This window comes from Schnuerera sp. xch1, assembly GCF_019931165.1.
Classification (GTDB): domain Bacteria; phylum Bacillota; class Clostridia; order Tissierellales; family Tepidimicrobiaceae; genus JAIOUP01.
Window position 1 is genome coordinate 1 of the sequence record NZ_JAIOUP010000017.1, and the last position, 46115, is coordinate 46115.

Here is a 46115-nt window from a genome sequence, read left to right on the forward strand (position 1 = left end):
TATATAATACAGTTGATAACAAGAACATAAAAAAGAGGCGTTTCACAACTTCTTTAGAAGTTATGAAACAGCCCCTTATTTTTTAACATACACCAATTGTTACACATAATCTGTTTGCTAAAAGCTTTATCATATAAGCATATAATGGAATATGAACAACTTGACCAATAAGTCGTCCAGGAAGAGTCACCGCAAATGGTATACTAAATAATATTTTCATAAAAAGTGGAATCAATATTATTGAAGTAATTACCTGACTAATTCCTATTGCTACAACAAGCTTCCAAAATGAAGTTTTACTGATCTTTTCGCCAAACATCCTTATAACCAACCCAGGTATAATCCCTGTCAAAGCAGCCGTGAATGTAAAATGCGGCATATATGGTCCCATTGGACTAACTATCATGCCTATTATATCCCCAAGAGCACCAACAATTCCTCCGGCTAGAGGACCAAATATAATTCCTGCAAATATTACTGGAAGGCCTCCAAAGCCTATACGCACTATTTCTGTTCCTCCACCGCCTATTCTAATACTAGCTACTCTTGTCAATACAACATTTAATGCAATTAGCAATGCATAAAAAGCGATGTTTCTCATCCTAATTTTTCTCATACAAAAAGCCTCCTTCCATAATGATATGACAGAACTGCCACATCAAGAAAGCAGACTATTAACGATGTGTCAGCGAACGCAATAGTTCAACGCAAACTTTAAACTACAAGTTTTTCGTTTAGAGGCAACGTCCCATCCTCTAACACTTAACGCAAACTATCTACTCTGTCATTAAATTTATATACAAAGTATATCTTCTTGTATATAATTATTATACTCAATATCTATAAACTATTCAACACAATTAAATTATATTGATGATAATACATCTGCTTTTGATACTATTCCTTGTAAACTTCCATCCTCTTCTAGTACCGCAATGGGGAATTTAGTTTCTGCAGCCATTGAAATTATATCACTTAACAAAGAATCTGGTGTTGTAGTATTTACATCACTTATTAAGACATCCGAAATAGTTAACCCTTCTTTGTTAGCTTTAATTGCATCATCAATAGTTACTACACCTTCAAATTTCATTTTATCTGATACTACATATGCGCTAGATACTCTATTTCTCTTCATCATATTAATAGCATAACTTGGATTATTTTTTAATCGTACAATACTATTAGGAGTAATCATTACATTTCTTACACTTATTACTTGAGTTTTATCTGCACTATCTATAAATTGTTTTACATAAGAAGTCTCAGGATTTGCACTCATTTCTTCGGGAGTATCTATTTGTATAACCTGGCCATCTTTCATTATTGCAACTCTATCTCCTAATTTAAAAGCTTCATTTATATCATGTGTTATAAATACAATAGTTTTGTCTAGCTTCTTTTGAATTGATAATAATTCAAATTGCATATCCCTTCTTACCAAAGGATCTAAAGCAGAAAAAGGTTCATCCATAAGAAGTATTTCAGGATTATTAGCCAAAGCTCTAGCAATACCAACTCTTTGTTTCATACCTCCAGAAAGACTACTAATAGGTTCATTTTCAAGTCCTTCTAATCCAACCATAGATATCATTTCTTCTGCTTTTTTATGCCTTTCATCTTTAGATATACCTTTAATCTCAAGCCCATATTCTACATTCCCAATAACATCTCTATGGGACATTAAACCAAAATTTTGAAATACCATTGAAACTTTATTTCTTCTATAATCATTTAATTCCTTTGTATTAAATTTTCCTATGTCATTACCTTCATATAGTATTTTGCCTGAAGTTGGTTTATGCAACATGTTGAAACATCTTACTAATGTAGATTTACCAGACCCTGATAAACCAATGATAACAAAAACTTCACCTTTCTTAATTTCTAATGATACATCCCAAAGCGCTATTGTAACTCCAGTCTTATCATATACTGAATCCTTATCTAATCCTTGTTTTTTTAATTTAATAGCTTTCCTTTTATCTGTACCATATAATTTAGATACATTCACAACACTTAATATATCATTCTCTTTCATCTGAATTCACCTCACTACGTTTAGCCAAACCTTGTGTAATTCTATCCAAAATTACCGCTATTATAACTACAGCTGTACCAGATATTAATCCTCGCCCTATCTCTACACGATTTACACTTAGCAATACCTCCATACCTAATCCTGTAGCACCTATCATTGAAGTGGTAACAACCATTGACATAGCCATCATTAGTGTTTGATTAACACCAGTCATTATTGTAGGTAAAGCTTGAGGCATTTGTACTTTTATTAATGATTGAAATCTTGTTGAACCAAAAGCAATAGAAGCCTCCACTACTTCCTTATCAATTTGCCTAATCCCATGACTTGTAAGTCGTATCATTGGAACAATAGCATAAATAGTTGTAGCAATTACTGCTGGTGGTTTCCCAAGTCCAAAGAATAATAACGCCGGAATTAAATATACAAATACTGGCATTGTTTGCATCGTATCCAATATAGGACGAACTATAGAATTCGCTTTATCACTAGTTGATATTAGAATACCTAATGGAAATCCTAATATTAAAGAAATAATTACTGATGCTATAACAATTGATAATGTTTCAAGCATTAAAGACCATAACCCTACTACTCCTATAAGAAATAGTAAAACACCGTATAATATTCCTTTTCCAATTTCCCCACTTAATCTCCATGCTAAGACAATTACTAATAATATCAATATGAACCAAGGAATAAAATCCAAAACACCATATAGAAAATTAACTAAACCTCCTAAAAAAGATTTTATACTACTAAAAAATGTATCATATTTTACACTAAAATCTCTTACGGATTCGTCAATAGAATTGACATCAATGGGAATTTCAAATGGAAAATCATATAAATAATCAGTATTCATTGATTCATTCGTATCTTTATTTAAATAGTCTCTCATAATTTGTGCTTCTTCAGGTTCTAACCATTCATCTAATAATTCATCATTTTCTTTTAAGAACCATTTTGCAGTTTCAATATAATCTGCTTTTGTATCTTGCATATATGCAAGCGCTTCAGATGTTAGTGCACTTGATGTCTTATAATTACTCAAAAATTCGACTATTTCTGGATTTGCTTCTGCAAAATTATTACTCGCAGCAACTGTAACTCTTACTGGTGGTAAAGCTGTTTTACCATCTTTATAAGTTTCTTCATTATATGGTTTATCTTTTAATAATACAAAATCATACTTTCCCATCAGCCAAGTAGGTTCCCAATAATATGCAACAATTGGCTCTCCACTATCATAAGCAGAAGTTATTGCAGTTGATAAAGATGCTTCAGAGCCTGGCCTAAAGTATACAAAACTCTCATCTAAACCATAATGTACGTATTTATTATACATAATCTGATCTACTTCCCAGCCAGGAATTGCACCATAAATTCTACCTTTATCTGACTCTTGATCATCTGAAAAAATTTCAGCATATTTTTTTAAATCCCATACATATTCTAGATCTGGTGCTACAGCTTCAATTCCTCGTTCAGGATCACCTTCAATAACATATCTTGGTACATAAAATCCCTGATAATTATCATTATAGTTTACACTAAGCTCTGTAAATTTATCATTTGCTAGATCTTCATAATAGGTTGGGAGATTATCTGTCCAATTCTCCATATTTACATCAATTTCCTCAGTCAATAATCCTTCATGCATTACTGTTGATGAGCCAGGTACTTCTCTCCATGAATAACCATAAACTTGTTCAGCTATAATACCTGCTACTGCATTATGAAATAATACGCTATCCCATCCAGCATTTGCAAATACAATTTCCTTATTTGAATTATCAGATGTTGTTTCTGAACATCCAATCAATATCGTAGTCATGAATATACATATCAAAATCAAACTAATTGTTTTCTTCATATGAGTCTCCTTCCTTTAAATATGCGTATATAATTCCACCGAACCTAAAATTTGCCTGTTTATTATACTACCATGTGTTTAAAAAGCTGTCAAATTAACTATTATTTAATTAAACTTTTTATATAGGCTTTAAATAAGTTAGTATTAATGTTCACATAACTTTAAAATAGAATTATTTTAATTGTATTATTTACAATTTGTTTATTAAATAACCTGATTTAAAAAAGCAATATAAAAATCACTTACTATATGTAAGTGATTCAATAAATTACGATGAGTAAATCTATAAGCCGTGTTCTGTTTTAGATGATCATCTATCTACGACTTATTGTCACCAATAAGTTCATGCGACCTACCTTTGGGACGGTAGCGGGCTACTACCTTTTTTAGTCCCTTCTTGGTCTTGCTCCGGATGGGGTTTACAGAGCCAACTAGTCACCTAGCTGCTGGTAAGCTCTTACCTCACCATTCCACCCTTACCTAATATAAAAATTAGGCGGTATATTTCTGTTGCACTATCCTTAGGGTCACCCCCACTGGACGTTATCCAGCATCCTGCCATATGGAGCACGGACTTTCCTCATGCTTATGAAGCACGCGATCATCTGATTTACTCATCTCTTTTTTTATTATTATTTAACATTATTACTATAGCATAAAAAAATCTTTATTTCAAATGCAATTTTAACCATATTAAGTAATATCTAATATCTATCTTAATAGTTAAAATATATCATATCTTCAAATAAAGAATTCTATCACAATTATCACAATGTATTATTCCATCATTATTCTCTAATTTATAAATAATATTCGAGGGTAAAAACATGTTACAGCCACTACATTTATTATCTATTACCTCTACTACAGCAACGTCCTTATTTTTTATTAACTCATTAAATTTATCAAGGACACTTTTATCAATTTTAGATGATGTTACATCAATTTCATTCTTTTCCTCAATTACTTTTTTATTAAAATCCTCAACCATCAATTTATCATCTTTCACTGTTTTAGTATATTTTTTTCTCAACTTATTAAATTCCTCTTGAATCCTTATAAATTCTTTTTTCAATTCTTCCATATTGCTCATCTGTGAAATAATCTCTGTTTCCTTATTATCAATTTCTTTTATAATATTTTTTCTTTCCTTATCAAGAAAATTTAATTGCTTTAAATCAGTTATATTTTCACTATATAAATTTTTTTCAATTTCTTTTAATTCATAATCATAATTCTTTAAGATAGAATTGTTCTTATCTAGTTTCTCCTCATTTTCTTCTATTCTATTCTCTAAATCTATTAATTTTTTTTCTGTTTTCTCTAATTTTATACCTATTTTTTTAATTTTCTCTCCATTTATGATATATTTGAGGTTATCTTTTATATTTTTTAAGTTATTATAATGTACTTGCAATTCCCATAAATCCTCTATATTAGACATTTATTCACCTCCGTAATTAAAATTAGTAAATTATATAGGGTGCACTACTTTCTTCATACAATTCTATTGCAATAGAATTTTTAGTATTTTCCTGTATATAATCTTTTATTATTGGTAATATAACTTTCTCAGTATGATAATGCCCTGCATCCACAATCGTCAGTCCTAATTCATTAGCATATTGGGCATCATGATATCTTACATCTCCAGTTATATATACATCAGCTCCTTCTAAATATGCATCATGTATAAAAGAAGATCCACTTCCTCCACATACAGCAACTTTTGTAATTTCCCCATTTGAATTTCCATATACAAATAAATGATCTAATTTTAATTTTTCCTTTATCCTATCCACAAGATTTATAAATGGTATTTTATTAACTTTACCTATTCGACCATACCCATAAATATTACCCTTATTTTTTAATGGATATATATCATATGCCACTTCATCATAAGGATGAATCTTTATTACCTCATTTAAAGTTTTAGATAAATTTTTCTTTTCTACTATGGTTTCTATCTTAGTTTCCTCTACGTCTTCTAGCTTATTAATTTTCCCTATAAAGGGAGACGTCCCATCAAGAGGCATAAATGTACCCATTCCTTCAGTATTATAGGTACAATGACTGTAATTTCCGATAAATCCTGCGCCTTCATCCCCTAGAACCTTTCTAATAATACAAGCATGAGACTTAGGAACAAAGATTACTAATTTAAATAAGGGCTCTTCATAAATAGTATTTAATGGTCTAGTATCTTTTATATCTAAAATATTAGCTAATGCATCATTTACACCATTCATTGCTAAATCCAAATTAGTATGAGCATTATATACTACTATATCTTCTCTTATTAAATCATATATTAATTTTCCCTTATAAGTAGTCCTTGTTATATTTTTTAAAGGTTTGAATATTATTGGATGATGGGTAATTATCATCTGAACTTTTTCTTTTATTGCCTTTTTTAACACTTTCTGATCTATATCTAAAGATAATAATACTTTTTCTACTTCTTTTTCTGGATTTCCTATTTGAAAACCTGTATTATCCCATTCATCAATTAAATAAGGGGGTGCCCATTTATCCATTAAATTTATTATCTTATATGCCTTCAATCTTATTCAACACTCCCTTCAATTCTTTAATATTATCCATTAATTCGTAATATCTGTCTTTACTTTTCTCAGTATCTTTATCTTGCAATTGTTGTAATATATCTTCTAATATTCCAATCTTATGATATATAAATCTTTTTAATAATGGATTTCTATTTAATATCAACTTTTCTCCTAATTCTAGATAGATATTATCTTTTAAATACATCTTCCCTTTTTTTGCATAGATTATTTCATAAAACTTATTTCCCTCTTCTACTAATTTTTCATCTATTATCTCAAATTCATTTTGATATAAATATTCCCTTAATTCTTTAGTAGCAATATTGGGTTGTAATATAAAATTAGTTATGGATTCAGCTATGTCTTTGTTTTTATTTAATATATCTTTAATGAGAATTCCACCCATTCCAGCAATTACAACTGTATCTATTTCAAAAGGTTTTATTATCTCTAAACCATCACCTAATCTAATATCCACAAAATCTTTCAAACACCTTGATTCCACAAATTGAATTATTTTATTCAATGAATTATTACTGATATCTGTTGCTATTACTTTCTTAGCTATTTTATTTTCTATTAAATAGACTGGTAAATAACCATGATCTGTTCCAATGTCTCCTACTATCGTGTTGTTAGGGATAAAATCTGCTATAGATTGTAATCTTTCTGATAATATCATTTCTCTATCCTTTCTATCAATCTTACAATTAAAGATTCGCAAATGCGAATCTTTAATTTATTCTAAAAAATCCTTTAATTTTTTACTCCTACTTGGATGTCTTAGTTTTCTTAATGCTTTTGCTTCTATCTGTCTAATTCTTTCTCTTGTAACATCAAATTCTTTACCTACTTCTTCTAAAGTTCTTGCCCTTCCATCATCTAATCCAAATCTTAACCTTAACACTTTCTGCTCTCTAGGAGTTAAACTATCTAATACTCCTATTAGTTGTTCTCTTAACATAGTAAAGGTAGCAGCATCAGCGGGTGCTAAAGCATTGTCATCTTCTATGAAATCACCAAGATGACTATCATCTTCTTCACCAATTGGAGTTTCCAATGATACAGGTTCTTGAGCAATTTTCATAATTTCTCTTACTTTATCCACTTCCATATTCATCTCATTTGCAATTTCTTCTGGTAATGGATCTCTACCTAATTCCTGTACTAATTGTCTTTGAACTCTTACTAGTTTATTTATAGTTTCAACCATATGCACTGGTATTCTAATAGTTCTAGCTTGATCAGCTATTGCCCTTGTTATAGCTTGACGTATCCACCAAGTTGCATAAGTACTAAATTTAAATCCCTTTTCATAATCAAATTTTTCAACAGCCTTCATTAGTCCTAAATTGCCTTCCTGAATCAAATCCAAAAACAACATTCCTCTACCTACATATCTTTTTGCAATACTTACTACCAATCTTAAATTTGCTTCTGCTAACTTCCTCTTTGCTAATTCATCTCCAGCTTCCATTCTTTTAGCTAAATTAACCTCTTCATCTGCTGTTAATAGCGGTATCTTTCCTATCTCTTTCAAATACATTCTCACAGGATCATCTACATTTATTCCTTTTGGTAACGAAATAGCTTTTTTGCTATTATTATCTTCATCATCATCATCATTATTATCTGTATCAAGGAGAGCAACATCATCTTTATCTCCTACTACATCTATCCCTAGATCCTCTAATCTTGTATAAATATTATCTATCTGTTCTACATCAAGATCTATTTCTTCTAATGCATCCATTATTTCCTTATAAGTTAAAATTCCTTTTTTCTTACCTTTATTAACTAAATTTTTAACTGCTGCCATTTTTTCTTTATCTATTTTTTTAACACTTTTATTCTTTTGATCCAATGTAGACCCCTCCTTTCCTAATCTTCATATACGTGATTTTAGCTCCTTGTCTAATTCTGTTAATTTCAAACATAATATCTTAAATTCATTTACATCTCCTTCATCTCTATCTTTTTTTGCTTCGATTTCTTGTATTTTTCGAATTATTTCTTTTCTTTTTACCTTTAACTTGGAATACTTAATTGTATTTATCAAATCCATTATTAATTTGTTTTTATCTTCCGATAAAAATTTAGTATCCATATTTATAATTTCATATATATATTTCATGTCAATATTATTTTCATTTTTAAGTCTATTTCTTATATTTTTTAATTCCAATTTCATAAAACAAGGGTTGTTATCATATTCATTATATATTATTCTCGCTAAAATATTATTTTCATGATTTAAAAAGTCATCTTCTTTTACATCTTTTTTAATTATATTATAATGATCTCTATTTTCAATCATTAATTTGATTAAAGTTTTTTCAGCAGTCAAGTGTGCTGACTCTAATACTGTTGTAATTGGCATTATATCATTCTTATTATATCTATTTTTACCATTAATATACTTGTCCTTATAAATTGTTGTAACAGATTTAGAATCTTTATCCAATACTTCTCTTCGTATTGCTTCTTTTGATATTCCTGTATCCATCGACACCTTATCTATATAAACATCTTTTTCGATTGGACTTTTTAATTCTCTTAAAGTCTTTGCTACTTCCTTAGTAAATTTAATTTTATCTTCATAGTTTGTTAATTCATATTTTTGCTTATTTATATAAATTCTATAATCCACATAGTTTAATGCATAATCTTCTAGCTTCTTAAATTCATCCAGTCCATTCTTTTTTATAAAATCATCAGGATCATAATTCTTTGGTAATATTATAGCTTTTGGTTTAATTCCTTCTTTTCTTAATATATTGAATGCTTTATTAGTAGCATTTATTCCTGCATTATCTGAATCAAAACAAATATATACTTGTTTTGCATATCTTTTTAAAAGCTTAGCTTGATTTTGAGTAAAGGCAGTACCAAGACTTGCAACTGCATAATTTATTCCATAATTAAATAATGAAATAACATCCATATATCCTTCAACTAAAATTATCTTCTCCCTGTTGGAATTTTTTTTGATTAGATTTAAGCCATATAGGTTATTTCCTTTTGAAAATACTAATGTATCTTTTGAATTTAAATATTTAGGAGTTTTATTATCTAGTACCCTGCCGCCAAATCCTATAACTCTATCTTTAATATCTATTATCGGATACATTATTCTATTTCTAAATTTATCATAATATCCAGTATTATTTTTTCTTTTCCCTATTAACCCTGATTTTTCTATATCTTCTTCACTATATCCTTTTTCCCTTAAATAGTTATATATGCTATCCCAGCCATCTAATGCATAACCTAGTCCAAATTTGTTGATTACTTTTTTCTCTATATTTCTATCTTTCAAATATTTTAAGGCTGCAGAAGTATTTCTTAAATTATAATAGAAAAATCTTGCTGCCTCTTTATTTATTTTATATATTTTCTCTTTCTCATTTTTAATTTTATTATCAAATTCATTACTCCCTTCCTCTATAGATATTCCTATTAGATCTGCAAGAAACTTTACAGCTTCTACAAAGGATAGATTTTCTATTTTCATAATAAATGTAATTAAATCCCCTCCTTCTCCACAGCCAAAACAATGAAATAATTGTTTTGATTCTGATACTGTAAATGAAGGAGTTTTCTCATTATGAAAAGGACATAATCCAACATAATTATTACTTGATTTTTTTAACTGTACATATCTAGATACTATATCAACTAAATCACTACTTTCATGAATCTTTTCTATCAAGTCATCATTAATTTTATATGCCATAAATTATCACCTTACTTTTGCATCCTAAAAAAAATAGGAAACACTCTACTATATTCGACAAATATTTAAAAAATCCTTCTTTTATTGATACTTTTTCCATGACTTTGGAATAAAAATTTCTTTAAATAAGTTTATAACATATCTATCAGTCATTCCCGCAATATAATCACATATTATATCTTCCTTCGTTTTCTTATTATTATAGATATTTTTATGCTCAATCGGTAATCTATCAAAATTATTCATATAATAATAAAATAATTGCTCTATTATATATTTTGCCCTATCTTCTTCTCCCTTTGCAGCTTTATTTAAATATACTCTTTCAAACATAAAATCCCTTAATTTTTCAGTATAATACCCTATCTCTACACTCATAGATATTTCATTTTTATTTAAACTGTTTTGTATAACATCAACTATCATTGTATTTATTCTTTCTCCATGATATTTACCTAAAGAATTCACGCATGTTTTTGGTAATTCTTCTTCTTTTATTATTTTAGCTCTTATAGCATCATCAATATCATGATTTATATAGGCAATTCTATCAGCTATATGAACTATATTACCTTCTAAAGTTTCAGGCTTGTCATCTCCAGTATGTTTTACAATTCCATCCCTAACTTCATATGTTAAATTTAATCCCTTTCTTCTTTCAGAATGCTCAATATAGTCTACTATTTTTAAACTCTGTTCATTATGTTTAAATCCATCAGGATGTAACTTATTTAATATAGCCTCTCCTGTATGTCCAAACGGTGTATGTCCTAAATCATGACCTAAAGCTATAGCCTCTACCAAATCTTCATTTAAATTTAATGCCCTAGCTAAAGTTCTAGATATCTGCGCAACCTCTAGGGTATGAGTTAATCTAGTTCTATAGTGGTCTCCTTCTGGTGCTATAAACACCTGTGTCTTATGTTTTAACCTTCTAAATGCTTTTGAATGAATGATTCTATCTCTATCTCTTTGATAATCAGTTCTAATATCACATTTTTCTTCTTCTATTTTTCTTCCTTTAGTATCTTGGCTTAAGGAGGCATATTTGGATAAAGTATTTTTTTCTCGTTTTTCTATTTGTTTCCTTATGTTCATAATATATACCCCTTTTTAAAAAGTAGTGTTGTTATATATATACAACATAAGTTCCTATAATCCTTCAAAATTTTTGATTTTTTCTTTAAAAGTATATATTTAATTTGCATTTGAATATGCAATTTAAAATACCATTAAAAAGAAGTGTTGTTATATCAACACTTCTATCCTAATATTTCATTTCCAAAATTGTTCTTCATACGACTGATTATTATGCCTGCAGTTTCTTCTACTGCCTTACTAGAAACATCTATTACCTTACAATTTAGTTTTTCCATTATCTTCTTAGAATATTCAAGTTCTAAATTAATTCTTTCAATACTTGCATAATTCGCATTATTGCTTAATCCTAATGATCTAAGCCTTTCCTGCCTTATTTCATTAAGTTTAAATGGATTAGCAATAAGTCCAAAAACTCTATTTGCATCTTTTTTAAACAATTCTTCAGGGGCAGCAACTTCTGGTACTAGTGGTACATTGGCTACTTTAAAATATTTATGAGCTAAATACATACTTAAAGGAGTTTTAGATGTTCTAGATACTCCAACTAATACTATATCAGCCTTTTTTATTCCTCTCGTATCTTTCCCATCATCATATCTTACTGCAAATTCAACAGCTTCAACTTTACGAAAATATTTCTCATCAAGTTTTCTTATAAGCCCTGATTCTCTTTTTGGCTCATATCCTAATACATTTTCCAGAGCATCCAAAGTTGGGGACATTAAATCTACTACAGGAATATTAAATTTATTTCCCATATTCATTATAAATTTTCTAAGCTTTTCAATTACTACTGTATATATTATTATACTTCTTTCACTTTTAGCTTCCTCAAACACTTCTACTATATGCTCTTCATCTGTAATATATGGAAATCTTCGTATTTCATATTTTTCTGGATTAAACTGGCTTACTGATGCTTTGGCTACTTGCTCTCCTGTTTCTCCAATAGAATCTGATAGTACGTATATAGTTATATTATTATCCATAACTTACCCCCTATTCATTATTCCCAAGTTCAACAAAAAGTCTGGTGATAGTAGTTTTTGTAACTCTTCCAACCAACTCATATGCTTTACTACCATTTTCCAATTCAACTTCCTGTACCACTGGAAGACTATCTATTTCATGATCAATTAATTTTATAGCTGCATCTAAAATACTTTCCTCTGGAGTAGTCATTATTATATTTGGCATTCGTGTCATAATTACAGCTATAGGTGCATTATTAAGATTAATACCCCCTATAGCATTCTTCAAAAAATCTTTTCTTGACACAACTCCAGATAAAAATCCATTAGAGGTAACAAAAATAGTACTAGTATCTTCTAAAAACATAGTTACAATCCCATCATATATGCTAGTCTGCTCATCCACGATAATAGGAACTGATTTTCTATCTGCTACTTTAATTTCTTTGATCTTTTCCGATATAAAGCCAAATGTTGTTTTGCCAGTATAAAAATATCCTACCTTTGGTCTAGCATCTAATATTCCTGACATAGTTAATATAGCTAAATCTGGTCTAAGGGTGGCTCTAGTTAATTTTAATCTATTAGCTATTTTTTCACTAGTAATTGGTTGGCTTGATTTAACAATATCAATAATCTTTTCTTGTCTCTCACTTAGTTGAATTCCAATCACCCCTTTATTTTTAGAACATAAGCCCATTGAGATAAGCTTATTTAACTAATTTCGATAAGTTGCATATCATAAGCATATTTTCTGCTATTTTTCTTAGAAGGTTTAATCTATTTTCTCTTAATTTATCATCTTCAACCATTACCATTACATGATCAAAGAATCTATCAACTATATCTTTTAAAGCTATAAATTGTTCTAATGCTTTATCATATTCCTTTTTGTTTATCCAACTTGAGACTTTCTCTCTAACTTCAATAAAAGTTTCGTATAATTCTATTTCTTCTTCTTCGATTAATAAATCTTTTTTTACATTCGCAGAACTAGCTTTTTCAGCTAAACTCATAACTCTATTAAAAGTTGTTAATACTTCAGATAATCCATTTATATCAAGATATTTATTTAATTTTTCAACTCTAATTTTTAAATCATAAAAATCATCAATACCTGTATTTACAACTGCATCAATTATGTCAAACCTTATTCCCATATCACTAAATATATTTTTTATTCTTCCATAGAAGAATTCTATAATTTCCATTTTAACATTTTTATAATCAAACACAAGCCCTTGTTTTTCAACATATATATATAGGGCATATTCAACTATATCTTGTAAACTTAATTTTAGTTTTTTATTTAAAATTATGTTAATAACACCTAAAGCCTGCCTTCTTAATCCATAAGGATCCTGTGATCCTGTTGGTTGTATCCCTATTGCAAAAGAACCTACTATAGAATCAATTTTATCTGCAATACTTAAAATAGATCCTGCAGTAGTCGTTGGTAAATTATCTCCTGCAAATTTAGGCAAATATTGCTCATATATGGCAGTACTTACAATTTCATTTTCTCCAGATTGCTTCGCATATTCCATTCCCATTTTCCCTTGTAATTCCGTAAATTCATCGACCATTTTAGTGACTAAATCTGCTTTTGAAAGGTATGCTGCTCTTTCTATGTTTTTTTGTGTCTCTTCTCCAACTTCTAGATAATCACCAATTTTCTTTGATAATTCTTGAATTCTTACGGTTTTATCATAGATATCGCCAAGACCTTCTTGGTATACAATACTTTTTAAATTATCAACATAGCTCTCCAAGGGAATTTTTATATCGTCATAGTAGAAAAATTTTGCATCTTCAAGTCTAGCACCTAATACTTTTTCATTTCCTCTTATTACTGTTTCAATATAATCTTTATTACCATTTCTAACAGTAATAAAATAAGGCAATAGCCTATTGTTGTCATCTACAACAGGGAAATATCTAAGATGTTCTTTCATTGGTGTTATTATTACATCTTTAGGTAATCTTAAGTATTCTTCTTTTATTTTCCCAATAATTGGCGTTGGATATTCAACAATATATGTTACCTCTTTTAGTAATTCTTCATCAAATAAAACAGTTCCTCCCTTTTCTTTAGCCAATCTTTTCGAACCATATTGTATAATATCTCTTCGTTTATTTTGATCAACTATAACATAATTCTCCTCTAATTTAACAAAATAATCATCCACGGAATCTATTCTAATTTCTTTTTCTCCTAAAAATCTATGCCCTGTAGTGATATTCCCTAATTTTATGCCTTCTAAATCAAATGATACAACTTTTTCATTTAGCATAGATACAATCCATCTTATAGGTCTTGCAAACCTTAAATCCTTTTCTCCCCATTTCATGGATTTAGGAAAAACTATTGATTTTATTATATCTGCCATATTTTCTGATAATACAGTTGAAGTTTCCTCGCCTTGTTTTATAACATTAGCATATATATACTCTTCTCCATTATATTTATCGATAAAGATTTGTTCTATTTTGATATTATGACCTCTCATAAAGCCTTCTAAGGCTTTTGTAGGATTGCCTTCATCATCATAGGCAATCTTCTTTGATGGTCCTTTAACTGTTTCTTCTAGTGTTAACTGTTTTTCACTCAATTCGTTTACTACCATGACTAACCTTCTTGGCGTAGCATAGGTTTCTATATTTTCATATTTTATTCTTTTAATTTCTAATACACTTTTAATTTTAGTTTTCAATTGATTTAAAGCATCGTCTATAAATCTTGCTGGAAGTTCTTCTACACCTATTTCTAATAGATATTTGTTGCTCATATTACATACCCCCCTTCGTTAGAGGAAATCCTTGTTTATCTCTTTGTTCAATATATTTAGATGCAACTAATTTTGCTAAATTTCTAACTCTACTAATATAATGAGTTCTCTGAGTTACACTTATTGCTCCCCTTGCATCTAACACATTAAATGTATGAGAACATTTTAATACATAATCATAACTTGGTAAAACCAATCCTTCTTCTAATCCATTTTTAGCTTCTTCCTCATATATATTAAATAAATGCTTCAAAGTCTCTATATTTGCTTTCTCAAAACTATATACTGAATGTTCATATTCTGCATTTTCAAAGATATCTCCATAAGTTAAATTCTCATTCCACTTTATGTCAAATATATTATCTACATCTTGAAGATACATTGCAATTCTTTCAAGTCCATAGGTTAACTCTGCAGATTCTAGGTCGCAGTTAATACTACCTACCTGTTGGAAATATGTAAACTGGGTAATTTCCATTCCATCAAGCCATACTTCCCAACCTAATCCCCAAGCACCTAAAGTTGGAGCTTCCCAATTATCTTCAACAAATCTGATATCATGTTTCAATGGGTCTATACCTATGGCTTTTAAACTTTCCAAATAAATATCTTGTACATCTTCTGGTGAAGGTTTCAAAATCACCTGAAGTTGATGGTGTTGATACACTCTATTAGGATTTTCACCATATCTAGCATCTGCTGGCCTTCTTGATGGTTCAACATAAACTACTCTCCAAGGCTCTGGCCCTAAAGATCTTAGAAATGTATGAGGACTCATTGTCCCAGCTCCTTTTTCTACATCATATGGCTCTAAAATTATACATTCTTTCTCTCCCCAAAATCCAAGTAATTTCAGCATCAAATCCTGAAAGTACATATATAAACCTCCTTACTTTTTATGTGTAAACAAACAAAAACCTTTACATCCCTATAGGGACGAAAGGTTACTTCCGCGGTTCCACCCTATTTAATACCTAGACGGCATTCTCTTTTAAATATGCTCAGAAGCGCCTTCCATCAATACTATTATACTAGACTCTCACCATCTCTAGTTCGCTTTGATATATATATTGAATTCTCTCTCCATCATAGCATACTTAATAAAACTTTTCTATATAGGTATTAATTTAACAAAAAATTCAAACCTTGTCAATACAATAATCGATTAATAAAAGAATTATACTAGTCTATCTGTTTTGATATCAAATCGTTTATATTTATTATTTCTCCATCTTCTTTTAAGATTTCGATTGTACATTTAGATAAAAGAGCACTACCTAATCCTACTAATACTAAAGGAGCCGAAATGACTGTACCTAGGGCTGCTGCAGTTATAGGTATATTCATTATCTTTTCCCCATCTTTTGTTACAGTAATCTTTGTAACATTTCCTTTTCTTAAAACTTCCTTTACCTTATCAATCATCTCTTGTCCTCTATCAGATATATCATCGGTCCAATTAGTCTCATGTGTTTCTATATAGACAATAGCCTCCAATACATCGCCATTTGTCTTTTCTAAAGCTTTTTTAGCTTCTTCAAAAGTCACATTTGTTCTTGCAACTACACTGTCAACTTTCTCTAATGTAATATCCATTTATATCCCTCCATCATTATTTCTCATTGATTCCAACATATTTAATGAATTAAACTGATTTCTTTCTATCTTATTTAATATGTATTTTACCATGATCTTATGCAGTTTAAACATAGTATCTACTGGAATTTTTATTGTAGATAATCTATCTAAGGAAGTATATAACAATCTTTCAATTGCTTTATGCATTTTGAAATCCATATTTTCACAGTAAGGTTCTATAGGCGCACAATTAGAACAAACTATTCCTCCTTGATTTATACTAAACTTAAAATGTTTTAAATCCTTATTCCCACAAATTACACAACCTTCTAAAAATGGTTTGTAGCCTAAAAATGAAATATATTTTATTTCGTAAGCTAATATAAATTTTATAAAATCTTTTTGCAAACTTGATAGAACAGTCAATCCTTTTTTTAATAATAAGAACAATTTTTCATTTTCTTCCCCTTCTAAAGTTGAAACTTCCGTTAATTCCAATAAATAAGAACCATACATTACTCTATTAATGTTTTCTCTAATAGAATAAAATGAATCTATTATGTCAGCTTGATTTATATAATAAAAATTTCTACCTTTGAAAAAATAATAAGAATTGTAAGAAAAAGGTTGAGTATTACTTATCAGTTGACTTTTCGGTCTATAAGCTCCTCTTGCCATAGCGTGAATTTTTCCATGTTTCTTAGTTAATATGGTCAATATTTTACTAGTTTCTTTGAAACGCAACTCTTTTAAAACTATTCCTTCTGTTTTAGTATACATGATAATGCAACCTTTCTACTTATATCCAAAATATTTAACTTTGTTTTCTTTTTCCCTCCAATTTTTTTCTACCTTTATCCATAATTGAAGGTTAATTTGACTACCTAACAACTTTTCTATATCCAATCTTGCACTTTTCCCAATTTTTTTTAACATCTTTCCATGTTTTCCTATAATTATGCCTTTATGAGATTTCTTCTCACAATATATTACAGCATGTACGTCAATTAAGTCTTTTTCTTCCCTCGTATTTATTTGTTCTATATCCACAAAAATACCATGTGGAACTTCTTCTTGTAAATTTTCCAAAGCTTTTTCTCGTATTATTTCAGATATTATAAAACGTTCTGGCTGGTCTGTAATCATATTTTCAGGAAAATATTGAGGACCTTCAGGTAAAAGTTCTTCTATAGCATCTAAATATGTTTCTATATTTTCTCCATTGATTGCCGATATAGGGATAATATGTTGAAACATATTTATCTTTTTATACATATCAATTAATTGATTAACCTCTTTCTTACTTATCCTATCGATCTTGTTTATAATAAGGATTATTGGTGTCTTTATTCCTTTTAACTCTTCTATAATATAATTATCAAGTTTACCAATTTTAATACTTTCATCTACTATAAATGTAATTATATCAACTTCTTCTAGGGTTGTTTTTGAAATTTTAAGCATGTACTCACCTAGTTTATTTTTTGGCATTTGAATTCCTGGTGTGTCTAAAAATACAACTTGATATTCTGGTTTAGTATATACAAGCTGAATTTTATTCCTGGTGGTTTGAGGTTTATCTGATATAATCGATATCTTTTCTCCAATTATTTTATTTAAAAGTGTAGATTTTCCTACATTAGGTCTACCTATAACAGTTACAAATCCTGATTTATACATTTCTACGCTCCTTATCTTCATCTAAATTTTCTGGTCCAAAACTGAAAGGTAACAATTCATCTAATCTATACTCTCTATAATCTTCTTCTGAATTAGCAATTATTATTATAGCATCTTTTCCAAATTCCCTTATCACCTGTCTGCATACTCCACATGGATATGTAAAATCTGAATCTCCTACAACAGCTATAGCCTTTATGTTTCTATAGCCTTCTGATACAGCCTTAAATATAGCTGTTCTTTCTGCACATAAAGTTGGCGAATATGAAGCTATCTCAATATTACATCCGGTAAATATTTTATCGTCTTCTGTCAATAAAGCAGCACCTACTCTAAATTTTGAATATGGAACATACGCTTTCTTTTGTGCTATTAGTGCTTCGCTTATTAACTTCTTTTTATCCATTATTAATACTCCTTTCATCTTAAATTAACTGAAATACTAAAATTCCCACTATTATCCCCAACAATGCTCCAGATATTACCTCAAGTATGGAATGTATCTTACCTTCAACTCTACTTTCGCCTACAAGAAATGCTACAATAAATGCAAGTGTACTTACTAACATATTGTTTGCAACAAATGCAATTATAGTAGCTATACAAAAAGATACAGCTGAATGTCCACTAACAGTACCACCTTGAAAAGGTGTTCCTTTTCCTTTATAACATATTGCCTTAATCCCAATGGTTGATACTATAATTAATACTAATGCTATAAAAGTTAGATGAATGGGAGAATTTTTCATTTTGAACAATACTAAATGTGTAATAGGATTAAGCCTGTCAAAAAACAACAAATATCCAACTACTAAAGCATTAAAAGCAGCAATTAATACTCCTCCAGCAGCTAAATCCTTTGCTAATCTAGCTAATGGATGATAATCTTTTGTTAATATGTCTATTGTTCTTTCAACTGCTGTATTTATCATCTCCGCCAATAATACAAGAGTTATAGAAACAAATAGTACTATAAGCTCGATTCTCGTAAAATCAAAAAACAAACTCATTATAATAATACCAGTTGCAATTAAAAAATGAATTCTTAAATTTTTTTCAGTTTTTAAAGCATATATAATTCCATTTACAGCATAATTAAAACTTTCGATAAGATTTTTTGATTTCTTCATTATTTGTTGAAATCTCCCCTATCCTTTTTTTAATATATGTAATTTTTTCATCACTTCTTTTTCTTTATTCCTCATAATCTTAGCTTCGTCTTGTTGCATATGATCATATCCTAGTAGATGAAACATACTATGGACTGACAAATATGTTATTTCTCTAAGCAAAGAATGATTATATTCAATGGATTGTTTAAGTGCCATCTCAGCAGATATTACAATATCGCCTAACATTTTTATTGGAATTAAATTGTCGTCATCTTCTTCCATAACGAAAGATAATACATCTGTCGCACTATCAATATTTCTATAATTCTTATTTAATTCTCTAATCTCATCGTTATCCACAAAAGAAACACTGATCTCATAGTCTAAAGATCTACCTTCCAAAATTAAAGATTCTCTTATTGCATCTTTTATCGATCTGAATATACTCTCATTTAATTCCACTTTATCTTGTCTATTAACAATAAATACTTCCATTTTTAAGCATCTCCTTTTTCGCTAGACAAATCTGAATCAGATATTCGGGCCATCATATAATTTATCCTATTTTGCCTTATGATAAAAAAGAGACAATCAATGATTATCATGTTTTTCATATGCTTCTATTATTCTCTGTACCAAAGGGTGCCTAACGATATCATTTTTAGATAGATTAACAAAATCTATACCTTTTACATCTTTCAAAATCTTTGAAACTGTAACTAAGCCTGAAGATCTACCTTTAGATAAATCGATTTGTGTTATATCTCCAGTTACTATTGCTTTAGAACCAAATCCTAATCTAGTTAAAAACATTTTCATTTGTTCATTAGTAGTATTTTGTGCTTCATCCAATATTACATAAGCAGAGTCTAATGTTCTACCTCTCATATAAGCTAAAGGTGCTATTTCTATAAGCCCCTTTTCCATTAATTTAGAATAAGTATCCGATCCTAAAATATCAAATAATGCATCATATATCGGTCTAAGATAAGGATCTACTTTTTCTTGTAAATCTCCAGGTAAGAAACCTAAACTTTCTCCTGCTTCTACAGCGGGTCTTGTTAAGATAATTCTTCTTACCTCTTTGTTTTTAAATGCGTTTACTGCCATCGCCATCCCTAAATAAGTTTTGCCTGTTCCAGCTGGACCTATTCCAAATACTATGTCATTATTTTTAATACCATCTACATATCTTTTTTGACCTAAAGTTTTAGGTTTAATACTCTTCCCTGAAGCAGTAATACAAATAACATCATTTAAAAGATCTTTTACTTTTTCTTCTTTCCCTTCAAGTATCAATTGTATAGTATATCTTAGTTCTTGTTTAGTTAATCTTTTCTGAGCTTTTATAATCTCCACTAATTTATGAATTAATCTTTCGCCTAACTCTACAGAAAGTGTATCTCCAACTACAACTATTTTATCTTCCCTTAGAATCATTTCTATATTTAATTCTTCCTCAATTATTTTAAGATTTTCATCAAATTTACCAAATAATTCAGGTATTAGCTGATTATCTTCGATAAATATTTGTCTTTCATATTTTTTGTCTTTCTTCAATCTATATCCTCCTTATAATTTGAGTCAATAATACTTTTTTCTCCTATATCTTCAATTACTTCTATAACTACATGAGTTGAAAGCACATTATCTTTAATTGAATGTCCTACATCCTTAGATTCTATTTGAGCGCCAGATGATAATTGTTTATTTAACTCTTCTACAGCTTTAATATGGTTTGATTGTTTCAACAAGTCTATATTTTGTTTTATTTCTTCTTTTTTCACTTCCTTATATTCATGAACCAATAATTTTATTGGTAAATTCAAGTCGATATCAAATAATTTTACTTCTCTAACACTTTCAATATAATCCTTATAAGGAATATCTCCTTTGAAAAATTGAACTCCTTTATTGCCAATTTTCAATTGACGTCTCTCATATACTCTTCCTGTTTCTTTTTCGATAGTTTTTATTATAGGTTCATTGATTATTTGTGAATATACTGTCTTTGCTAATACTTCTCCCTCTGCATGCACAAATATCTGTTCTTCAGAATATTCGTCAGAAATTACTCCAGTAATGAGGGTTTGACCTTTGTCTACAACATCTCCTTTTTTAACTACTGCTTTTCCATTTCTTGCAATGGCCTTTTCTATTACACCTCGTTTAGAAGCAATTATATTACAAGGTGTATCAGTATCAATTTTTTCTGGAGGTAAATCCTGTTCTTTTACTTCTATTATAAGCTTTGTTCCTTTTATATCTACGGATAGAAAAGAAAAAATATCAAATTCATTTAACAATAAATATTCTATATAATCTTTATCTAATTTATATTTTATTATACCTTTTTTTATATTCTCTTGTTCTAACACTGATCTTATATCTTCTGTTTTAACTTTATCATTCCCAATAATTTCAATATGCCAAATTAAAGAAGATAGAAAGATAATTATACATAGAAAAATTACAAATCCAAGTCCTAACATCTTTCTATATCTTAATTTGTAAAGAATGAAAGGTAATCCTTTTTTATCTACAATCTCAGTTCGACAACCTACTTTTTTTACAACTTCTTTTAAAGCTTTAAAACCATCTATAGTTGCTTTCATTTCCAATAATGTATAATCTATTCTATTGATATCCCAAAGATATATATCATTGTTTGCAGCTAAGTTTAAAAACCTCTCTAAAGTCAGTCCTTCAACTCTAATAATAACATATCCCCTGAAAAAATTCCATGTTTTTATAGTTTCCATCTTCACACCCCTTAGCTGATTATTTGTATTCCCTCAATATTTCCTCTTACAATTATCTCCTCTGAAAGAATCGTTTTTAATTTTAAATTATTCCCAGATATTTTAATTACCCCTATATTTGAGTTAATTCTAAGAATTTCTTGTGTATATTCTATAATACCTTTATGATTGGAGATATTAAGCTGAATATTTCCAACCATAATAATCTTAGGCAAATCTAATACTATGTCTTTAGGTAATTCCAATGCTTCTGAAATATTATATTTAAAATTTTCCATTTTATTATCCATTGATATACCTCCTCTGTAATAATTTTATGCCTGATGTAATATGAGTATTACAGAGTAAAAAGTAAAAAGCATATAGGTTACTATATGCTTTTTCTCTGATTTCTAAGGCCTTTAGGATCTGATAATATTTCAGAATATATTATGCCTTTTACAATGTCATTTTTTGATTTTAACATTGAATGTGATAAACCTTTTCTGTTTTTGTTTTTTTTCTTTTCAATTAATGATTCTTTTCGGTCATCATCAGAATACTGATCTTTGAAAGGTTTTTCATGATATATATTCTCGCTTTCAGTTCTTTCTGGTTCTTTAGACTTAACCTCTTTTTGGAATGAATTTTCCATTTCATCTCTTGTAATAGTTTGCTTTTCTTTATTTAAAGGAACTACTGTAGCTTGAGGTGTATTTGCCCGATTCATTAATTGTTTTTTTCTTTTCTTCTTAGCCATTTCAATTTGTTTTTTATCACTTATACTTTTTGTGATAATATTTAATACAATTACAATAATAAAAATAAATATAGTATTTGGGAACATTTTATAATCCCCCTATTCTTCTCTATCTTCTCTATCTTCTTCACCAGCCATCTTAGATATTGAATTTCTCATATCAGTATCTGCCAACACATTCTTCATATTATAATAATCCATAAATCCTATATTTCCTTCTTTAAGAGACGTTGCTATAGCTAGAGGTACTTCTGCTTCTGCTTCTACTACTTTAGCCTTCATAGCTTGAACTTCTGCTATCATCTCCTGTTCCTTAGCTACTGCCATAGCTCTTCTTTCTTCAGCTTTAGCTTGTGCAATACGCTTATCGGCATCTGCCTGTTCAGTTTGAAGTTTTGCACCAATATTTCTTCCCACGTCTACATCTGCAATATCAATAGATAATATTTCAAAAGCTGTTCCTGAATCTAAACCCTTTTCCAGTACAGTTTCAGATATTAAATCTGGATTTTCCAGTACATCTGTATGTGCATCTGAACTACCTACAGTAGTAACTATACCTTCGCCTACCCTTGCAATAATAGTTTCTTCTCCGGCACCACCTACTAGTCTTTCGATGTTTGCTCTGACTGTAACTCTTGCTTTTGCAATAACTTCAATGCCATCTTGAGCTACTGCTGCAATTTGGGGGGTTTCTATAACTTTAGGGTTTACACTTACCTGTACTGCCTCTAGTACATTTCTCCCTGCTAAGTCTATTGCCGCGGCTCTTTCAAATGGTAACTCAATATTAGCCCTTTGGGCTGCAATTAAAGCGTCAACAAGAGTATTTACATTTCCACCTGCAAGATAATGTGCTTCTAATTTGTCTACTCCTAATGATAATCCTGCTTTTGTAGCTTTAATCATAGGATTTACTATTCTCGATGGAACAACTCTTCTTAACCTCATACCTATTAAGGTACTAATCTTAATTTTAACACCAGAAAAATACGCTGTAATCCATAACCCAACAGGTATAAAAGTAAAAAATAGTATTACTAATATAATTATCAATATTGCAATACCAACTGTAAAAATAATCGACCCTTCCATACTTATAACCTCCTAACAATTATTTTTGATCCTTCTACCTTCACCACTTTAATCTTAGTGTTTTTGGGAATAAACCCTCCATCAGATAATGCATCTAATCTATTATCATCTATTTTTATAATCCCTGAAGGACGAAGTTCCGAAACAGAAATTCCCTCTTTACCTAAAAGATCTGTCCTGGTTGAAGAACTTAGATATCCATCCTCATCTTTTTGGTTTGTTGATAATATAACCTTATCTAAAATTTTACTTCTATGTCCTTGCTTTATTAATATTATAGTAATTATTGCAGTTATTATAATAGATATGCTTAATGACATAAGAGCTGATTGCAACGATCCCATTGCTAATATTATCCCTACAATAATTAATATTATACCAGATATCCCTGGTAATCCAAAACCTGGAGCTATAGCTTCTATAATAAGAAGTATTAAACCAACAATAAAAATTATTAAAGATGTCCATTGAGAATTCCCCACCATTATATTACCAGCAAAGAATAAGCCAAAAGAAATTATACTGATGATCCCTCCAATTCCAAAACCAGGAGTAAATATTTCTATTACCAAACCTACAAATGCTATCGTTAGTAATATAGTATTCATCTGAGGACTAGCTAACATTCTAGCAAATTTTAGTTCCAAGTTCTCTTCTATTTTTACAATGTTATTATACGAAATATCAAAATAGGAAAGAAATTCTGCATAGTCATTGGATACAAAATCAGCAATTCCATACTTCAATGCTTCACTACTAGTTAGGTTTACTAATTTCCCTTTTTCAGAAATACCCTCTATATATATATCTGAATCTGCCATTGCCTCTACTATCTGAGTATTTCTCCCTCTTTGTTCAGCTGCATTTCTTAAAAAACTTCTCCACATAGACAATACCTTTTCTGTATTCGGTATAGTCTCTGCTGAACCAATAGTAGAGCTCTCTGCCATTACTACTTTCTCACTTGAAATTGTTATTAACACTCCTGCTGATTCTGCTTTATTTTTAACAAATGAAATAGTAGGTACATTTAAATCCATAATCAAATTTTTGATCTTTTCTGTATAATCAATTACTCCACCATAAGTGTCTATCTCAAAAATTATTGCTTTAGGTGATTCCCTCGTAATTTTAGTCAAGGTTGAATTTAAAAAATTATAAGTAGCCTGGTTAATCTCTCCCTTAATTGGTACAACATAAACATTTTCTTTATCCTGTGCGAAAACAATTCCATTAAAAAGTAAAATAATTAATAAGCTCAAAATTACAACGGTCTTTCTTTTCACTATACTCACCTCCTACCTCTATTATACTAATACCATTATTATATTAATACCCTAAGGATAATACAATAAATAAAAGTTATACTTCATTATATGTTATAAAAAACCTGGGATAAAAATTGATCCCAGGTTTATCTTAAGATTTGTCTAGTTATCTTATTAACTGTATTGCCATCAGCTCTTCCTTTAACCTTTGACATTACAGATTTCATCACTAATCCTATATCCTTCATGGACTTAGCATTCACTTCATCTATAGTCTCACTAACAATTTCTTTAATCTCTTCTTCTGTTAACTGTTTAGGTAAATATTCAAGTAAAATTTCAATTTCTTTATTAGTTAAATCGACTAAATCTTGTCTTTCTCCTTTTTCAAAATCCTCAATTGCATTTCTCTTTTCTTTTAATTGCTTGGATATGATTTCTAATATCTGTTCGTCGTCTAATTCTATTCTCTTATCAACTTCTTTTTGCTTTATAGCAGCTCTAACCATAGTAATAGTATTTTTTCTTATAGAATCTTTATTTTTCATAGAGCTTTTTAAATCCTCTATAAGTTTGTCCTTCAAAGACATAAATTCACCTTCTCACTAATATCTTTTAGTTTTTTTTCTCCTAGCTGCTTCAGATTTCTTTTTACGTTTTACACTTGGTTTCATATAATGTTCTCTCTTCCTATATTCTTTAAGAACACCTGAACGAGCGCATTGTCTTTTAAATCTTTTTAGTGCATTGTCAAGAGATTCATTGTCCCTAACTTTTATTTCTGACATCGGATTCTTCCCTCCCCTCTTCAACTACCAAGAGTGCTCCCATGCTGTCTATGGTAAACAGAATATATCACGAAACAATTATACATTAAGTTTAAAATTTATGCAACTAAATTTTAACCCGGCGGCCATGAAAATTTGCGATCTCCCAGTACATGAAAATGTATATGAGGAACTGTTTGACCTCCAAGTTCACCACAATTATTCACAACTCTATAACCTTTTTCTTTAATTCCTAACTGTTTCACCAATTCCTTTATGGTAAGAAATATATGTCCTATCAAAGTAGAGTCATTTTGATCCAACTCATTTAAAGACTTTATATGTTTTTTAGGAATCACTATTATATGCACAGGAGCTTGGGGATCTATATCTTTGAAGGCAATAAGCTTATCATCTTCATATATAATTTCCGATGGGATTTCCTTACTTACTATTTTACAAAATATACAATCAGTCACCTTCTCACCTCCTCACATTCTTATATCTATTATATTCTATATTAATGCAATAATCCCTTTATTTTTCCTATTAAAATATCATTTTCTTTTCCAGTTATTTTTACAGGTAATATTTTTCCTTGGATATCCTCTATTGTTTCAGCCTTCACCCTTATATAATTTGTAGTATATCCTTCAAAAACTCCATCTTTATTTTCTTCAAAAAGAACGTTTACAGTTTTACCAATAAAACGATCGTTAAAATTACTCATTAGATTATCTCCTAAATTTATTAATATTTCACTTCTACTATGTTTAATTTTCCCATTGATTTGATTCTTTGATTTACTTGCCGGTGTTCCTTTCCTAGGAGAGTATTTAAATACATGGATTCTAGAAAAGCCAATGCTCTTTACAAAATCATAAGTCTCTTTAAATTCTTTTTCGGTTTCGCCTGGAAATCCTACTATTATATCAGTAGTAATACCAGCATCTGGCATATACTTTCTTATTAAATCTACCGTTTTCTTATATTCATCGACAGTATATTTTCTGTTCATTCTCTTTAGCACAGTATTGCTTCCACTTTGTAAGGATAAATGAAAATGATCACATAATTTTTTTACTTTTGTTGCTTTCATCATAAAATCCTCGTCTATAAACGTTGGTTCCATTGAACTTAAACGAATTCTCTCTATATCATCAATATTACTTACCTGTTTTATAACATCTAACAAATTGATGTTACCTAATTCCTTACCATATGATGCTATATGAATTCCGGTAAGAATAATTTCCTTAAAATTGGCCTGTGCTAATTTTTTAGTCTCTTTTAATATGTCATCAAGTTTTCTACTTCTTATAGGCCCTCTAGCATAGGGAATAATACAATAACTGCAAAATTGATTACATCCATCCTGTATTTTTATATAAGCTCGTGTCTTAGACTTTACATCCTCAATATTTAAATTTTCAAAGTCTTTATGTCCTTTCAGATTCTTAACAATATTTATCTTTTTATTTTCACGTTTAGCTTCCTCACAAAGCTCTACCACTTTATCTCTATCAGTAGTTCCAATAACTATGTCTACACCTTCAACCTCTTCAACTTCTTCTGGTGCTACTTGAGAATAACAACCTACTGCTGCTACTATTGAATCGTTATTTATTTTTTTAGCTCTTCTAATAAACTGTCTTGATTTTCTATCTCCTAAGTTGGTCACAGTACATGTATTTATTATATATACATCTGCCCTTTCATTGATATCTACTATTTCATATCCTCTCTTTTCAAACATCTCTTCCATAGCTTCTGTTTCATATTGATTTACTTTACATCCTAATGTGTAAAATGCTACTTTTTTCACATAATCACTCCTAAATCTCCAAGCTCATATAAAATAATAGAAGCTGTAACTATACCTGCAGTTTCGGTTCTAAGAATTCTATTTCCTAAAGTTATAACTTGTCCTCCTATATCCTTCAATGCCTGTATTTCTTCTTTTTCAAATCCTCCTTCAGGTCCAATAATTAGATTAACTCTTTCTCCTCTAATTTTCTTCAATGCTTTCTTTAATCCATATGAATTTTCCATTTCATAAGGTATTATTATATTCTTTTCTTCCTTTAATATATCTATCATTTTATCGAAACCAACAACATTATTAACTAAAGGTATTATATCTCTTTTACTCTGTTTAGAAGCTTCTTCAGCTATATTACTCCATCTATTTATCTTGTTTTTTTCCTTCTTACTATCTTTAATTTTCACGACTGTTCTTTTAGTAACTAGCGGATAAAATTCCTTTATTCCTATTTCAGTGCCCTTTTGAATGATTAAATCCATCTTACTTCCCTTAGCAATTCCTTGAAAGAGTACTATATCAATTGGAGATTCATTTTTGCCATTATAACTGTCTAATATTAAAACCTCTACTTTATCAGAAAATATATTTGAAATTTGACAGGTATAATGTTTACCCTCAGAAATTATTTCTACTGTATCTTTAGGCTTTAATCGTAATACATTTTTAATATGTTTAACATCTTTTCCAGTAATTTCAATTATATTTTCTTTTACTTGCTTGCTACCTACAAAAAATCTATTCATATATCCACCTTATTCTTTAGTAGCCACTATTAATACCCAATTATTCATGACCTTTATTTCTAAAATTTTAAATCCACAATGAATTAATCTTTCTTTAACTCTCTCTGTTTTCTCATCAATAATTCCAGATGCAATAAATATTCCATGGTCTGTAAGATATTTTTTGATGTCTTCTGCCATATCCATAATAACCTCTGCTATAATATTAGATACTATTATATCAGCTTTACCTGAAATATTATCAAACAAGTCTCCCTTTCTTACCTTAACTCGATCTTCAACTTTATTTAATCTAATATTTTCATTAGAAGCCTTAATACATAAATCATCAAGGTCTACTGCAACTATATCTTTTGCACCTAATTTTGCTGCTATGATGCTCAATATTCCACTTCCGCAGCCTATATCATAAACTATACTATCTTCTTTTACATACCGTTCTAATGCCTCTATACATAGAGTTGTCGTCTCATGAGTTCCAGTACCAAAAGCCATCCCAGGATCAAGTTCAATTACTATTTCATTACCTTTTTGTTCATACCCTTCCCAAGCAGGTTTTACTACTATTTTTTCTCCAATTTTAATAGGTTTATAATATTTTTTCCATGCTTCCGCCCAATCCTTTTCATAAACTTCACTTACAGTTACTTGGCCTAAACTTTTACCATTCTCTTTATAAGGAATTCTTTCAATATTATCTTTTACCAATTCGATTTTATCTAATAGATTCTCATTTTCTGGGAAATAGGCTTTAATTATAACTCCTTCATAATCCTGTTTGATAAGCTCTGGATCTATAAAATCCCAATCTTCTTCTGATTGTTGAAAGGCTAATATATCATTTGGATCTTCTATAGCTAATCCTGTAACTCCTAGTTCATACATAATATTGGCCACTAATTCCTCAGCTTCCGTAGTAGTTTTGATTTGAACTTCAGACCACTTCATAGCTTTCACATCCTTTTTTAATCTCACACTATTATACCCTAAAATAACTAAAAATACCACATCTAAAAACAATCACTCTAATAGAGTGATTGTTTAATTTCCAAATGCATCCTTCATTTTTGAGAAAAATCCTTTTTTACTTTTTGTTATATCTTCTCCACTCTCTTTAGCAAACTCTATTAATAATTCTTTTTGTCTTTCTGTTAATCTTTCAGGCACTTCTACCTTTATTTTAAAATATAAATCTCCTCTACCAATTCCTCTTACATTAGGAACTCCCATATTTTTTAATCTAAATTGGGTTCCAGTTTGGGTTCCTTCTGGAATAGTGTACTTAGTTGTTCCTTCTAAAGTAGGTATATCTATTTCAGTCCCTAATGCCGCTTCTACAAAAGATATTGGAATTGTATAATATATATCATTTCCATCTCTTTTAAATATACTATGTTCTTTTACATTTATATAAACATATAAATCACCTGAAGGACCACCTCTTTCTCCAGCTTCTCCTTCTCCTCTTATGGAGATGATAGAACCAGTGTCAACCCCTGCAGGCACCTTTACTTTAATCTTTTTGTTTTTAGTTTCCTTTCCAGTTCCAGAACATGTAGTACACTTTTCTTTAATTATCTCTCCTGTACCATTACATTTATCACAAGTGGCTGTTCTTACAAATTTTCCAAAAGGAGTTTGTTGAGTGTATCGTAGTTCTCCAGTACCATTACATTTATTGCAGGTCTCTTTACTGCTTCCTGGTTTTACTCCAGTGCCATCACAAGTTTTACAAGGTTCTGATTTTCTAATCTTTATTTCCTTCTCTACTCCAAAAACTGCCTCTTTAAATTCCAAATTTAGGTTATATCTTAGATTAGCTCCTTTAACTGGTCCTTGTCTTCTAGCCTTTGAAGAATTTCGACCAAATCCACCACCAAAAATATCAAATATATCATCAAATATATCGTCAAATCCTCCAAAATCTTGACTGTAACCACCTTGACCATTAACACCAGCATGACCATAAGTATCATATCTTCTTCTTTTTTCTGGATCACCTAATACTTCATAGGCTTCATTGATTTCTTTAAATCTTTGTTCAGATTCTTTATTGTCTGGATTTAGATCAGGGTGATATTTTTTAGCTAATTTCCTAAAAGAAGATTTTATTTCGTCCTGACTAGAATCTTTTGATACATTCAGTATTTCATAATAATCTCTCATTTAACATCATCCACCTTAAATTTACTTCTATCCTAGTGTATCAAAAACCAAAGCTAAATCCAAGAAATTTAGCTTTGGTTTCAAAGATTTATTCTTCATCATCATCCATTACTTCATAATCAGCATCTACTACATCATCTTCTTCGTTATTATTCTCACCAGGTTGGGCTCCTTGCTGCCCTTGAGCTTGCTTATAAAGCTTTTCAGATATACTATAAAACTCTTGGCTTAATTCTTCTGTTTTTGCTTTTATTTCGTCCGTATTATCTCCCTCTAATGCCTTTTTCAATTCATCTAGCTTGCCTTGAACTTTTGATTTCTCATCATCTGAAATCTTGCCTTCTAATTCTTTTAATGTTTTCTCGGTTTGATAAATCATAGAATCTGCATTGTTCCTAATCTCTATAGCTTCCTTACGTTTTTTATCTTCTTCTGCGAACTTCTCTGATTCATTCACTTTCTTATCAATCTCTTCGTCCGTTAAATTTGTTGAAGCAGTAATTGTAATTTTTTGTTCTTTTCCTGTGCCTAAGTCTTTAGCACTTACATTCACTATACCATTAGCATCTATGTCAAAAGTTACTTCTATTTGAGGTACTCCTCTTGGTGCAGGTGGTATACCTGTAAGTTGGAATCTTCCTAGAGTTACATTGTCTTTAGCAAATTCTCTTTCTCCTTGAACCACATGAATATCTACAGAAGTTTGGTTATCAGCAGCAGTAGAGAATATTTGTGATTTTTTAGTAGGTATTGTAGTATTCCTCTCTATTAATTTTGTGGCTACTCCACCCAGTGTCTCTATTCCCAAGGATAGTGGAGTTACGTCTAATAAAAGTAAATCTTTTACTTCTCCGCTTAGCACTCCTCCTTGGATTGCCGCTCCGATAGCTACACATTCATCTGGATTAATGTCCTTTTGTGGGTTCTTGCCTACTAGTTTTTTAATAGCATCTTGTACCGCTGGTATACGTGTTGAACCGCCAACTAATATTATCTTTTCAATATCATTTGATGAAAGTTCAGCATCCTTTATTGCTAGTCTAACTGGCTCCAAAGTTTTTTCCACTAGATGAGAAGTCAATTCATCAAACTTTGCTCTTGTAATATCCATATTCAAATGTAACGGACCAGCAGAAGATGCAGTTATAAATGGTAAATTTATATTTGATGACATTGTAGATGATAATTCTTTTTTAGCCTTTTCTGCAGCTTCTTTTAACCTCTGTAATGACATATTATCTTTTCTTAAATCTACACCATTTTCTTTTTTAAATTCTTCGGCTATATAATCAATTATCTCTTGATCAAAGTCATCTCCACCTAACTTATTGTTTCCTCTAGTAGCTAAAACTTCAAATACTCCATCTCCTACTTCTAAAATTGAAACATCAAAAGTTCCCCCACCTAAGTCAAACACCATAATCTTCTGTTGTCCTTCAGTTTTATCTAATCCATAGGCTAAAGCGGCTGCTGTTGGTTCATTGATAATTCTTTTAACATTTAATCCCGCAATCTTACCAGCATCTTTTGTTGCTTGTCTTTGACTATCTGTAAAATATGCTGGTACAGTAATAACTGCATCTGTTACAGTCTCTCCTAAGTAACTTTCTGCATCTGTCTTTAATTTCTGCAATATCATTGCTGATATATCTTGTGGAGTATATTCCTTTCCATCTATAGTCTTTTTATAATCCCTACCCATTTCTCTCTTTATTGATATTATGGTTTTATCAGGATTAGTTACTGCCTGTCTTTTTGCAGTTTCTCCAACTAATCTCTCTCCATCTTTAGTAAATGCTGCTACTGATGGAGTAGTTCTATTTCCTTCTGCATTTGGAATAACAACAGGTTCGCCACCTTCCATTACGGCTACACATGAATTTGTAGTTCCTAAATCAATTCCAATTATTTTTCCCATATAAATTCCTCCTCAAAAAATTATTTATTTTACTACTTTAACCATACTAGGTCTAATAACTTTATCATTTAACATATATCCTTTTTGCAATATCTCTAATATAGTCCCTTCTTCTCTATCCTCACATTCCTCAGCAAATACCGCATGATGAAAATTAGGATCAAAAGGTTCTCCTTCACATTGAATTTCTTTTAATCCATTTTTTTTAAGTACATCTAATATCTGATCATATATCATTTTTACTCCCTTATAAAAACTATCCTCATTATCCATATTGTCTAAAGCCCTCTCAAAATTATCCAATATGGGCAATAATTGATTCATTATATCCTCAGTTGCATGAGTATATACATTCTCTTTATCCTTTTCAACTCTATTCTTATAATTCATAAAATCTGCTTGCAATCTTAAAAACCTATCATTTAACTCCTCTATTTCATTATCCTTTTTTTCCAGTTCTTTAATTAGTTCATCTTCTTTTATATTTTCATTATCCTCTTTTATCACATTTTCACTGGATTCCTGTTCTTCTTTTGTTTCATCTTGTTTTGTTTCTTGGTTCTTGTCCATATGATCACCCTTTGCATATTATTTCAATAATTTTATCTCTGAATGCAAATAAAAATATGCACTCTACCATTGGCTTAGTAACATATCAAATATTTCTGTCAAATTTGATGAAAATAATTTCAGTGAATTCATTACCATTAGATAATCCATTCTTGTAGGACCAATAACACCTATCTTTCCAATAGTCATATCACCTAATTTATAAGTAGTGGTTATTAAACTGCAATCTTTGATTGTATCATATATATTTTCATCCCCTATAGTGATTTCTATTCCATTATTTAGAGGATCATTTAATAATACATTTATTAATTGTTCTTTATCCTCAATAAATGAAATAAAAGACTTAGCTTTATCTGTATCCCTATATTCTGGGAAGTCAAATATTTTAGTAACCCCATCAGCGTATACTTCAATATCATTAATATCTTCAAGTAATTTACTGATTATCGGTATAACACTATCTATTGTTTCCTTGAACTTATACATATCTTTGAATATATCATCTTTTATTAAATCCTCTAGTCCATCTATAGTAAACTCTTTTAACTTTTTATTAAGAAAATTAGATATTTGATTTAGTTGATCACTTGATATACTTTTATCCATTCTAAGCATTGTATTATTGACAATCCCTGAATCTCCAACCAAGATCACCAATATTTCTTTATCATATAATGGAACTAGTTGTATATGTTTTAATCTGATTTTTTTTATCTGAGGTGATATAGCCAATGCAGTATAACTCGTAATTGCTGATAATATCTTTGCAGAATTTTGAATTAATTGATCTATTTCTCTAGATTCTCTGGTCAATATTTTTTTTATTTCCTCTTTTTTCTCTATATCCATTCGAATTTCTTCTGCATTTATTATTTTATTTACATAAAATCTATAAGCTTTATCTGAAGGTACTCTGCCAGATGAAGTATAAGGCTTATTTAAATATCCTAAGTTTTCTAAATCTGACATCTCATTTCTGATAGTAGCAGAACTTACTCCTAAATCATATTCTTTAGATAGTGTTCTTGATCCAATAGGTTCCGCTACTCTTATATAGCTGTCAATTATAGCACATAAAACCCTAATTTTTCTCTCATCCAACATATTCGCCACCTCAACTTTTCACGTCATAGATGTTGTTAGCACTCTACATCTTTGAGTGCTAATCTAAAGTTAACATAAACCAAACTATCTTGTCAATACCTTTTTTAAAAACAAATTATTATGGTAATAAATCCACATATACTATATTAGACAAATCTAATCCTTTAGCTGTAAAATTAATTCTTTCATCGTCTATAGATAGTAATCCACCTTCCTGGTGCTTTATCAATGTATCATAATATATATCTTCTACATTTTGATTAAATCTATTTCTAAATTCATCTTTGTTTATACCATCTATCAATCTAAGTCCCATGATTAAATACTCCGCCATTTCCATTTTCTTATCTATCTTTTCTTCTCCACATACAGGAGCTAATCTTTTATCTAGCATATTATAATAATCCTTGAAATTTTTATAATTCCAAAATCTTTTATTATTTAAATTAGAATGAGCAGATATACCAAATCCTACATATGGTTCAATTTGCCAATATAGTAAATTATGTTTACACTCAAATCCTTCTTTAGCAAAATTTGATATTTCATAATGTTTATATCCATTCGATTTTAATAAATTAATACCATTATGATACATTTGCCTTTCAATATCTTCATCCGGAAGTACTATCTTCCCTTTATTATACCATCTATTCATCAATGTCTTTTCTTCTAATATTAAACTATAATATGAAATATGGTCTACATCCAATTTGATTACCTCTTCCAATGTCTCTATACAATCATCTACTGTCTGATTGGGTAATCCAAACATTAAATCTATATTTACATTGTCAAATTCTGCTTTTCTTATTAAATCATAACTTTTTAAAAAATCCTTAGTTGTATGCCTTCTTCCTACTGCATTTAAAAGTTTATCGCTTAAACTTTGAACGCCTATGCTTATTCTGTTTATTCCAATTTGCTTATATAGATTTATCTTATCTTCATTAAGAGTTTCAGGATTTGCTTCTATTGTTATTTCTTCTACCTTTTTTGCATCAAAATTTTTATAAATATATTCTAATATCTTTACAATGATTTGTTCATCTATATACGAAGGAGTTCCACCTCCAATGAATATTGTTTTTATTGTATATTCATCTAATAACTTCTTATATATCTCCATCTCTAGCAATAAATAATCTATATACTTATCCATTTCACTATTAAATTTAGGAAATGATACAAAATCACAATAATAGCATTTATTACTGCAAAATGGAATGTGTATATATATTCCTAATTTCTTCAACAAATTCACCTTCTATTGTATAAAAAAATTCTATTAAAAATATATCTGAAAAAACCTTTTAATGTATCCAATAAAAAATCATATTTTTATATGCATCATATGCAAATTTAATGCACACTTAGGTGTGCATCTGCTTTTACTCGTCATATTTTAACACAGCTAAAAAAGCTTGTTGTGGTACCTCTATGGAACCAATCTGTCTCATTCTCTTTTTACCTTCTTTTTGTTTCTCCAGTAGCTTTTTCTTTCTAGAGATATCTCCACCATAGCATTTAGCTAATACATCTTTCCTTAGAGCTTTTACTGTTTCTCTAGCAATTATTTTAGAACCTATTGCCGCTTGTATAGGAATAGCAAACTGATGACGAGGAATTTCCTCTTTTAACTTTTCTACAACTTTTCTTCCTCTTTCATATGCCTTATCCTTATGAACTATTATAGATAAAGCATCTACTAGCTCTCCATTAATCAACACGTCTAATCTTACCAACTCAGACTCTTTATATCCTTTAAGCTCATAATCCAATGAAGCAAAACCTCTTGTCTTGGATTTTAAAGCATCAAAAAAATCATATATCACTTCATTTAATGGTAATTCATAATACATTGTAACTCTTGTTTCTTCCAAGTACTCCATATTCTTAAAGACTCCTCGTCTACCTTGACACAACTCCATTACTGCCCCTACATAATCTGTTGGTGTCATTATAGACGTAGATACAATTGGCTCTTCCATGTACTCTATTTCTGATTGATCAGGTAAATTAGTTGGATTCTGTATTGACAAAATCTTTCCTTCACTCGTTTTTACATTATAAATAACGCTAGGTGCTGTTGTTATTATATTCAGATCAAATTCTCTCTCCAACCTTTCCTGTATTATCTCCATATGAAGTAATCCTAAAAACCCACATCTAAAACCAAAACCTAAAGCTACAGATGTTTCAGGTTCAAATACTAAACTGGCATCATTTACTTGAAGCTTTTCTAAAGCATCTCTTACAGTGTTAAAATCTTCTCCTTCTGCTGGGTAAATACCACAGTATACCATTGGTATAACTTTCTTATATCCAGGCAAAGGGGTTTCAGTTGGATTATTATAATCTGTTATCGTATCCCCAACTCTTGCATCTTTTACATTTTTAATACTAGCCACTACATATCCTACATCTCCAGAGTTTAATTGTTTTACAGGAATTTGTTTATTTGTGGTTATGCCTACTTCTGTTACTTCAAAGTGTTTATTAGATGACATCATCTTTATTTCCATATTGGGTTTTATTGTACCTTCAAATACTCTTATATAGGAAACTACACCTTTGTAGCTGTCGTAATATGAATCAAAAATTAATGCTTTTAATGGCGCTTTATCATCACTTTTAGGAGCAGGAATTTTGTTAACCAATTCTTCAAATACTGCTTCTATATTTAAACCCTTTTTAGCTGATACTAAAGGAGCTTGTGAAGCATCAATACCAATTATATCTTCAATTTCTTGTTTAACCTCTTCTGGCCTGGCACTAGGTAAATCAACTTTATTAATAATAGGTACAATTTCTAAATCCTGTTCTAGTGCTAAATAAACATTCGCAAGAGTTTGAGCTTCCACACCTTGACTTGCATCCACTACAAGTAAAGCTCCCTCACAAGCAGCCAAACTTCTAGAAACTTCATAATTAAAATCTACATGTCCAGGTGTATCAATTAAGTTTAAAACATATTCTTCTCCATCTTTAGCCTTATAATTTAATCTAACATTCTTTAATTTTATTGTTATGCCTCTTTCTCTTTCTAGATCCATACTATCAAGAACCTGACTATGCATTTCCCTAGATGTTAATAATCCAGTTTTTTCTATTAATCTATCTGCAAGGGTAGACTTTCCATGATCAATATGTGCGATAATAGAAAAATTTCTAATATTTTTAGATTTCATATTCTGCATATTTTTCCTCCTTAGAAGTTTCCATAACTCTAAACAATAATTATAGCAAAAACACTCCTAAAAGTAAAACAAAAGACCAGTAATTTCTGGCCTTTTGTCAGTCTATCTCTTTCAATATTTTTAGGTCAATAAAATAACTTTTCCCAAACAATTCTAATTTTCTTTCCTTAATATTCACACTAAACATCGTTGGATTCTCCAAATAACCTAAGTAAGTAATACTTCTATTTACCATTTTTATTCCAGAATAAAATAATAAAAAAGTAAAAATGATGATCAAAAATTTATAGAATATTTTTCTCTTTTGTTTTTTCAACTGTTTTCTTCTTTCCACTCTTGTGTACAAGAAATATCACCATAATTATTATTCCTAAAGATGATGATTATTATACTAATCTAGCTTGCCAAATCTATTATTAAAAGGGAAATATCTAAAACTTGTTATTCCTTTAATTGATTCTAATGACACACATCCAAAATATCTACTATCTTTACTTGCTCCCTCATCTCTATTATCACCTAAGACAAATACATGTTCGTCAGGAACTTCCCAATGGTTTTCTTCATATACATGAGTATATGCTCCTTCTTCTATATAATCTTCTTCTAATAACTCGTCGTTTAAGTATACTTTTCCATCTATAATTGCTACTGTATCTCCAGCAACGCCAATAACTCTCTTTATATAATCTTTATTTGGCACATCTGGTGCTTCTAAAACAACAATATCACCTCTATCAGGTTCTGAAAAGTATAAAGATACCTTATTTGCAAAAAGTCTATCCTTTTCATGCAATGTTGGATACATTGAATTACCTAATACATAGGTGGTATTAAATATAAATGTCTTTATCAACACGGCTATTACAATAGCTAATAGTATGCTTTTTATCCATTCAAAAGCTTCACTTTTAGTATTCTTATTTTTATCTTCGTCCATAATCAAATCCTCCTCTTCCTAGAAATATATACTTATTATACCACTTTTCTTTAATATTTAAAAAGATTTTTAATCTTGTATGTTGTCAATAACTATGCTTAATATTTCCCCAAGTATCTTTGATGTTTCTTTAGCTTCTTCTACTGTATTCAAATTGCTTCCTACCTCAATCAAAGCTGAATAATTAGAGAGAAATTGATTATATTTCCCTATTGGTTTTATAATAATTCCTGTGCATAAACCAGGATAAAGAACATCAGTTACAACCTTTACATATTTAGCAAAACTTAATACCGCATCCTTATTTGGTGAATCCGGACCTATTATAAAAAAAAAGGTAGCCACATTCTTACCATTAATCTTTACTACGGATTTGTCTATAAGATTATCCAAATTATTCATCACATTAATATCATTATGATCAAAACCATCTCTATGTATATCCAATAAAATTTTAAAATTACTATTCTCTTTTAATTTTTCCTTTATTGTTTTTAAAGATTCTGCATAGGATTGGTTATATGAAGGTACATCATGATATTTGGTAACATGATCCACCTTATGGCCATTCTTTTTCAATGTTTCTGCAATAATTTCTCCTATTGTAGTTACATTATAATCTCTATCTTCAGTGTGATGCTTATCATTTTCTAAAGAAGAATATGATTCAGTGCCATGGGTATGATATATTAGTACGTATGGCTCTTGCTTATTTATTTTTAATGGTTCAATATTTAAAGGTTCCGGTACATTCTCAAGAGAACCTTTTCCTTCTGAATCATTTACAATTATCAGATCTTCATATTCCTCTAACTCATCGATAATTATAAAATCTTCAACTATAGTTGGGTCATTTTTATAATCTTCTATATTATCTTCATTTAATCCTTCTATATTTGCTAATCCTGATTTATTGCTAATATTCAATATTGCAGGTAATTGAGACCTCATAAAGTCATTGATTACACCACTTAAAAATTGTCTTAAACTAAATTCTTCAAAATTATCAATTTTTGTTTTTTGATTTTTATATAAATTTATGATTGAGCTTGTTCTACTAAAAAGTGTAATAAAAAACTGTTGTTCCTCAAAATATGGTTCTTGGTTGAATACTGTCTCTACTTCATTATTTAAATCAAAATTTGATTCATCCCCAGTTGCATTAATCAAAAACGTGCCTATATTGAATACTATTAGGCATATTAATGCAAAAATTATATAGTTATTTCTAATATTTTTTCCCTTCATAATAACACTCCTCAAGTTAGTATTCAATACATAGATTATATTCAATTTGAATACTATATATGATAATTATTTTATAAAGGGATTAATCTTATTTAATATATCTATTAACATCTTTCAAGTCAATACCATGATGCAATGACATATTCAACCCATTTGCAATAATAATAGACAAATCATCAATAAGTAAGTCAATTTCTTTTGGAGTTACTACTATATTTGGCATAAAAGGTTCTAATACTTCTCTTATTAAATCATATTTTTCTTCACTTGAAATCTGTTCAAGATTAGAATAAAATTTAGATCCAACTTCTGCTTCGTTTTTCATGGATTCGATAATTAAGTCCATAGTATCATTTACCATAGTAGCAGCATCGACAACAGTCGGTATCCCTATAGCTATAACTGGTACTCCTAAATACTCCTCATTTAAACCCATTCGTTTATTATCAATTCCACTTCCTGGGTTTATACCAGTATCTGATATCTGAATAGTAGTACTTACTCTTTCCATTTTTCGAGAAGCTAATGAATCTACAGCTACTACTAAATCCGGTTTAGTTCTCTCCACTATGCCTTTCACTATCTCGCTTGTTTCTATCCCAGTAAGTCCCATAACCCCTGGAGATATAGCAGAAACATTGGCCACAGTTTCATCACTATCCTTATTATACGCTATATAAAATTGTCTTGTAACTAAAACTCTATCGACTACTTTAGGCCCTAATGCATCAGGAGTTACATTCCAGTTGCCTAACCCTACAATCAATGTTTTCGTGTTTTTATCATTTTTACCCATTCCCTTTAATTCTTTGGCCAATAATTGGCTTATCTCATCTTTCAAATCCTGATCAGTGTTTTTTAGTCTTGGAACATCTATAGTAATATAAGTTCCTTCAGGTTTCCCTAAATTTTTTGAACCCATCTCGTTAACTATCTTTACTCTAGTTACAGTATATTCCTTTCCTTCATCTTTTTCGACCTCAACCCCAGATGCTTCTTGATTATTTCTTTGTTTGTATAATTCTCTGCTCTCAATTGCTAGATCTGTTCTTACATTTATCATCTTTTTACCTCCTGTATATTTTTTTAATATTATTAAGGTTATTTTTCTACAATACTTGAATTTTATGTATAATGAAATCAAATATCCTTGCAATTAATCTTTCTTCGTGATAAAATACTTTTGTTAAGATTGGAGGAGGTGAATCTTTTGGCAAATATCAAATCTGCAGAAAAAAGAATAAAGACTACTAAAAATAAAACAGAACTAAACAAAAGTAGAAAATCTGAAATCAAAAGTTATATTAGAAAATTTGATATAGCTGTAGAAAGTGAAAATTTTAATGAAGCTAAAGAATTACTTAAAATTATAGATAAAAAATTAAAAAGAGCTGCACATAAAAATGTTATCCATAAAAATGCTGCTTCAAGAAAAGTAAGTAATTTAACAAAAAGACTAAATAAAAAAGAAGCTATGTAAAAATGAAACTTCGGAGATCCGAAGTTTTATTTTTAATTTAAATTTTAGAACATAGTTTGGTAAGCAACACCTCTAAAGCTAATCTGTCATCCATAGAACTTGACTTTATAACTTTATCTGTTTCCAAACAATATAACATTGCACTTTTCAATTGAGATACAGTAAAATTATTACTTTGATTTGAAACCTTTTTAAATTCATATCTGGATAAATTCATCTTACTATGGATATCCCCTTCTGAATAACCTTTCGTTTTCAATAACTTAAAGTTTAACATATTTCTCAGTTGTCTAACTATCATATATAAAATAAAAAGTACTGGTTCATTGGATATATACATATCATTAAATAATTTAATAACATTTTCTCCTCTTTTTTGGCTAATATTATTTAATAAGTTAAAGACATTTATCTCCAATGGCTTAGATACAAGTAAATCTATGCTTTCTTTAGTAACCTCGTTCTTATCCAATAAATAATTACAAATCTTGATGATTTCATTTTCTAAATTATATAGTGTTTTAGTTCGATTTAAATCAAAATATGAAGATTGTTGAACTAAATAATTGATATTTGATTTAGAAATCTTTTTATTATATTTACTAAATTTATTTTGAATCCATGTGTCTAAATCCTTGCCCTTTAATTTTTTAAATTCTACTATTCCATTTGTTTTTTTAATCGATTTATATAAGACATTAGATTTCCTTACATCTTTTTGTTTTACTATAAATACCAAACAAATATAATCTTCTAATTTCTCTATATATTTAGATAAAGTCTTTATATCTATCTCTAATGAATTATTCCCTTCTTCGTTTTTACTTTTTAACGAAGGAAAATCTTTAATAACCACTATTTTTTTCTCTGACATAAATGGTAGAGTTTCACAAGCATTAATAATTTTATCAAAATTGATATCTATTCCTTCCAAGGCTATATAATTTAATGCTTCAAAGGATTCATCAATAAAAACATCTTTCAATATTTTTAACGTATAATCCAACATATATTCTTCTTCTCCATAGAATAAATATACTGGATCCAAATCTTTATCTTTAACTTTATTGATAAATTCTTTATAATTCAATTCTCTCCATCTCCTTGTAAATCAATGTATAATATTTTATCATAATATATAAAATTTCAAAATATATGACCAAAAAAATTATGTTCAGATAATAATGACCTATTATATATAATACACTTATTTTTTCTCTTATAAAAGGATTGATCTTAAAGTCATTCTTATCCAATGTCAAATTTATTAATCCATGCTTATCAGTTCTATAAAGTTCAATATTGTTACTATTGTATGTATCAATAACCTCACTATTTGGATGTCCAAAAACATTATTCCTACCCACTGAAATAATCCCAATATTAGGCTTAAGCACATTTAACAGATCTGCTCCAGAAGAAGTATTGCTTCCATGGTGTGGAACTTTTAAAAAATCAATGTTTCTATGCATAGTATTAACTACATTTTCTTCTCCCTTTTTCTCAATATCTCCTGTGAATAAAATAGTTGTATCAAAATGAGTTAACAATAGAACTAACGATAAATCATTCTCATTATTATTTGAATTCTTCAATAATTCGTAGTTTGGTCCAATTACAGTAACTTCATTATTATCTAAATTAAGCCTGTCTCCTTTTTTTAGAATAAATATTGGTATGTCTTTATGCTCTGCTCTATTTTTAATATCTTTATATGAAGCATTATTATCTTCCGTATAGCCAAAATAAATATTTTCGATTTTCATATTATCCATTAGATAAGGCAAACTCTTACAATGATCTTCATGAAAATGAGTAATAAAAATTCCATCGAGTTTAAATACGCCTTCTTTTTCTAAATAAGGCAATAAAATATTTTCACCAATATCGAAATCTCCGAAAGCATTACCTCCAGTATCTATTAAATAGTTCTCTTCTTTCGTCCTCAATAATATACTATCTCCTTGACCAACATCTATAAAATCAATAGATAAGGTCTCATTTAAATTTATGGATATTGAGTTTATAAGTATCAATAGCAATAAATAAGTAACCATTACTTTAGTAATTACTCTATTAAGTTCTTTTATTTGTATTATACCTAGCAATGTAAATATTAAAATATAGTACATACCAATTGTCAAAAATGATGGTGATGCTACTTTTATATTAAGAACAGGAAAATAATTTAATATTTCAATTGCCATTAGCTGTATGTTTAATAGAAAATTTATTGTAATTCCTATCGCATCGGATATATATTCACTTATAAATGAAAAGAATATTAAAAATATGCTAAGTACTAAACATATTGAAAATAATGGAACTAATATAAGATTAGACACTATGCTTATAAGGGGTATATGGTTAAAATAATATGCTAATACTGGCAATAGCCCAATCTGAACTGAAATTATACTTACTAAAGTTCTAACAATGCTACTATCTTTTAAATACAGTATTTTATTAAATTTAGGTGTGAAATAAATTATTGAAAAAGTAGCAACAAATGATAATTGAAATCCAACACTAAAAATCCAATACGGATTTATTATTATTAATAACAATAGTGCAAAAAATAAAACATTGATTGAATCATACGGTTTAGCCCATAATTGAGAAAGCAATAATACAGTAAACATTATATTTGATCTCAATACAGACACTGGATATCCAATTATATAAGCATAGATCCATAGTATAATTATAGTTAAAATAATATTTATTCTTCTGTCTATTCCAATATAGGCAAACATTCCTACCAATAATGCTGTTAAAATACCAATATGTAGTCCTGAAACTGCTAATATATGTGCTAGTCCTAAATCTCTAAACTGTTGTATTCTCTCTTCATCTAAATAAGAGTCTTCACCTAATATAATAGATTTCATTATGGGGCTGTTCCCCTCTGCTAAATATAGATCGAAAGTCTTTTCTACTTTATCTATAAAACTCAATTTTAAGCTTAAAAAAATATTTAAATTTTGCTCCACTACATCTAATATAGAATATTCTCTTATGGTAGTTGTAGTATAAATATTATTGGTTAAAAGATTGAGCTTATAATTATATAATCTTGGATTTGTATTTTCTATAGGTTCTCTTAATACTGCATTAAATCTTATTTTATCTCCTATATCTAACTTGCACTTACCAATAACATTTAATATAATCTTCTCGGATACATTTCTATCTATATTTTCATATTTGATATTATCTATTAAAACTACATGTTTACTATTTTCTTCAATATCTTTACTCTCTTTTATAGTCCCACTTAACTCTATAGGTTTATCTATAAATTGTATCAATTGACTGCTGTTTTCCTTAATGCCTATTATAAACATACCTAATAAAAAAAATGATAATAATAATCCTATATACATTGAATAATTAAATTTTATATTAATTAAGTTAGCCGCAATAGATAGCATTAATAGAAGTAATATCATATAAAGATTTACTTCAACATAATAATAAAATACTATTCCCAATGATATAAAAATAGTTAATAAAACTAGCGGTCTTTTCATTTATATTAATCCCTTCTATTTCTATTTATTTTACCAAAAGACCATATTACAATTATCATTCCTAATAATATCAACATACTACCTATGTATTCTCTATCCATGTTAGGCACCCCGCTAAAATATTTCAAACCCATCTTATAAAATTATCATCGATTATTCTAATTATTAACTAAATTATAACATAGGATTTAAATTTTATCCTGTTAGTGTTAGTAAAAAAGTGATAATATATTTATAATAGATTAAAAGGTATGGTGATATTGTATGACAGAGAAAGTTTATCTGGAAAATCCTTATTTGCGTAAAATTGGTGCTCGTATTATTGAAAAAAAATATAGAAATAATAAGTACTATATAAAAACAAATAAAACTATCTTTTATCCTAACCTTTCGGGAGGACAACCCGGAGATAAGGGTACCATTAACGGTGTAGAAGTTTTGGATACTTATGAAGATGGAGAAGATATAATACATATTACTAAAGATAATATTCATAGCGATAGAGCAATGCTCTCTATTGATTGGGAGAACAGGTTTGATTATATGCAACAGCATTCTGGGCAACATCTTTTATCTTCAGTGTTCTATAAGTTGTACAACGGGGAAACTATTGGATTCCATATTGGCGGTAAATATGTCTATATTGATATAAATATACCTCAGATAAATAAAGATGAAATTAAAAAAGTAGAAAAGTTTGCTAATAAAATTATATTTTCTAACTTTAATATTAAATCGTATATTGTGAAAAAAGAGGAAATAGATAAAATTCCAGTTAGAAATGAGCCAACAATTACATCTAATATTCGAATTATAGAGATTGATGAAATTGATTTTTCACCATGTTGTGGTACTCATGTAAGAAATACTGGAGAAATTGGAATCATCAAAATAAGAAAAGTCGAATCCTACAAAAATAATATGAGAGTTGAATTTGTATGTGGAAGTAGAGCATTGAAAGACTATAGCTGGAAAAGTGACTATATTGAAGATATTAGTTACCTTTTATCCTCTAAGGATACAGATGCTAAAGATAAAGTAAAAAAGCTCTATAATCAAAAGATAGTTTTAGAAAAAGAAAATAAAATCTTAAAAGAAAAACTATATAAATACAGATCAAAATAACTGTTGGAAGGTACTAAAAATTTAATATGAAGAGATAATAAAAATATTAATGGGGCTGTTTCATAACTTATAAATAAGTTATGAAACGCCTCTTTTTATATATTCTAGTTGTCAACTATATTTCATAAATTTCTATAAAATGAAATATAGTTTTATCAATCTGATTTTAGGCATG

At 29.1% G+C, this 46115-nt stretch carries 44 protein-coding genes, 1 other RNA gene and 1 riboswitch; of the genes, 2 read left to right on the forward strand and 43 right to left on the reverse strand.

The annotated features are described in order from the left end of the window. Positions 1–82 precede the first annotated feature (82 nt). The 41 genes from K8M07_RS10685 to gpr form a co-directional block, all read right to left on the reverse strand. Entirely contained in the window at positions 83–616 is a 534-nt protein-coding gene (locus K8M07_RS10685; RefSeq protein ID WP_223378716.1) for a folate family ECF transporter S component, read from the reverse strand. Positions 617–684: 68 nt separating this feature from the next. Continuing rightward, positions 685–786, reverse strand: a riboswitch (THF riboswitch). Positions 787–865: 79 nt separating this feature from the next. Beyond that, positions 866–2041, reverse strand: a complete 1176-nt coding sequence (locus K8M07_RS10690; RefSeq protein WP_223378718.1) for a glycine betaine/L-proline ABC transporter ATP-binding protein — start codon at positions 2039–2041, stop codon at positions 866–868. Then, a complete protein-coding gene (locus K8M07_RS10695) occupies positions 2028–3917 on the reverse strand; it encodes a glycine betaine ABC transporter substrate-binding protein (RefSeq protein ID WP_223378720.1) in 1890 nt (629 codons plus the stop codon). Before K8M07_RS10695 ends, K8M07_RS10690 begins: the two co-directional genes overlap by 14 nt. 270 nt (positions 3918–4187) lie before the next feature. Beyond that, positions 4188–4534, reverse strand: an RNA gene (gene rnpB / locus K8M07_RS10700) — RNase P RNA component class A. Positions 4535–4650: 116 nt separating this feature from the next. Then, positions 4651–5361 (reverse strand): zinc ribbon domain-containing protein, encoded by a 711-nt coding sequence (locus K8M07_RS10705; protein ID WP_223378722.1) that lies wholly within the window; start codon positions 5359–5361, stop codon positions 4651–4653. Between the two features lie 22 nt (positions 5362–5383). Continuing rightward, on the reverse strand, positions 5384–6484 hold the full coding sequence (locus K8M07_RS10710) for a Nif3-like dinuclear metal center hexameric protein (RefSeq protein ID WP_223378731.1): 1101 nt from the start codon (positions 6482–6484) through the stop codon (positions 5384–5386). Next, a complete protein-coding gene (locus tag K8M07_RS10715; protein ID WP_223378732.1) occupies positions 6471–7169 on the reverse strand; it encodes a tRNA (adenine(22)-N(1))-methyltransferase in 699 nt (232 codons plus the stop codon). The genes K8M07_RS10710 and K8M07_RS10715 overlap by 14 nt, the downstream gene beginning before the upstream one ends. 57 nt (positions 7170–7226) lie before the next feature. After that, positions 7227–8306 carry an RNA polymerase sigma factor RpoD gene (gene rpoD, locus K8M07_RS10720; protein WP_411741971.1) on the reverse strand — a complete coding sequence of 360 codons (1080 nt, stop codon included), beginning with the start codon at positions 8304–8306 and terminating at the stop codon, positions 7227–7229. Positions 8307–8375: 69 nt separating this feature from the next. Beyond that, positions 8376–10223 (reverse strand): DNA primase, encoded by a 1848-nt coding sequence (dnaG, locus tag K8M07_RS10725; RefSeq protein WP_223378734.1) that lies wholly within the window; start codon positions 10221–10223, stop codon positions 8376–8378. Between the two features lie 81 nt (positions 10224–10304). After that, positions 10305–11321 (reverse strand): deoxyguanosinetriphosphate triphosphohydrolase, encoded by a 1017-nt coding sequence (locus K8M07_RS10730; protein WP_223378735.1) that lies wholly within the window; start codon positions 11319–11321, stop codon positions 10305–10307. Positions 11322–11485: 164 nt separating this feature from the next. Beyond that, positions 11486–12313, reverse strand: coding sequence for a pyruvate, water dikinase regulatory protein (locus K8M07_RS10735; RefSeq protein WP_223378736.1), 828 nt, complete (start codon positions 12311–12313; stop codon positions 11486–11488). A 10-nt stretch (positions 12314–12323) separates the two neighbouring features. Continuing rightward, positions 12324–12968 (reverse strand): helix-turn-helix transcriptional regulator, encoded by a 645-nt coding sequence (locus K8M07_RS10740; protein ID WP_223378737.1) that lies wholly within the window; start codon positions 12966–12968, stop codon positions 12324–12326. A gap of 37 nt (positions 12969–13005) precedes the next feature. Further along, on the reverse strand, positions 13006–15084 hold the full coding sequence (gene glyS / locus K8M07_RS10745) for a glycine--tRNA ligase subunit beta (protein WP_223378738.1): 2079 nt from the start codon (positions 15082–15084) through the stop codon (positions 13006–13008). Between the two features lies 1 nt (position 15085). Then, entirely contained in the window at positions 15086–15961 is an 876-nt protein-coding gene (gene glyQ / locus K8M07_RS10750) for a glycine--tRNA ligase subunit alpha (RefSeq protein WP_223378739.1), read from the reverse strand. A 305-nt stretch (positions 15962–16266) separates the two neighbouring features. Beyond that, complete coding sequence (locus K8M07_RS10755; RefSeq protein WP_223378740.1) at positions 16267–16680, reverse strand: DUF4342 domain-containing protein; 414 nt, start codon at positions 16678–16680, stop codon at positions 16267–16269. Beyond that, the gene (gene recO, locus K8M07_RS10760) at positions 16681–17442 is read right to left on the reverse strand and encodes a DNA repair protein RecO (protein ID WP_223378741.1); all 762 of its coding nucleotides are present in this window, start codon (positions 17440–17442) and stop codon (positions 16681–16683) included. Between the two features lie 15 nt (positions 17443–17457). Next, positions 17458–18342 carry a GTPase Era gene (gene era, locus K8M07_RS10765; protein ID WP_223378742.1) on the reverse strand — a complete coding sequence of 295 codons (885 nt, stop codon included), beginning with the start codon at positions 18340–18342 and terminating at the stop codon, positions 17458–17460. After that, entirely contained in the window at positions 18335–18748 is a 414-nt protein-coding gene (locus K8M07_RS10770) for a cytidine deaminase (RefSeq protein ID WP_223378743.1), read from the reverse strand. Before K8M07_RS10770 ends, era begins: the two co-directional genes overlap by 8 nt. A gap of 19 nt (positions 18749–18767) precedes the next feature. After that, positions 18768–19472: a diacylglycerol kinase gene (locus K8M07_RS10775; protein ID WP_223378744.1), complete on the reverse strand. Its 705-nt coding sequence runs from the start codon at positions 19470–19472 to the stop codon at positions 18768–18770. An 18-nt stretch (positions 19473–19490) separates the two neighbouring features. Beyond that, positions 19491–19949, reverse strand: coding sequence for an rRNA maturation RNase YbeY (gene ybeY, locus K8M07_RS10780; protein WP_223378748.1), 459 nt, complete (start codon positions 19947–19949; stop codon positions 19491–19493). A 96-nt stretch (positions 19950–20045) separates the two neighbouring features. Then, positions 20046–21014, reverse strand: a complete 969-nt coding sequence (locus tag K8M07_RS10785) for a PhoH family protein (RefSeq protein WP_223378751.1) — start codon at positions 21012–21014, stop codon at positions 20046–20048. Continuing rightward, complete coding sequence (gene yqfD, locus K8M07_RS10790; RefSeq protein ID WP_223378753.1) at positions 21011–22216, reverse strand: sporulation protein YqfD; 1206 nt, start codon at positions 22214–22216, stop codon at positions 21011–21013. Before yqfD ends, K8M07_RS10785 begins: the two co-directional genes overlap by 4 nt. 11 nt (positions 22217–22227) lie before the next feature. Beyond that, entirely contained in the window at positions 22228–22506 is a 279-nt protein-coding gene (yqfC, locus tag K8M07_RS10795; RefSeq protein WP_223378755.1) for a sporulation protein YqfC, read from the reverse strand. An 80-nt stretch (positions 22507–22586) separates the two neighbouring features. Continuing rightward, positions 22587–23042: a hypothetical protein gene (locus tag K8M07_RS10800; protein WP_223378757.1), complete on the reverse strand. Its 456-nt coding sequence runs from the start codon at positions 23040–23042 to the stop codon at positions 22587–22589. Between the two features lie 12 nt (positions 23043–23054). After that, a complete protein-coding gene (gene floA / locus K8M07_RS10805; RefSeq protein ID WP_223378759.1) occupies positions 23055–24050 on the reverse strand; it encodes a flotillin-like protein FloA in 996 nt (331 codons plus the stop codon). A 2-nt stretch (positions 24051–24052) separates the two neighbouring features. Then, positions 24053–25336, reverse strand: a complete 1284-nt coding sequence (locus K8M07_RS10810; protein WP_223378761.1) for an NfeD family protein — start codon at positions 25334–25336, stop codon at positions 24053–24055. A 128-nt stretch (positions 25337–25464) separates the two neighbouring features. Next, positions 25465–25908, reverse strand: coding sequence for a GatB/YqeY domain-containing protein (locus K8M07_RS10815; protein WP_223378763.1), 444 nt, complete (start codon positions 25906–25908; stop codon positions 25465–25467). A 15-nt stretch (positions 25909–25923) separates the two neighbouring features. Continuing rightward, positions 25924–26106 (reverse strand): 30S ribosomal protein S21, encoded by a 183-nt coding sequence (gene rpsU, locus K8M07_RS10820; RefSeq protein ID WP_223378765.1) that lies wholly within the window; start codon positions 26104–26106, stop codon positions 25924–25926. A gap of 113 nt (positions 26107–26219) precedes the next feature. Continuing rightward, positions 26220–26564: a histidine triad nucleotide-binding protein gene (locus K8M07_RS10825; RefSeq protein ID WP_223378767.1), complete on the reverse strand. Its 345-nt coding sequence runs from the start codon at positions 26562–26564 to the stop codon at positions 26220–26222. 41 nt (positions 26565–26605) lie between these two features. Further along, positions 26606–27910, reverse strand: coding sequence for a tRNA (N(6)-L-threonylcarbamoyladenosine(37)-C(2))-methylthiotransferase MtaB (mtaB, locus tag K8M07_RS10830; protein WP_223378769.1), 1305 nt, complete (start codon positions 27908–27910; stop codon positions 26606–26608). Further along, positions 27907–28653, reverse strand: coding sequence for a 16S rRNA (uracil(1498)-N(3))-methyltransferase (locus K8M07_RS10835; RefSeq protein ID WP_223378771.1), 747 nt, complete (start codon positions 28651–28653; stop codon positions 27907–27909). The genes mtaB and K8M07_RS10835 overlap by 4 nt, the downstream gene beginning before the upstream one ends. Positions 28654–28662: 9 nt before the next feature. After that, positions 28663–29628 (reverse strand): 50S ribosomal protein L11 methyltransferase, encoded by a 966-nt coding sequence (gene prmA / locus K8M07_RS10840; RefSeq protein WP_223378773.1) that lies wholly within the window; start codon positions 29626–29628, stop codon positions 28663–28665. A gap of 66 nt (positions 29629–29694) precedes the next feature. Continuing rightward, the gene (dnaJ, locus tag K8M07_RS10845) at positions 29695–30819 is read right to left on the reverse strand and encodes a molecular chaperone DnaJ (RefSeq protein WP_223378775.1); all 1125 of its coding nucleotides are present in this window, start codon (positions 30817–30819) and stop codon (positions 29695–29697) included. An 88-nt stretch (positions 30820–30907) separates the two neighbouring features. Further along, complete coding sequence (gene dnaK / locus K8M07_RS10850; RefSeq protein ID WP_223378777.1) at positions 30908–32737, reverse strand: molecular chaperone DnaK; 1830 nt, start codon at positions 32735–32737, stop codon at positions 30908–30910. A 24-nt stretch (positions 32738–32761) separates the two neighbouring features. After that, the gene (gene grpE / locus K8M07_RS10855) at positions 32762–33307 is read right to left on the reverse strand and encodes a nucleotide exchange factor GrpE (protein WP_223378779.1); all 546 of its coding nucleotides are present in this window, start codon (positions 33305–33307) and stop codon (positions 32762–32764) included. Positions 33308–33370: 63 nt separating this feature from the next. After that, positions 33371–34414, reverse strand: coding sequence for a heat-inducible transcriptional repressor HrcA (hrcA, locus tag K8M07_RS10860; RefSeq protein ID WP_223378780.1), 1044 nt, complete (start codon positions 34412–34414; stop codon positions 33371–33373). A 118-nt stretch (positions 34415–34532) separates the two neighbouring features. Then, positions 34533–35678, reverse strand: a complete 1146-nt coding sequence (hemW, locus tag K8M07_RS10865) for a radical SAM family heme chaperone HemW (RefSeq protein ID WP_223378782.1) — start codon at positions 35676–35678, stop codon at positions 34533–34535. A gap of 127 nt (positions 35679–35805) precedes the next feature. Beyond that, complete coding sequence (lepA, locus tag K8M07_RS10870) at positions 35806–37614, reverse strand: translation elongation factor 4 (RefSeq protein WP_223378784.1); 1809 nt, start codon at positions 37612–37614, stop codon at positions 35806–35808. A 391-nt stretch (positions 37615–38005) separates the two neighbouring features. Then, the gene (lepB, locus tag K8M07_RS10875) at positions 38006–38554 is read right to left on the reverse strand and encodes a signal peptidase I (RefSeq protein ID WP_223378786.1); all 549 of its coding nucleotides are present in this window, start codon (positions 38552–38554) and stop codon (positions 38006–38008) included. Positions 38555–38623: 69 nt separating this feature from the next. Next, positions 38624–39802, reverse strand: coding sequence for a stage II sporulation protein P (gene spoIIP / locus K8M07_RS10880; RefSeq protein WP_223378788.1), 1179 nt, complete (start codon positions 39800–39802; stop codon positions 38624–38626). A gap of 88 nt (positions 39803–39890) precedes the next feature. Next, positions 39891–40865 (reverse strand): GPR endopeptidase, encoded by a 975-nt coding sequence (gene gpr, locus K8M07_RS10885; RefSeq protein ID WP_223378790.1) that lies wholly within the window; start codon positions 40863–40865, stop codon positions 39891–39893. Between the two features lie 147 nt (positions 40866–41012). Between gpr and rpsT the strand changes: the two genes are divergently transcribed. Then, complete coding sequence (rpsT, locus tag K8M07_RS10890) at positions 41013–41282, forward strand: 30S ribosomal protein S20 (RefSeq protein WP_223378791.1); 270 nt, start codon at positions 41013–41015, stop codon at positions 41280–41282. Positions 41283–41319: 37 nt separating this feature from the next. On the opposite strand, the gene holA is transcribed toward rpsT, so the two are convergent. Together holA and K8M07_RS10900 are read right to left on the reverse strand one after the other, a co-directional pair. Further along, positions 41320–42372, reverse strand: a complete 1053-nt coding sequence (gene holA / locus K8M07_RS10895; RefSeq protein WP_223378798.1) for a DNA polymerase III subunit delta — start codon at positions 42370–42372, stop codon at positions 41320–41322. Then, on the reverse strand, positions 42362–44815 hold the full coding sequence (locus K8M07_RS10900) for a DNA internalization-related competence protein ComEC/Rec2 (RefSeq protein ID WP_223378800.1): 2454 nt from the start codon (positions 44813–44815) through the stop codon (positions 42362–42364). The genes holA and K8M07_RS10900 overlap by 11 nt, the downstream gene beginning before the upstream one ends. 264 nt (positions 44816–45079) lie before the next feature. On the opposite strand from K8M07_RS10900, the gene K8M07_RS10905 reads away from it, so the two are divergent. Continuing rightward, entirely contained in the window at positions 45080–45940 is an 861-nt protein-coding gene (locus K8M07_RS10905; RefSeq protein ID WP_223378802.1) for an alanyl-tRNA editing protein, read from the forward strand. Positions 45941–46115 lie beyond the last annotated feature (175 nt).

Bases quoted from the DNA above. Each gene is read 5' to 3' on its own strand.
- K8M07_RS10685 (WP_223378716.1), bottom strand. From the start codon at position 616: ATGAGAAAAATTAGGATGAGAAACATCGCTTTTTATGCATTGCTAATT.
- K8M07_RS10690 (WP_223378718.1), bottom strand. From the start codon at position 2,041: ATGAAAGAGAATGATATATTAAGTGTTGTGAATGTATCTAAATTATAT.
- K8M07_RS10695 (WP_223378720.1), bottom strand. From the start codon at position 3,917: ATGAAGAAAACAATTAGTTTGATTTTGATATGTATATTCATGACTACG.
- K8M07_RS10705 (WP_223378722.1), bottom strand. From the start codon at position 5,361: ATGTCTAATATAGAGGATTTATGGGAATTGCAAGTACATTATAATAAC.
- K8M07_RS10715 (WP_223378732.1), bottom strand. From the start codon at position 7,169: ATGATATTATCAGAAAGATTACAATCTATAGCAGATTTTATCCCTAAC.
- rpoD (WP_411741971.1), bottom strand. From the start codon at position 8,306: ATGGCAGCAGTTAAAAATTTAGTTAATAAAGGTAAGAAAAAAGGAATT.
- dnaG (WP_223378734.1), bottom strand. From the start codon at position 10,223: ATGGCATATAAAATTAATGATGACTTGATAGAAAAGATTCATGAAAGT.
- K8M07_RS10730 (WP_223378735.1), bottom strand. From the start codon at position 11,321: ATGAACATAAGGAAACAAATAGAAAAACGAGAAAAAAATACTTTATCC.
- K8M07_RS10735 (WP_223378736.1), bottom strand. From the start codon at position 12,313: ATGGATAATAATATAACTATATACGTACTATCAGATTCTATTGGAGAA.
- glyS (WP_223378738.1), bottom strand. From the start codon at position 15,084: ATGAGCAACAAATATCTATTAGAAATAGGTGTAGAAGAACTTCCAGCA.
- glyQ (WP_223378739.1), bottom strand. From the start codon at position 15,961: ATGTACTTTCAGGATTTGATGCTGAAATTACTTGGATTTTGGGGAGAG.
- K8M07_RS10755 (WP_223378740.1), bottom strand. From the start codon at position 16,680: ATGGATATTACATTAGAGAAAGTTGACAGTGTAGTTGCAAGAACAAAT.
- recO (WP_223378741.1), bottom strand. From the start codon at position 17,442: ATGTATACTAAAACAGAAGGAATAGTTTTAAAAGAGTTGCGTTTCAAA.
- era (WP_223378742.1), bottom strand. From the start codon at position 18,342: ATGTATAAATCAGGATTTGTAACTGTTATAGGTAGACCTAATGTAGGA.
- K8M07_RS10770 (WP_223378743.1), bottom strand. From the start codon at position 18,748: ATGGATAAAAAGAAGTTAATAAGCGAAGCACTAATAGCACAAAAGAAA.
- K8M07_RS10775 (WP_223378744.1), bottom strand. From the start codon at position 19,472: ATGAAGAAATCAAAAAATCTTATCGAAAGTTTTAATTATGCTGTAAAT.
- ybeY (WP_223378748.1), bottom strand. From the start codon at position 19,949: ATGGAAGTATTTATTGTTAATAGACAAGATAAAGTGGAATTAAATGAG.
- yqfD (WP_223378753.1), bottom strand. From the start codon at position 22,216: ATGGAAACTATAAAAACATGGAATTTTTTCAGGGGATATGTTATTATT.
- yqfC (WP_223378755.1), bottom strand. From the start codon at position 22,506: ATGGATAATAAAATGGAAAATTTTAAATATAATATTTCAGAAGCATTG.
- K8M07_RS10800 (WP_223378757.1), bottom strand. From the start codon at position 23,042: ATGTTCCCAAATACTATATTTATTTTTATTATTGTAATTGTATTAAAT.
- floA (WP_223378759.1), bottom strand. From the start codon at position 24,050: ATGGAAGGGTCGATTATTTTTACAGTTGGTATTGCAATATTGATAATT.
- K8M07_RS10815 (WP_223378763.1), bottom strand. From the start codon at position 25,908: ATGTCTTTGAAGGACAAACTTATAGAGGATTTAAAAAGCTCTATGAAA.
- rpsU (WP_223378765.1), bottom strand. From the start codon at position 26,106: ATGTCAGAAATAAAAGTTAGGGACAATGAATCTCTTGACAATGCACTA.
- K8M07_RS10835 (WP_223378771.1), bottom strand. From the start codon at position 28,653: ATGAATAGATTTTTTGTAGGTAGCAAGCAAGTAAAAGAAAATATAATT.
- dnaJ (WP_223378775.1), bottom strand. From the start codon at position 30,819: ATGAGAGATTATTATGAAATACTGAATGTATCAAAAGATTCTAGTCAG.
- dnaK (WP_223378777.1), bottom strand. From the start codon at position 32,737: ATGGGAAAAATAATTGGAATTGATTTAGGAACTACAAATTCATGTGTA.
- grpE (WP_223378779.1), bottom strand. From the start codon at position 33,307: ATGGACAAGAACCAAGAAACAAAACAAGATGAAACAAAAGAAGAACAG.
- hrcA (WP_223378780.1), bottom strand. From the start codon at position 34,414: ATGTTGGATGAGAGAAAAATTAGGGTTTTATGTGCTATAATTGACAGC.
- lepA (WP_223378784.1), bottom strand. From the start codon at position 37,614: ATGCAGAATATGAAATCTAAAAATATTAGAAATTTTTCTATTATCGCA.
- lepB (WP_223378786.1), bottom strand. From the start codon at position 38,554: ATGGACGAAGATAAAAATAAGAATACTAAAAGTGAAGCTTTTGAATGG.
- spoIIP (WP_223378788.1), bottom strand. From the start codon at position 39,802: ATGAAGGGAAAAAATATTAGAAATAACTATATAATTTTTGCATTAATA.
- gpr (WP_223378790.1), bottom strand. From the start codon at position 40,865: ATGATAAATGTAAGAACAGATCTAGCAATTGAGAGCAGAGAATTATAC.
- K8M07_RS10900 (WP_223378800.1), bottom strand. From the start codon at position 44,815: ATGAAAAGACCGCTAGTTTTATTAACTATTTTTATATCATTGGGAATA.
- K8M07_RS10905 (WP_223378802.1), top strand. From the start codon at position 45,080: ATGACAGAGAAAGTTTATCTGGAAAATCCTTATTTGCGTAAAATTGGT.